At 47.6% G+C, this 43,355-nt stretch carries 38 protein-coding genes and 3 pseudogenes; 22 read left to right on the top strand and 19 right to left on the bottom strand.

Translation table 11 applies throughout. From position 1 onward, the window contains the following. A pseudogene (locus QMA35_RS10675) lies at positions 1-278 on the bottom strand (hypothetical protein); the annotation flags it as partial. Between the two features lie 592 nt (positions 279-870). Between QMA35_RS10675 and QMA35_RS10670 the strand changes: the two are divergent. Continuing rightward, a complete protein-coding gene (locus QMA35_RS10670; RefSeq protein ID WP_281647137.1) occupies positions 871-1,152 on the top strand; it encodes a LysR substrate-binding domain-containing protein in 282 nt (93 codons plus the stop codon). Beyond that, positions 1,088-1,222: pseudogene (locus tag QMA35_RS10665) on the top strand (ATP-binding protein); the annotation flags it as partial. The gene QMA35_RS10670 and the pseudogene QMA35_RS10665, both read left to right, overlap by 65 nt. Before the next feature lie 364 nt (positions 1,223-1,586). Here QMA35_RS10665 and QMA35_RS10660 read toward each other — a convergent pair. Beyond that, positions 1,587-2,219 (bottom strand): c-type cytochrome, encoded by a 633-nt coding sequence (locus QMA35_RS10660; protein ID WP_281647136.1) that lies wholly within the window; start codon positions 2,217-2,219, stop codon positions 1,587-1,589. Between the two features lie 1,113 nt (positions 2,220-3,332). Between QMA35_RS10660 and QMA35_RS10655 the strand changes: the two genes are divergently transcribed. The 4 genes from QMA35_RS10655 (at position 3,333) to QMA35_RS10640 (ending at position 6,955) form a co-directional block, all read left to right on the top strand. Beyond that, positions 3,333-4,256 carry an HAD hydrolase-like protein gene (locus QMA35_RS10655; RefSeq protein ID WP_281647135.1) on the top strand — a complete coding sequence of 308 codons (924 nt, stop codon included), beginning with the start codon at positions 3,333-3,335 and terminating at the stop codon, positions 4,254-4,256. 103 nt (positions 4,257-4,359) lie between these two features. Next, on the top strand, positions 4,360-5,367 hold the full coding sequence (locus QMA35_RS10650; protein WP_281647134.1) for a 2-hydroxyacid dehydrogenase: 1,008 nt from the start codon (positions 4,360-4,362) through the stop codon (positions 5,365-5,367). A 5-nt stretch (positions 5,368-5,372) separates the two neighbouring features. Continuing rightward, complete coding sequence (locus QMA35_RS10645) at positions 5,373-6,104, top strand: YdcF family protein (RefSeq protein ID WP_281647133.1); 732 nt, start codon at positions 5,373-5,375, stop codon at positions 6,102-6,104. A 71-nt stretch (positions 6,105-6,175) separates the two neighbouring features. Further along, positions 6,176-6,955: a hypothetical protein gene (locus QMA35_RS10640; protein WP_281647132.1), complete on the top strand. Its 780-nt coding sequence runs from the start codon at positions 6,176-6,178 to the stop codon at positions 6,953-6,955. 76 nt (positions 6,956-7,031) lie between these two features. Here QMA35_RS10640 and QMA35_RS10635 read toward each other — a convergent pair whose 3' ends face one another. The 7 genes from QMA35_RS10635 to QMA35_RS10605 all read right to left on the bottom strand — a co-directional run bounded on the left by QMA35_RS10635 (position 7,032) and on the right by QMA35_RS10605 (position 14,844). Further along, positions 7,032-8,510: an OprD family outer membrane porin gene (locus QMA35_RS10635; protein WP_281647131.1), complete on the bottom strand. Its 1,479-nt coding sequence runs from the start codon at positions 8,508-8,510 to the stop codon at positions 7,032-7,034. A 233-nt stretch (positions 8,511-8,743) separates the two neighbouring features. Further along, a complete protein-coding gene (locus QMA35_RS10630) occupies positions 8,744-9,742 on the bottom strand; it encodes a type II asparaginase (protein WP_281647130.1) in 999 nt (332 codons plus the stop codon). A gap of 218 nt (positions 9,743-9,960) precedes the next feature. Then, entirely contained in the window at positions 9,961-10,884 is a 924-nt protein-coding gene (locus QMA35_RS10625; protein WP_281647129.1) for a hypothetical protein, read from the bottom strand. Positions 10,885-11,000: 116 nt separating this feature from the next. Continuing rightward, positions 11,001-12,518, bottom strand: a complete 1,518-nt coding sequence (lnt, locus tag QMA35_RS10620; protein WP_281647128.1) for an apolipoprotein N-acyltransferase — start codon at positions 12,516-12,518, stop codon at positions 11,001-11,003. 22 nt (positions 12,519-12,540) lie between these two features. Continuing rightward, positions 12,541-13,395 carry a transporter associated domain-containing protein gene (locus tag QMA35_RS10615; RefSeq protein WP_281647127.1) on the bottom strand — a complete coding sequence of 285 codons (855 nt, stop codon included), beginning with the start codon at positions 13,393-13,395 and terminating at the stop codon, positions 12,541-12,543. Next, positions 13,388-13,858 carry an rRNA maturation RNase YbeY gene (gene ybeY, locus QMA35_RS10610; RefSeq protein WP_281647126.1) on the bottom strand — a complete coding sequence of 157 codons (471 nt, stop codon included), beginning with the start codon at positions 13,856-13,858 and terminating at the stop codon, positions 13,388-13,390. Before ybeY ends, QMA35_RS10615 begins: the two co-directional genes overlap by 8 nt. Then, the gene (locus tag QMA35_RS10605) at positions 13,858-14,844 is read right to left on the bottom strand and encodes a PhoH family protein (RefSeq protein ID WP_281647125.1); all 987 of its coding nucleotides are present in this window, start codon (positions 14,842-14,844) and stop codon (positions 13,858-13,860) included. Before QMA35_RS10605 ends, ybeY begins: the two co-directional genes overlap by 1 nt. A 240-nt stretch (positions 14,845-15,084) precedes the next feature. Between QMA35_RS10605 and QMA35_RS10600 the strand changes: the two genes are divergently transcribed. Both QMA35_RS10600 and QMA35_RS10595 read left to right on the top strand, forming a co-directional pair. Continuing rightward, the gene (locus tag QMA35_RS10600) at positions 15,085-15,234 is read left to right on the top strand and encodes a hypothetical protein (protein WP_281647124.1); all 150 of its coding nucleotides are present in this window, start codon (positions 15,085-15,087) and stop codon (positions 15,232-15,234) included. A 38-nt stretch (positions 15,235-15,272) separates the two neighbouring features. Further along, on the top strand, positions 15,273-17,264 hold the full coding sequence (locus tag QMA35_RS10595; RefSeq protein WP_281647123.1) for an SDR family oxidoreductase: 1,992 nt from the start codon (positions 15,273-15,275) through the stop codon (positions 17,262-17,264). 55 nt (positions 17,265-17,319) lie between these two features. Here the strand turns inward: QMA35_RS10595 and QMA35_RS10590 are convergent, their stop codons facing one another. Next, positions 17,320-17,958, bottom strand: a complete 639-nt coding sequence (locus tag QMA35_RS10590) for a TetR/AcrR family transcriptional regulator (RefSeq protein WP_281647122.1) — start codon at positions 17,956-17,958, stop codon at positions 17,320-17,322. Positions 17,959-18,072: 114 nt separating this feature from the next. Between QMA35_RS10590 and QMA35_RS10585 the strand changes: the two genes are divergently transcribed. The 4 genes from QMA35_RS10585 (at position 18,073) to QMA35_RS10570 (ending at position 23,752) form a co-directional block, all read left to right on the top strand. Continuing rightward, positions 18,073-19,203 (top strand): efflux RND transporter periplasmic adaptor subunit, encoded by a 1,131-nt coding sequence (locus QMA35_RS10585; RefSeq protein WP_281647121.1) that lies wholly within the window; start codon positions 18,073-18,075, stop codon positions 19,201-19,203. Positions 19,204-19,208: 5 nt separating this feature from the next. Continuing rightward, on the top strand, positions 19,209-22,250 hold the full coding sequence (locus tag QMA35_RS10580) for an efflux RND transporter permease subunit (protein WP_281647120.1): 3,042 nt from the start codon (positions 19,209-19,211) through the stop codon (positions 22,248-22,250). A gap of 5 nt (positions 22,251-22,255) precedes the next feature. Continuing rightward, on the top strand, positions 22,256-23,083 hold the full coding sequence (locus tag QMA35_RS10575; protein WP_281647119.1) for a thioesterase family protein: 828 nt from the start codon (positions 22,256-22,258) through the stop codon (positions 23,081-23,083). 135 nt (positions 23,084-23,218) lie between these two features. After that, the gene (locus QMA35_RS10570) at positions 23,219-23,752 is read left to right on the top strand and encodes a diguanylate cyclase (RefSeq protein WP_281647118.1); all 534 of its coding nucleotides are present in this window, start codon (positions 23,219-23,221) and stop codon (positions 23,750-23,752) included. An 81-nt stretch (positions 23,753-23,833) separates the two neighbouring features. Here the strand turns inward: QMA35_RS10570 and miaB are convergent, their stop codons facing one another. Continuing rightward, a complete protein-coding gene (gene miaB, locus QMA35_RS10565; protein ID WP_281647117.1) occupies positions 23,834-25,198 on the bottom strand; it encodes a tRNA (N6-isopentenyl adenosine(37)-C2)-methylthiotransferase MiaB in 1,365 nt (454 codons plus the stop codon). A gap of 243 nt (positions 25,199-25,441) precedes the next feature. Continuing rightward, positions 25,442-25,600: pseudogene (locus tag QMA35_RS10560) on the bottom strand (Rid family hydrolase); the annotation flags it as partial. A gap of 195 nt (positions 25,601-25,795) precedes the next feature. Here QMA35_RS10560 and QMA35_RS10555 point away from each other — a divergent pair. The 6 genes from QMA35_RS10555 (at position 25,796) to QMA35_RS10530 (ending at position 32,719) form a co-directional block, all read left to right on the top strand. Then, positions 25,796-26,242, top strand: coding sequence for a YiiD C-terminal domain-containing protein (locus QMA35_RS10555; protein ID WP_281647116.1), 447 nt, complete (start codon positions 25,796-25,798; stop codon positions 26,240-26,242). A 187-nt stretch (positions 26,243-26,429) separates the two neighbouring features. Beyond that, positions 26,430-28,049 carry an FAD-binding oxidoreductase gene (locus tag QMA35_RS10550; RefSeq protein ID WP_281647115.1) on the top strand — a complete coding sequence of 540 codons (1,620 nt, stop codon included), beginning with the start codon at positions 26,430-26,432 and terminating at the stop codon, positions 28,047-28,049. After that, positions 28,042-29,640 (top strand): glycerol-3-phosphate dehydrogenase/oxidase, encoded by a 1,599-nt coding sequence (locus QMA35_RS10545; protein ID WP_281647114.1) that lies wholly within the window; start codon positions 28,042-28,044, stop codon positions 29,638-29,640. The genes QMA35_RS10550 and QMA35_RS10545 overlap by 8 nt, the downstream gene beginning before the upstream one ends. Positions 29,641-29,664: 24 nt before the next feature. Further along, a complete protein-coding gene (locus QMA35_RS10540) occupies positions 29,665-31,248 on the top strand; it encodes an FGGY-family carbohydrate kinase (RefSeq protein ID WP_281647113.1) in 1,584 nt (527 codons plus the stop codon). An 89-nt stretch (positions 31,249-31,337) separates the two neighbouring features. Further along, positions 31,338-31,658, top strand: coding sequence for a DUF1820 family protein (locus QMA35_RS10535; protein ID WP_281647112.1), 321 nt, complete (start codon positions 31,338-31,340; stop codon positions 31,656-31,658). 92 nt (positions 31,659-31,750) lie between these two features. Beyond that, positions 31,751-32,719: a CAP domain-containing protein gene (locus QMA35_RS10530; RefSeq protein WP_281647111.1), complete on the top strand. Its 969-nt coding sequence runs from the start codon at positions 31,751-31,753 to the stop codon at positions 32,717-32,719. 65 nt (positions 32,720-32,784) lie between these two features. Here QMA35_RS10530 and QMA35_RS10525 read toward each other — a convergent pair whose 3' ends face one another. From QMA35_RS10525 to thiE, 3 genes are read right to left on the bottom strand one after another with little or no spacing between them, the layout of a single operon-like run. Further along, positions 32,785-33,417, bottom strand: coding sequence for a hypothetical protein (locus tag QMA35_RS10525; RefSeq protein ID WP_281647110.1), 633 nt, complete (start codon positions 33,415-33,417; stop codon positions 32,785-32,787). Beyond that, entirely contained in the window at positions 33,417-34,700 is a 1,284-nt protein-coding gene (gene hemL / locus QMA35_RS10520; RefSeq protein WP_281647109.1) for a glutamate-1-semialdehyde 2,1-aminomutase, read from the bottom strand. Before hemL ends, QMA35_RS10525 begins: the two co-directional genes overlap by 1 nt. A gap of 34 nt (positions 34,701-34,734) precedes the next feature. After that, positions 34,735-35,379, bottom strand: a complete 645-nt coding sequence (gene thiE / locus QMA35_RS10515) for a thiamine phosphate synthase (protein WP_281647108.1) — start codon at positions 35,377-35,379, stop codon at positions 34,735-34,737. A 146-nt stretch (positions 35,380-35,525) separates the two neighbouring features. On the opposite strand from thiE, the gene QMA35_RS10510 reads away from it, so the two are divergent. Further along, positions 35,526-37,586, top strand: a complete 2,061-nt coding sequence (locus QMA35_RS10510; RefSeq protein ID WP_281647107.1) for a protein kinase — start codon at positions 35,526-35,528, stop codon at positions 37,584-37,586. Here the strand turns inward: QMA35_RS10510 and radA are convergent, their stop codons facing one another. Continuing rightward, complete coding sequence (gene radA / locus QMA35_RS10505) at positions 37,587-38,963, bottom strand: DNA repair protein RadA (protein ID WP_281647106.1); 1,377 nt, start codon at positions 38,961-38,963, stop codon at positions 37,587-37,589. A gap of 128 nt (positions 38,964-39,091) precedes the next feature. Between radA and QMA35_RS10500 the strand changes: the two genes are divergently transcribed. Continuing rightward, the gene (locus QMA35_RS10500) at positions 39,092-40,270 is read left to right on the top strand and encodes a dicarboxylate/amino acid:cation symporter (RefSeq protein WP_281647105.1); all 1,179 of its coding nucleotides are present in this window, start codon (positions 39,092-39,094) and stop codon (positions 40,268-40,270) included. Between the two features lie 14 nt (positions 40,271-40,284). Here the strand turns inward: QMA35_RS10500 and QMA35_RS10495 are convergent, their stop codons facing one another. Next, entirely contained in the window at positions 40,285-40,761 is a 477-nt protein-coding gene (locus QMA35_RS10495; RefSeq protein WP_281647104.1) for an Mpo1-like protein, read from the bottom strand. A 292-nt stretch (positions 40,762-41,053) separates the two neighbouring features. On the opposite strand from QMA35_RS10495, the gene QMA35_RS10490 reads away from it, so the two are divergent. Next, positions 41,054-41,200 (top strand): hypothetical protein, encoded by a 147-nt coding sequence (locus QMA35_RS10490; protein ID WP_281647103.1) that lies wholly within the window; start codon positions 41,054-41,056, stop codon positions 41,198-41,200. Continuing rightward, a complete protein-coding gene (locus QMA35_RS10485) occupies positions 41,190-41,339 on the top strand; it encodes a hypothetical protein (RefSeq protein WP_281647102.1) in 150 nt (49 codons plus the stop codon). Before QMA35_RS10490 ends, QMA35_RS10485 begins: the two co-directional genes overlap by 11 nt. Before the next feature lie 106 nt (positions 41,340-41,445). Here the strand turns inward: QMA35_RS10485 and QMA35_RS10480 are convergent, their stop codons facing one another. Beyond that, positions 41,446-42,501, bottom strand: a complete 1,056-nt coding sequence (locus QMA35_RS10480; RefSeq protein ID WP_281647101.1) for a hypothetical protein — start codon at positions 42,499-42,501, stop codon at positions 41,446-41,448. 124 nt (positions 42,502-42,625) lie between these two features. Further along, positions 42,626-42,808, bottom strand: a complete 183-nt coding sequence (locus QMA35_RS10475) for a hypothetical protein (RefSeq protein WP_281647100.1) — start codon at positions 42,806-42,808, stop codon at positions 42,626-42,628. Positions 42,809-43,355: the final 547 nt, after the last annotated feature.

The raw sequence follows: 43,355 nt of genomic DNA, 5'->3' as shown, positions 1-43,355 counted from the left end.
GGCGTGCCGCTCAATGCGTTACAGGTACGCCCGCATGCGTTGCAGCGGTAGCGTTGATGACCAGCATTCTGCCCCCAGCGCGTCATGGATTCACAGGTGCAGCGAGGGCACCGCGGGTGCTGATCAAAGTAATATTTGAGACGCTCAAGAAGACGACTATTGCCCGTAACCTCTGGCGTTTTCGGGCATGGCGGTAGGGTTGTGTGCAAACATGTCAGCTGTTCAGGGGACAATGTACTGAGAGATTTCAGGAACTCTTGGAATTGTGTTTGCTGCATGACGATGGTTCCAATTACACGACAGAAACCGGTGCTCAGAAGTATAGTTCATGCACCAACATGTATTGTGAACAGAGCCACCAATTTGACTAATAAAAACCGGCACAGCAGTACGATGAAGTGAAAACAGTAACAGTTGATTTGCACCTCCAAGCACAGCAACCAAAATCAGTAACCCAAAAATATTACTGTTCATGAACACATTCAGGTTAGGCAGTGCTTGAACTTCCAGAACTGGGAGTACCAGCAGATAACTTATGGCTGAGAACAGATTAGTTATAAGTGCTACATGCAGAACAGGCAGGTTGGCCGACCAGAACCTAACCCGGTAAATGTTGGCCGAACCCAGACATATCGGCACCAGCGCTAACAGGATCAGCCACAACAAAGGGTGTGTAAAACCTGAACTCTGCTGTGACGCAGGAAAATAGGAGCGAACCGCTGGCTGCCATAAAAATAGAAAGGTTCCGGCCACAACTGTTATCAATGCCAGAAAATGCTTCAAAGCAAAAGTTTCTATACGCAACCCCAGTGATAGCAACCAGGTTACCAGCAAGGGTAAGGCGTAAGTGAGCCAGGCGATACCTACGGTATTGGTCGTTTACCTACATTTGTAGCCAGCCGTTATCTACATTCCAGTGAGTTAGTTCAGGTGTTGCCGGAATACAAAATGCCTCAGCAGGAAATGTATGCCGTTTATCCAGAGCGCCGTTACCTGCCAGCCAAGGTACGGGTTTTTATTGAATTTCTGATTGAGAAGATTGGCCAGCAACAGCCTTATTGGGATAGAGGTATCATCCCAGCCCGCAGTTTTGTTGATAGCCATCCTGGACAGACTGCTGCACCACGCCACCACAGTGAATATCAAGGGTGAAAACTACCGGCTTAAGGAAAAACGGAAAGCTGGCCTTCTGAAAGACAAAGCAAAAGCAGGAGACTCCTAACCCAAAAAACCAGAACCAAGCCAGCAAATACTGGTCAAACTGTTGAAAAAAGTCCATTAGGAACTGGTGTTAACAAGGTTCAAGGAACCTTAGTCGTGCACCACGAGAACGCGGTGGTTTGAAAAAGAAACCATCCAGGCCAGACGCTCTTCGAAAGAAGGTGCATCCTGTTTAAAAGGTCCCCGTCCTTGTGGCCTGCGATAGACAGAAGCCTGTGGCCGATGGCGTTCTTGAGCATGTGTGGTGGGAAGATATTGAAGCCTGTCTTGAAGATCTTCAGAGGATAAAGGAGAAGAGGGGTATCATAACGAAAAAAGGTGCAGCTATTCACAAGCCACACCTTTTTCAGATGACAATATTTACGTTATTTTTTCAGGCTGGTGATATACGCGATAACGTCTTCCATCGCCTGCTCATCCACCAGCGTGTACGCCATCGGCGTCATCTCCGCGCCGTAGCTGTCTTTGGGGTGCGCCCCACGGACTCCTTCTTTGAAGTTATTCAGCTGCCTTAACAGGTACCAATCATTCAAGTTTGCCAATGGCGGCGCGTTCTTCACCTTCATTCCTTCAGCATATTGCCCGTGACATGTACGACACACTGTGTAGAAAGGCTGCCCTCTAGCTGCGTCCCCCTCCATGGTGGGCGCAGGCGTTGTTACTGACAACGTTGTAATATATGCAGCCACACTTGCAACCTCACTATCACTTGCCAATGTCATAGACATCTGACGCATCTGGGCACCGATAGCATCCTTGGGATGACCGCCTCGGATTCCCTGCTTGTAGTTTTGGAGTTGACGCTCAATGTACCAAGCCGGTAGCCCCGTCAGGTTCGGACTGTGCAAGGCTTGCTGACCTTCTCCCTGAGAGCCGTGACACGTTCGGCAAATCTGAAAAGACGCTTCACCAACGCTAAGATCAGCAGAAGAGGAAGGAACAGATAACGTTGCTGCCACCGCTGTCACTGCAACGAGTAGAGTACGCTTAAAATACATCACCAGAGTCCTTATCTGACTTGTTAATAAACAGGCCTGATACAGAGCACTTCTCTTAATACCAAGCCTACAGCTGATTCATTTTTCAACCAAAAAATCCGTTACCTGAAACCCAGCTGCTCATTAAAAAACATGTTTTAATTTCGAAGATTCTATAGCCCTGAACATTAAAAAGAAATGAACAAAACCATAAAAAATTCATGGCTCTTTATTGCATACCGAGATGTCTCCGGCAGATTGGCCATGCCTGCGCGTACTGGGTTTAAATTGGCATAGAATGGAGAGGTCCTGACCGAAATACATCCCCTCATTGTTGCTAGACGGGAACCGTTTGAAGGCTGTTTCAGATCAAATCAAATCAGGCAATTATCCAGCTCCTGAACCATGACCCTGGTTATCTTGATTCGCTCATTACAGAAGAACAGGTCAGAGAGTTCCTCCATGATATCAATGACGTCTATTCCGGGACTCTGGGCTAAGTTACCTTAGCTATAAAGGGTCTGTGTCGGCTATGAAATATTGGGTGGTGTGGATCTTTTTGAGTATGTCACAACCTTCAAACAGGCCGTTTTGGTTCTGAGTTATGGTGGTGGAATATCAAAACAGAGAAGAGCGCACTATAACAAAGATTCGTTTTTTCACAAAGCCATGGATCGTTGGTTTCCTAATGAACTCAGAGGTAGTAAACCTCAAACCCTGGGAGAGTTGAATGACGTTTTCCGCCAGCTGCCGTTATTAAAAATACGCTCTTATATAACTAATACCACTCGCTTAAGAGCTTGCAGCCATAGGCAGGGATGAGGACAATCGGACTTGAAGTATTATTCAAGCCTGATTCTTTTGTGTCCGAGTTCACCAAAGAGCTGCAATCAGCCCCTGAAAACTCTTTAACCTTGTTTGATCGCGCTTATTTTTCAGCAGAGCTTCTATTGTCCTGGCAGCAGGGTGGGAAAGCGAACAGGATGTAATTGTTCCTGTCTCTGTAAAAGATACCAATGGTACAGAGGTGTTCTCTGCGGACATCACTATGCATATCTCTCCGAAACCGGGAAAGCGAAACTGATATAATCGAGGGATATTTTTCTTCCGCTTCCTGAAAATGTGAGCAACCCAATGATTGAGATTAATCTGTCGATCCTGAATCAGTGTTATTCCCGCCGTTTGAACTGGTACCCACCGGTGAAAAATTCGGAGGCAGCACCCAGAAAAATTTCGGGAATAGAAGAAGTTCTGGATCAGTTCGACCTGATTATGCTGGATTCATACGGTGTGCTCTGCCGGGGTGTGGAAGCTATTGATGGTGCAGTGGAAGCCATTGCCATGATGCGCGAACGGGGCAAAGCATTCTGTGTGGTTTCCAATGACACAATGACCAATCAATATGTGGCTGCTGAGAAGTATGCTGCCAGAGGCTTTGATTTTGCTAACGAAGAAGTTGTTACCAGCCTGGATGTTACAGAAAGCTGGCTGGCAACTGTTGAAAACCCGGAACGCTGGGGCGTAATCGCTCCATTACCTCATCCAACCGATAAACTGCTTGAAGGAATGGTTCGTCTGAACGAGTGCAATGGTGCGATTCCGGAGCAAGTAGACAGCATCTTATTTATGGTAGGTACTGGCTGGACCCAGGACATGCAGGATAATCTTTTGAAATCCGCTGAAGGTCGTCAGTTCACAATGGCTGTAGGCAACCCGGATATGGGTGCACCGTATTTTATTGATGGGCAAATCCATATCAATGCCACGCCAGGTTATTTTATGGATAATCTTGTGGAAGCCACTGATCAGAGAGCGGTTCCTATGTTGTTTGGTAAGCCGGGAAACACTATTTTCCAGACTGTTGCTGAGCGTCATTGTGTTACTGATCCATCCCGGGTGCTGATGGTGGGTGACACTCTTTACACCGACATTCTGGGTGGCAACGCCATGGGATTCAAAACGCTGCTGCTGGAGTGCGGTGTTTATATGGGAACAGATATTGATCAAGCAATAGCAGAAGCTGGGATAGCCCCGGATTTTATTGCCCCACATCTTTAATTGTTAATGCATACGGTTTTTTAGAAAAGACTGTATGCATTGCTCTTCTCTGTATTACATTCAGAATATAAAAATAATGGTTTTACAGAAATGAGAGTGGGCTATGAAAACTCTGATGTTCAGCACCCAGAGTTATGAGAGACCAGTTTTTGATCGGGTGCTTGTTAACAGTGGTGTGAATCTTGTTTATCAGAAAGCACGGCTTGATCTCTCGACAGCCAGCCTGACTGAAGGTTTTGAGGCAATCTGTGTTTTTGTAAATGATGATCTGAGCAAAGATGTGCTTCTCCGGCTTGATGAGTTAAATATAAAACTCATTGCTCTTCGTTGTGCTGGTTTTAATCAGGTGGATGTAGAAACAGCAGAACAATCAGGAATCACGATAGTTCGTGTTCCTGCGTATTCTCCTGAAGCGGTGGCTGAACATACCGTGGCTATGATTATGTCTTTAAACCGCAAAACCCATAAAGCCTGGAACCGGGTTCGTGAAGGCAATTTCAACCTTCATGGATTGTTGGGCTTTAACCTTTGCGGGCATACGGCTGGTCTGATAGGTATGGGAGCTATTGGCAGGGCAACGGCGAAAATACTACTTGGCTTTGGTATGGATGTTTTAGCCTACGATCCTTTCCTCACCGATGATGGTGCCAAAAAGTTAGGCATAAAGTCGGTAGAATTGGATCAGCTTTATCAACAGAGTGATATTGTCAGTCTGCACTGCCCGCTGACAGAGGATACTCACCATCTGATTAATTGCACTTCTCTGGCACAGATGAAACCCGGAGCTATGTTGATTAATACCAGTCGTGGTGCTCTTATCGATACACCCGCCGTTATTCGTGCGTTGAAAGCAGGAGATCTCGGTTATCTGGGAATTGATGTTTATGAGCAGGAAGGTGATTTGTTCTTCAGAGATTTATCCGAAGAAGTTATACAGGATGATGTATTTCAGCGCTTGCTAACCTTCCCCAATGTAATGGTAACCGGACATCAGGGCTTCTTTACCCGTGAAGCTTTGGAGTCGATAGCTAATACGACAGTTAATAATATCAAGACTTTTGAGCGCACAGGTTCCTGTGAGAATACTGTGAAGCCTCAGCTAATTGGATAGTTTTTATGTTGAAAAGTTTACTCCAGCCACCAGGTATTCAGCTTGTGATTCTGCTGATTGCGCTATTGTGCTGGTTTCGCTTTCGTTACCTGTCTTTTGCTTTGGTCTTGATTTCATGCACTTCTCTTTATTTACTGTCTACAGCTGCAGTGTCCAACGCACTGATGAAAGGCCTTGAGACAGAGAAAGTTTTTCATTTTATTTCGGGTCAGGAAAAAGCTGACGCTATAGTGATTTTAGGAACGGGTGTTCTGGGAAATACTCCGGAATATGAAATGACACCCCAACCGGGACCTCTGCTGTTACAGCGATTGCGCTACGGGCTGATGCTTCATACAGAAACCGGCTTACCGCTTCTGGTTTCCGGAGGAAGTCGTTATGGTATTAATGAAGCCCGTGTTATGAAAACCTTTCTGGAGAATCATGGCGCTACAGTTCAATGGCTGGATTCTTCCAGCAGAACAACTCGGGAAAATGCAGAACATAGTGCTGATATTTTAAAACAATATAATGCACAACGGATTTTACTGGTTAGTCATGCGTGGCACTTGCCTCGCGCGAAATCAGTATTTGAGCAGGTGGGTTTTACTGTTATAGCTGCGCCAACTGCACAGGCATCTACACAATTATCTGTAATGAGTTTGGAAGCCTGGTTGCCCAATGTTCGTTATCTTCGTAAAAGTCAGCTAGCGTTGCATGAATATGCAGGCATGTTCTGGTATCGCATATCTAGCTAGATACTTGATCAGAGTTATGATCAGCTTTTACACTGGTTATTAATAATAAAAACCCAATGGACGGGATTAATATGAATTGCCTGCAAAGAGTTCTTCGCTTCACTCTATTAAGTTTCCTCTCTTCTTTTGCTTTTGCTGAAGGGTCTGTTGATCAACAAATCCTTCAGAAGGTGTATGACCTTTCCGGGTTGGAAAAACAGTTTGCCTATATGGGGCATACCTTCACTGAAGAAGGTTTGCGTATGGGAAGAAGTGAACTGCCAGATAATGAAATGAGCCTGCAGCTTCTTTCCCGCCTCGAAGAGGGGTTGACTGCAAAATATGCTCCTGCGCGACTTAGAAACACTGTTCAGAATGTGTTGGCTCGGGAATTGTCTGACGAATATTTAGACGAAATTATTAAGGTTATGGGAGGGGATGTCTGGCAGAAGGCTGTTCGTTTGGAAAATAGAGCCAACAACCCAGACAACCTGAACGATTTGGAAAACTATGTGTCTGTTCAACTGCAGAAAAAGCTACCTCGTCAGGTGCGTCTTGATCTTGTTCGGGATCTTGTACAAAAAACCGGGGCTGTTGATACAACTATGAACATGATGATCAGCGGTGCTCTTTCCGCTGCCGAAATTATGATTGGGAGTGAGAAAATTCCCGCACAGTTTGAAACCAGTATGCGGAATCAGATGTCTTCTATGCGGGCTGAGTATGAAGAGATGGTTACTCGACAGTTTTTGTTTACTTATCGTTTTATGTCGGATGAGCAGTTGCAGGAGTATGTATCGTATTATGATACGCCAGCCATTCAATCTTTAAATAAAGCTATTACAGCATCATTGGTTGAGGCTTTTAAATAAAAAGCTTAGCAATACAGTTTGCTAAGCTTTTTGGCATTTCACACTATTGGCATTTCACACTGACTGTGCACTTGCTTTAGAAGACTTTGGCACGGTAATCAAGGTAGATGCGGTAGTCGTCTCGTCCTCGGCTAAAGTCAGCACCCAAGCCATTATTGGCAGAATTAGCTTTACGACCATCGGGGCGGTAGATACCGTAACGGAAGCGGAAAGACAATCCATCAAGTGCAGGGGTTTGGAATTTGTATTTAATGTCTAAATCGGTTTCATACTCTTCCAGATTTTCGCTATGTCTTCCGTCTTTGAAGTTATCACCCTTGGTGTAGAAAACCTCAGCCGTCAGGCCAGGAACAATATCTTTGAAGTTATATCCTGCACCAACGATCCATGCCTTCTCGTCGTCGTATAAGAAATCGCCAATCAGCATAGATGTTGGAATATCAAATCCACCATGGGTATTTGGTCCAAAGTCGTAGTAATAAACACCCAAGCGCTTGTTACCGCTTGAATCTTTATAAGAGGCTTTGGTTTTGCTGTAACCAGCAATTAGCATCAGATTGCCAATATCTGCAGTCACATTAAAATGAGTTAAATCTGCATCATTGTTAAATGCAGGTGAACCCCATACATAGCTAGTCCACAATTCACCGTCTTCTTTTTCTTTGTAGTATTTGGCATTAAATGTCAGTGCTAAACCAGGGCTGATATCGAACTTGTAACTTGCATCAAGGTTGTAGGTGTACAGAAAGTCCTTGGCATGGCTATCCCTATACTTCAAGGACAATCCCATGATGTCGTAGTCGAGTTCTATACCCCATGCATAATCAATTTTTTCTGCTTGGGAAGTGTCCGTTGTAGCATTTGTTCCATCAAGGTTCTTACCCTCTGGAGTACCTTTCTTCTTGAAAGATTTCAGATCTTCAAAGTTTGAGGAGCTCCGGAGGGAAATCTGATCAACCCAAGCAAAGCCGTATGATAGCCCTCCGTACCCACCTTTTACATCAATGCCTTGCCATGCAGAGGGGATAGCGCGTGAGCCTGAGCCTGCAATCAAACCAGTGTAGATGCGCTCACGCCCTCCCCTGAATGAAATCAGCGGGTCTTGGCCATCTTCCAGGCTGTACTTGGCTTTTACATAGGCTTGCGCAAGTTTACTGAAGCCTGTCTTATTCCCGCTACCTGTTACCAGCAGTAAGTCTCTGGTTCTATCGTAGGGGGAATTCAGGTTACCGACGGTGAAGAGAGAAGCGTCAAACCCAACGGCATCTGCATACCAGCCAGACTGGAAGTTAATTTGCACACCCAACGCTGTAGCACCTTCATCCTTGCGTTTTTCTTTTACACCGAAAGAGTTAAGAGACTTCTTATTTTCTCGGTGAAACTCCGCCAATCTGACTCGTGCTTCCAGATTGTTGGAATTCATGAAATCTGACATCTGCTCTTCAAGAAAGCTGATATCGGGACGCCTGTCGTCTTTGATACCACCAATAGTGTCGGCAATTGTTGGCGCGGCAAGTGTTGCCAGGCTGGGAATAATAAGGGAACGCAGGTTCATAGATCAAAACCCATTGGCTCTGAGTGAATACCCGATACAAGATAGATGGTGATTAGGGACTTTGCGCAATGAAGGTTGGGGTTTTGTTGTAATTGTTGTAGAAGATACACTCATCGTAATCTGCCGGGGCCAATAAACGACAGTGAATGTATCTGTGCTGGAGGGCTGGGAAGCCTGTTCAACGGTTCGTAGTCGGTGCAGTTATTGCCCCAACTACGAAGGCCTTAAAGAACTTAATAGGCTTTAAAGAACGCGCGTATATGCTGGCGGTCACGAGTCATTGTCAGGATCAGTTGCAGGAGGATTCGTGCCTTCTGGGGGTTGAGCAAACCAGATGCTACAAAACCGTAGCTCTCATCATCCACTTCACCGGCTTCAGTCACTGCGCCGCTCAGTGCCCGGGATGCCCGAATAACGGTGACACCTTGCCGGGCTGCTCTCTGCAGAGCATCACCAACCTTATGGTTGAAGTTGCCGTTACCAAAACCCGCATGGATGATGCCATCGTAGTTATGATCAATGAAGGCGTTGACCGCGATCGCACTGTCACCACCAGCATGGGCGAAGGCGATACCAACTTTAGGCAACTCGTTCAGGTTATCGACATGGAATTCAGATTCAGTCGTATGTTTACGTTGAGGTTTACGCTGGAACTCAACATGCTGGGCGTGGATATGGCCGAGGGGGCCAAAGTTGGGCGCCTGAAAAGTATGAATAGCTGTGGTGCAGGATTTGGTTACGTCACGGGCACCAAACACCGTGTCGTTTGTCACAACCATAACACCGCGGCCATGTGATTCAGGAGCCATCGCGGTAGCAACCGCCTCAAACAGGTTCATAGGACCATCGGCGCTGTGGGCATTGGCCGGACGCATGGCTCCCGTTACAACAACAGGCTTGCTTGAGCGAACGGTCAGGTGCAGGAAGAATGCGGTTTCTTCCATAGTGTCTGTACCGTGAGTAATGACAAGCCCATCAATATCGTCACGGGCAAGCAGTTCATTGCAGCGCTTAACCATTGGCAGCCAAATTGATTCATCCATATCCTGAGAACCGATGCTGGCAATTTGTTCACCAGAAATATCTGCCAGATTACGGATTTCAGGAATAACGGATAACAGGTCGTCTACACCAATTTTGCCAGAGGTGTATGCGCCACCGGTTTCCGCTGCAGCAGAGCCGGCAATCGTGCCGCCGGTAGCAAGAATTACAATGTGTGGCTTCCTGGACACGAGGAGTCCTTACAGAAAACAGATATAGAAAAGAATAGCGGGAAATCAGCGACTGCTGCCCCACCGTCAGAAAAGACGGCACAGCCTAAAGGCAGGCTGTATGTGAGGCAAGATTAATGTTAATGAAATCAGCTTGACTTCAGCAGATTCCACTACCAATTTAATACTACCAACTTAATTGAAAACTGACTTTGCTCAGTCGTGAAGCCCAGCCTTCTTTAGTCGTGAAGCCCAGCCTTCTTTAAAAGAGTGTAAGCTTGTCTCTGGGCTCTTCTACGTTTGGCTGTAGTCATAAGTTTCAGATCATTTTCCATCAGAACACCACGCCTGATAAGCATGATAAAGTTATCAATGTTTCTGCTGCTTCCTGCTCGTGCACTTTTAAAATTCGTCCAGCTCTTGAAAACAAGTCGGCAATAATCGCCGGTGGTATTAAACAAGCCAAGGTCATTATGAAAACGTTCTAATATCTCTACAGGTATCCGTTTACTTTCGGCCTCGGGTTGAAGGCTGGTATGGTCAGAACTTTGTTGCAATGCGCTTTTTGAATCAACAGTTGCTTTACATAACCGGCAGAGGCCATTTGATGTCCAGACACCGGTTTTTTTTGCCTTGCAGCTTCTGTCTTTGGGGTGATTTTGAAGGGCATCCATTTTCTCATCAATAATGGAAGTCAGGAAATGAGCATGGATCTCAAGAGCCCCTGCCTGCATATATTCTTTATAAGCTCGCATTTTGGCCGCTTCTGAGTGAACAACCGCCTGGAGAACGTGTAACTGTCTGATCGCATCCTTTAAAGGCATAGAGTTAATAGCTTTTTTCAGCTGCAGCACTGAACCTTGAGCGAGTTCGAGAATTTTTTCTTGTGGGTAACCCTGAACGACATAGTTTCCCAAATGTTGGAGGAAGGCAGCATGCATTTCCTGAATATTGTCAGACAGGCGACGGGCATTAACCCGGGTTGGTATATCCAGCTTAAACGGTGCTATAAAGGGAGGCTGACCATGGCGACGGATGCGGTGCCCCACCCACTTACAGTTTTCATGTAAATAGCCTCCGGCACTAGCTGTATGGTCACACTCCCAGGTTTCGAATCCTGCTTTTGGTACGCGTCTGAATAGTTCTATTGAAGGAGGTGCCATGTCTGTATGCCTAAAGCTCTGCTCTGTAGTAGGCATAAAGACAGGACGCTACAACCGGGGTTCCTGAAGCGTTAGTTTCGGTAACACTTTTGTTAGGAATATTGGCAACCAGGCAGTTATATAGAGTTCTTTCTCTGTCGTGTAAGTAACAGTGAGGAAAAAACCAGGAGCAATACTGGCCATGAACCCAAGCGCATAAATGGCGTTAACCCCTCCATTCCCGGAATTTCGCCTTCAAGCACGCCAACCTGATAGCGTGGAATGGTGCTGAGCGTGTTTCCAAGTGGATCTATAAGCGCGGTAATACCATCATTTGTGACTCGTAACTGGTAGCGGCCGGTTTCCAGGGAACGCATTCGGGCCATCTGGAAGTGTTGTTCAGGGCCAATGGATGTACCAAACCAAGTGTCGTTGGAAACCGTTAACAATATATTCTTGTTAATGGCCTGCCGGGCTGCAAAATCAGGGTAAACACTTTCATAGCAAATATAAGTAGCGACCGGTTTTTTTTGTAAAGTGATGCCAGCCTGTACGTCTGTACCGGCAGAGAAGGATGACATGGGCAGGTCAAAAAAACTGATCACTCCGCGTATCAAGCCTTCAAAGGGAACAAACTCGCCAAAGGGAACCAGCTTCTGCTTGAAGTATGTGCCATCGGCTTCACCAAGGCCGATCACGCTGTTGTAGTAAATACTCCGATTACCCTCTCTTCCCTCATACCAAGGTAATCCCAGCACCAGAGCGGTATCGGATTCTTCGGCCATTTGATCCAGTTGTTCCATCACATCAGGAACATTCTGGTAGAACGTTGGAATAGCGTTTTCTGGCCAGAATACCAGGTCTTTTTTCCATTGCGGTGCTGTCAGTGACCAGTAGGTTTGGATCGTTTTATCCAGGTGGCCGGGCACCCATTTCAGATCTTGTGAAATATTGCCCTGAACGGCACTAAATGAGAGTGGTTTATCTTTCGAAGGCGTTGTCCATTGGTAACCTTTTAAGGCATAACTGCCTGCAGACAGCACAACGATGGAAACAGCGATGGCCAAAAGAGGTTTGTGCTTACGGGAAAAGATGAATGCTCCCAGAGTTGATCCAGCAAGGGCGACCAACAGTGATAATCCATAAACACCGGTCACAGGGGATAATCCTGAGAAAGGTGTGTCCAGCAGTGTGTAGCCTGCCATCAGCCATGGAAAACCAGTAAACAGCCAGCTGCGCAGCCATTCACCAATAACCCAAAGCCCGGAGAAGATAAACACCTTACGCCAGGTTGCTAAAGAGCCTGTGAACCTACCGAAAAGGTAACCAACAGGCACGAAGAAAAGGATGGAAAGCAACAGAATGAAAAGTCCGGTTAACAAACCGGCCAACAACACTGAAGCGCCACCAAATTGGGAGATGCTGACATAAACCCAGGAAGCACCGGTTGCGTACAAACCAATGCCATAGAACAGGCTGCGTAATACGGCTGTTTTCAGGGAATTTTTATTATGAGAGTCTCCATTAAGAAGAATAAACAGCGTTGCAACGCTGGCAATCATCACTGGCCAGTAATTAAAGGGGCTAAAGGCCAGAGTCGCAACTGCACCGGCCAGTCCGGCCAGTAGATGGCCGGGCCAGTCTTTTTTTATCATGCTTTAAATGTGTGCTCTTTTATCAGAGATCAGCTGGATTTCTTGTTACTCTGAGTAGTCGTATACGACGATTGTCAGCATTCAGAATCTGGAAGCAGAAACGATCCATGGAAATAGTTTCATTACGCTTGGGCAGATGTCCGAACTGCTGCATAACGATACCACCAATGGTATCAAACTCATCGTCGCTGAACTGGGTTTGAAAATGTTCGTTAAAATCCTCAATCGGAGTAAGGGCTTTAACAACAAATTCATCACTGCTTAGAGGTTTTATATAGCTGTCTTCCTCTACGTCATATTCGTCTTCGATATCACCAACGATCTGTTCCAGAACATCTTCGATGGTGACCAGCCCCGCGACACCGCCATATTCATCAATAACAATAGCCATATGATTTCGGTTGGTGCGGAAATCGTTAAGAAGAACATTGAGGCGTTTACTTTCAGGTACAACCGTAGCCGGGCGCAGGTGGTCTTTGATCACAAACTTTTTGCGATTTTCTTCCAGAATCAGAGGCAATAGATCCTTTGCCAGAAGAATGCCCAGAACTTCGTCTTTGTTATCCCCGATAACCGGGAAACGGGAGTGGGCAGCTTCTATAACATCAGGAAGGAACTCTTCCGGCTTCTGGCTTGAATCTATGCAGACCATCTGGGAGCGGGGAACCATTATCTCCCGTACCTGCATTTCAGAAACCTGGAGCGCCCCTTCAATAATGCGGAGGGCTTCACTGTCGAGCAGGTCGCTGTGCTGCTCAGTATCACGGAGCTGATCAAGCAGCTCATCACGGGTCTGTGGGTCGCCGGAGAAAACCTGTTTAAGCTTCTCCAGCCAGGTTCGGTTGGGGTTACCGTTGCCCGAGTGATCGTCAGCCATTGTCTTCTGTTTTGTCCTCGTAAGGTGAGTCGTAACCAAGATTTTTCATAATACGGGTTTCTAAAGCTTCCATTGCCTCAGCTTCATCGTCCTCGATATGGTCATAACCCAGCAAATGCAGTGTGCCATGGATTACCATATGCGCCCAGTGTGAGGTAATGGTTTTCTGTTGTTCTTTTGCTTCACGCTCTACTACCGGGGCGCAGATCACGAGATCCCCAAGCAATGGTAGCTCCAGTTCAGCAGGAAGATCAGAAGGAAAAGACAGAACATTGGTTGCGTAATCTTTTTTACGCCACTGGTTGTTCAGTTCCTGACCTTCCTCAGTATCAACAATACGAATGCTGATTTCTGCTTCATCCCGTTCATCACGAACGGCAGCGCTGGCCCAGCTGGTCAGTTGTTCTTCAGAAGGCAGGTCGCCGTTTTCACTGGCAACCTGCAGATCAATAAAGGCAGACATCAGTTGCGTTTTTCCTGATCAGGCCGGTTTTCATGGCGATCATAGGCTTCAACAATACGTTGTACCAGTGGATGACGCACAACATCACGGGAGCTGAACTGGGTTACGCCAATACCCTCCACACCTTCAAGAACTTCTTTGGCATGGCGCAGGCCAGAGCGGGTATTACGGGGCAAGTCGATTTGGGTAATGTCACCGGTAATCACAGCTGTTGATCCAAAACCTATACGAGTCAGGAACATCTTCATCTGTTCGGTGGTGGTGTTTTGGGATTCATCAAGAATGATGAATGCATTGTTCAGAGTGCGGCCACGCATGTAAGCCAATGGTGCAACTTCAATCACGCTCTTTTCAATCAAACGGGTAACCCGGTCGAAGCCCAGCATCTCATACAAGGCGTCGTAGAGTGGACGCAGGTATGGGTCAATTTTTTGAGCCAGATCACCGGGCAGGAAACCAAGTTTTTCGCCAGCTTCTACAGCCGGGCGCACCAGAAGAATGCGCTGAACCTCTTCCAGCTCCAAAGCTTGCACGGCACAAGCCACAGCAAGGTAAGTTTTGCCGGTTCCCGCAGGGCCGATACCGAAATTGATATCGTTCTTCATGACTGTGCGAACGTAATCCTGCTGATTCTTGCCCCGTGGACGAATCATCCCCTTGCGGGTGCGGATCACGATATCCTGTTCGCTGGACGCTGTTTCTGTCTGCTCCATCCCGGTTTCCTGAATGTACAGGTGCACCATATCTGGAGTCAGGCTGCCATTCTGGGCCGTGGCTTCATAGAGCTTCTGGATAACCTGACTGCCAGCCTGTATCGGATCATTTTCGCCGGCCAGATCAAAACGCTGTCCCCGGCTGCTGATGCGTATGCCGAGGCGGTTTTCTATCTGTTTCAGGTGTTCATTGAACTGGCCGCAGAGTTCTGCGTAGCGGCGGGCGTCGAAGGGTTCGATATCGAACTGCAGAGTATCTGGATGTGCGTTCAAAATGTGGTATTCAGCCTTTCTGGCAATAAGTTTCTGTGTTTAAGCATATATCGGGGTTGGAGGCTTTAAAAGCAAGGCCGAATTTATGAAGTTTTTTCAGGGAGATAACCTGTAGCTGTTTTCATCGCGAGCTTCTTTTGTCATATTTGTCAGCAGCTGGCGCATGTTCGGAAATAAATAAAACAATAATAGTCTTCCGAAGCATAAATTCTGATTTTCATCACAACTTTCAGGTTCGGCATGAAAGGTGCTTTATCTCCTACACAGGCTCAGGCTTGGTCAGGAGTAAGCGAAGAAGCTGCCAGTCAGGGAAAAGACAATAAAAAAACCCTCACGGTTCCACTGCACAGGCTGGGGCCGGGAATACTGTCTCTGATCAGCTATAAGTAGCAACTTGGCGTGGCGGTGTTTCTAGATAAGGAGTTCCAATGAATTATTTCGTTACCGGTGGCACAGGTTTTATTGGCCGTTTTCTGGTTGAAAAACTGCTGGCTCGTGGTGGCACTGTTCATGTGCTGGTTCGGGAAAGCTCTTTGGATAAACTGGAAGCCCTGAAAGAGCGGGTGGGAAGTGGTGCAGAGCGTATTCAGGCAGTTGTAGGAGATCTTACACAAACAGCCCTTGGTCTGAATGATAATGATCGGGAGGCGCTGACCGGTAAGATTGATCATTTCTTCCATCTTGCTGCTATTTACGATCTTCAGGCGGATGCTGAGTCTCAGGAACTGGCCAATATTGAAGGTACCCGCGCCGCTGTTGATTGTGCCAAGACTCTGAAAGCCGGCTGCTTTCACCATGTGAGTTCTATTGCTGCCGCAGGTTTGTACAAGGGAACCTTTCGGGAAGACATGTTCGAAGAAGCCGAACATCTGGATAACCCTTACCTCCGAACCAAGCATCTTGCAGAAAAGGTTGTGCGGGATGAGTGCAAGAAAATGCCCTGGAAAGTCTATCGTCCGGGTATGGTTGTTGGTCATTCTGAAACGGGTGAAATCGATAAAATCGACGGCCCCTATTACTTCTTCAAACTGCTTCAGAAACTGCGCCAGACTCTGCCTCCCTGGATGCCAACGGTTGGCATTGAAGGTGGCCGTATGAATATTGTGCCAGTGGATTACGTGGTAAATGCCATGGATCACATTGCCCACAATCCAAAAGTTGATACCAATTGCTTCCACCTGACTGACCCAGAGCCAGCAAAAGTTGGTGAGGTGATGAATATCTTTGCAGAAGCTGGCCACGCACCAAAGATGGCGATGCGTATTGACTCCCGTATGTTTGGTTTCGTGCCTAAAATGATTCGTGATGGCATTACCAAGCTGCCTCCGATTCAGCGTATCCGTAATGCCATTCTCCAGGATATGGGGATTCCTCCAGAAACCCTTAAATTCCTGAATTATCCCACCAAGTTTGATAACCGTGATACGGAACGAGCCCTGAAAGGTTCAGATATTTCCTGCCCGGAACTGAAAACCTATGCAGCAAAAGTCTGGGATTACTGGGAGCGCAATCTTGACCCGGAACTGTCTATCGATCGTACGCTGAAAGGTCGGGTTGAAGGCAAAACCGTTATGGTAACTGGTGCAACATCGGGTATTGGTAAGGCGACAGCTATGAAGCTGGGTGAAACCAGTGCCAAGATTATTCTGGTAGCAAGAACTCCGGAGAAACTGGAAGAAACCAAGTACGAAATCGAGCGAATGGGTGGTGAAGCCCATATTTACCGTTGCGATATTGCCGACATAAGCGACTGCGACCGTCTGGTGCAAGAGGTTCTGCAGGATCACGGTTATATCGACATTCTGGTAAACAACGCTGGTCGTTCCATTCGTCGTTCTCTGGCATTGTCGTTTGATCGTTTTCACGACTTTGAACGTACTATGCAGCTGAACTACTTTGGTGCGCTGAAGCTGATCATGGGCTTCTCTCCCGCCATGCTGGAGCGGAAGAGTGGGCACATTATCAATATTTCTTCCATTGGTGTATTAACCAATGCTCCTCGTTTCTCGGCTTATGTGGCGTCGAAGGCTGCTTTGGATGCTTTCTCCCGCTGTGCGGCAGCAGAATTCTCTGATCGCAATGTGAAGTTCACGACCATCAATATGCCACTGGTTCGTACACCTATGATTGGGCCGACGAAAATCTATGATTCTGTCCCGACTTTAACGCCGGAAGAAGCAGCAGATATGGTCTGTGAAGCTATTATCAATCGGCCTAAACGTATTGCGACTCGTTTGGGGGTATTTGCGCAGGTTATGAACTCTGTTGCGCCACAGATCAGTGAGATTGTTATGAATACCGGTTTCAAAATGTTTCCGGACTCTATAGCTTCCCAAGGTGTGGATGGTAAGAAGAAACCGGCTCCAATTTCCTCTGAACAGGTAGCGTTTGCTGCATTGATGCGGGGGATTTACTGGTAAGGTTTATTGCTGGGTCATGCCACTGCTATTTAGCGGTTAACCCAGCATCTCATTTCTATTTTCCTGGACGTTTGCCTTCAAGTGTGAGCCTTAAGGACAGCTTGAGGTCAAACTCCATTCCTTCTGGCGCACCTTTATCCAGCATGCCATCAATAGCCATCATGGCGTGTCCATGAATCTGGGCCCAGCAGTTTTTGGCCAGAAACCAGGCCGGGTATTCATCAGTAATACTGCCTTGGGAAATGGCCTTCTCCATGACTTCTACCAGTGCCGCAAAGGCCGCTGGTGGTGCACCATGCATAAACTCCGGTTTGCGCCATTCATTCAACGCAGAGCCGAACATCAAGCGGTAGAGGGCAGGGTTTTCCTGAGCGAAAGCAATGTAGTGCTCTGCCCCTGAAAGCAGAGCTTCAGAAGCATCGTCGTGGGCTTGAGATGTCTCCCGGATTCTTTGTTCCAGTTTTTTAAAGCCTTCCACGGCCATGGCAACAAACAAAAGATTCTTGTTCGGGAAATGACGATAGGGAGCCGTTTGTGAAACGCCTATTTCTCTTGCCAGAGCACGCAAGCTCAGTTTTTCAGGGCCGGTTTTCTTCAGGTGTTCAAAAGCAACAGCCAACAGAGCCTGGCGAAGATTGCCATGGTGATAGGGTTGTCCAAGACAGCTTTTAGTGGACTCGGTGGCTTCGATCATGGGTTTTAAAAGTCATTGGTTTTTGTCAATTCTGTGAATAGAAGTTGACGATGTCAATATTGTTGACAGTGATTACATTAAAAACTAGAGTCCGTTTTATAAGCACTAATAAGAATGACTTTTAATAAAACGGATAAGAATCAGCGCATGCGCAACCTTCATTCTCTGAGAGTGGCTCTGGGCTATACGTTATTGGGTGGTTTTCTTGCCCTGACTTCCCAACTGGCTTCTGCGGTATCTTCTGAACAGTCTATACGCCCTGTTGAAGTTGCCACAGTTCATTATCAGCAGGCTGCTCGCCCTATCAGTATCAGTGCTCTTCTGGCCTATAAATCCACACAAAAGCTGGCATTCAAAGTTGGTGGCCCGGTGGCCAATATCCTTGTTGAAGAAGGTGATGCCGTAGAGAAAGGGCAAATTCTGGCTGTACTGGACACAGAAGAGGTTCAGGCCAGAGTTGGAGAAGCTGAAGCCCGCTTCGACAATGCACAGCGCAATGTTGAGCGACTGAAAAAACTCTACAAAAAGAATGTTGTATCACTCGATCAACTTCAGGATGCGGAAACAGAACTGGATGTTGTGGAGTCCCAGCTTCGCGTAGCCCGCTTCAATTTACGCTACTCCTCTATCAAAGCCCCAGCAGCTGGACGCATTGTTCGCCGAATGGTTGAAGCCGGTGAACTTATTGCGCCAAACCAGGTGGTGTTCGCTCTTGCGGATGAATCCCGTGGCTGGATTATGCGTACCGCACTTTCAGATCGGAAGGTTGTTCTGATTCGTCACAACGACCCGGTTTCTGTCCGTTTTGACCCTTGGCCTCTCCAGGCTTTTACCGGCAAGGTGAGTGAAATTTCAGAAGCTGCGGAAGAGCGCTCCGGTTTGTTTGAAGTTGAGATTGCTCTTGATCCTGTCAGTGACGTCCGTCTACGTGATGGTTATGTTGGACGGATTCGTATTGAACCCAGCCAGAAAGAGCGAGTTGTAAAACTTCCATCGTTGGCGCTGGTTTCTGCGATGAGCCCTATGGGTGTTGTCTATGTACTGAATGATGACAACACAGTGTCTGCCAGGCAGATACGTACCCATTATCTGGAAGGTAGCTTTGTAGCTGTATCCGGTGATGTGAAAGAGGGTGAGTCTGTTGTCACAACAGGTGCGGCCTTCTTGCATGACGGCGATAAAGTGCGGGTTGTGGGAAGAAGAACAAAGCCAGAACTTGCAGATCTTGCAGATAAAGAGGGGTAATTATTATGCAGTTGCCCCGTATAGCGATTAATAACTTTCAGTTCACGCTGGTCATTATTCTACTGCTGATCTCCTTAGGTATTGTTTCCTTAAATACAATGCCGCGCTCTGAAGATCCCCAGTTTGATTTTTCTGCGGCTATGGTGAGAGTGGTTTATCCCGGAACCAATCCGGTGGATATGGAAAAACTGGTTCTTGATCCACTGGAAGAAGCCATAAAAGAACTGGACGACATCAAAGAGCTGAAAGGCGATGTGGAAGACGGACTGGCCGTTATTCGGGTTGAATTCCTGTTTGGTACAGACCCGGAAGAAAAATACGACGATGTTGTTTCGGAAGTTTCCCGTGTTCGAGATCAGTTGCCTGAAGGGATTCAATTCCTTTCTGTAGACAAGATTTCTCCTGCCGATGTGAATATCCTGCAGGTGGCTTTGATGTCTGAAACAGCCAGTTACTGGGAACTGAAAACCCAGGCTGAAGTGTTGGAGAAAAAACTGGAGCGGGTTTCCGGTGTTAAACGAGCTGATATCGACGCATTTCCGGAACAGCAGGTTCATATTCGTGCTGACCTTTTGAAAATGCAGGCACTGAATATTGGTATTGAAGATCTTCTTAATGCTGTTAGAGCATCCAGTGTCAACCTGCCGGGCGGTCATGCTCTGGCTGGTGAACGACGAATGACTGTGCGCACCAGTGGTGATTTTCGGGATCTAGATCAGATTCGTCGCACAGCTGTGGTGTCGTCTCCGGCAAGGGTGATTTATGTAGAAGACATTGCTTCGGTGTCACAGGGGGATGCCCTTCCATCCTATGAAGCTCGATACAATGGCCAGCGCAGTGTGTTTATTTCAGTTGTTCAGCGCAAGGGCAGCAATATACTTTCTGTGCTGGATGGATTGGATGAGGTTGTTGATAAATTTGCCCTGAATCTTCCGGGTGATATGAGTGTGGCTTATGTCCATGATCAGGGTGTCAGTGTCGAAAAACGACTGAACAGCTTTATGAACAGCTTGCTGCTTGGTCTGGCGTTGGTGGCAGGTATTACTTTGATTGCACTGGGAATGCGGTCAGCGTTTGTTATCGTGATAGTTATTCCCATGTCAGTGGTTATTGCTCTGGGATGGGTTGACCTCAGCGGTTTTGGCCTGCAGCAGATGTCGATAGTGGGGCTGGTTATTGCTCTCGGTCTGTTGGTGGATAATGCCATTGTTGTTACTGAGAATGTGGGCCGTTTTCTGAGGAGTGGCTACGATCGTCAGACAGCTGCCGTAGAAGGGGCAAGTCAGGTTGGCTGGGCTGTGGCCAGTGGTACGGTCACCACAATGCTGGCATTTTTCCCCATGCTTCTGCTTCAAACGGGAGCGGGAACATTTATTCGTTCTATGCCGGTCACTGTTGTATTGACGCTTCTGGCTTCTCTCCTAATAGCTCTCAGTCTGACGCCGCTGATGGCGAGCCGGTTGTTCCCTGCCAAAGTAGACAAGGAACCAAAGGTTCTGCAGGCTATAGAAGTGCTGGCACAGGGGCCTTATGCCCGGGCGCTGAAATCTTCTCTGAATCACCCCTGGTTGGTGCTGACTGTTTCGGTCGGCTTGTTTATTGGAAGTTTGACTCTGTTGCCAATGGTTGGCGTCAGCATGTTCCCGAAAGCTGATAAGCCCATGGTGCTGGTTAATATTGATGCTCCCGAAAGTGCCAGCTTTGACCGTACCCGCCTGTTAGCTCTTGAAGTGGAAGATATTGTTAACCGGTACCCGGAAGTGACTTCTGTCACCACTAATATCGGTAAAGGCAATCCCCGAATTTTTTATAATGAAATACCAAAACGACAAGTGCCTTCTTATGCACAGCTGCTTGTGCAGCTGGAGGCAGGAGATGATTTATCCCGCGGCAAGTTTGTAACAGAGATTCGCAAGGATTTTGCACGTTTCTCTGGTGCAAAAGTCACAGTAAAAGAACTGCTGCAGGGGCCTCCTTACGAAGCGCCGGTTTCCATCCGGGTTTTAAGTGATGACTTAAATCTACTGCGTAAACAGGCTGCCAAAGTTGCTGCTGCAATAGAATCTGTTGAAGGCATAGTAAGTGTTGATAATCCGCTGGCGCATCGAAAGATTGATATGCAGGTGAATATCAATCGAGAAAAGGCCGCCATGTTTGGGGTTCCCATTAATGCGATTGACCAGGCTATTCGGGCTAGTCTTGTCGGCCTGAATGTTGGCCAGTATCGGGGCGATGATGGCGAGGATTATCCGATTCTGGTGAAGTCTCTGGGGCAGGATCGCCCACAGGTTGATGACTTTGAAAATATGATGGTGCGCTCTACCAATGGAGCTCTGGTGCCGCTGCCCCAGTTAGCCAGTTTTGAAATGCAGGATGCTCTGGCTCGCCTTCAGCACAATATGACTGAGCGAATGTCCCGTGTTACGGCTGATGTAGAACCTGGTTATCAGGCTGAGGCGGTTACGAATATTGTTATTGCCGAATTGGATAAACTGCACTGGCCAGAAGGTGTGAACTATCAGGTGGGTGGTGAACAGGAAAAACGTAAGGAATCGTTCGGAGGCATGGGACAGGTTGGTCTTGTTGCCTTGATGGGCATCTTTGCGGTTCTGGTTTTGCAGTTCCGTTCATTCAGTCAGCCGGTCATTATTTTTGCCGCCATTCCCTTCGCTATGACGGGTTCTATTCTGGCATTGCTGTTTACCGGCAATACTTTCTCGTTCACTGCCTTGGTTGGCTTGACCTCTCTGGTGGGTATTGTGGTGAACAATTCCATCATTCTTGTGGACTATGCCAACCAGCTCAGGCACAACGGGCGCAGCCTGAAAGCATCGGTCATTGAATCTTCAATTACGCGACTGCTTCCGATCATTCTGACAACGCTGACAACCATTGGTGGGCTATTGCCCCTGACCCTCGGAAGCTCATCCATGTGGGCTCCTATGGGGTGGAGCATTATTGGCGGTCTTATGGTGTCCACACTTCTGACCCTCTTTGTTGTACCTGTGTTGTATCTACTGTTCACACCCAAGACTGCTAAAAGGTAAAAACAATGAATGATAGGTCTTACAGTGAACTGGCTGACCATATAACCCCTGTACCGGATCATGACCCGGCTACTGGTGCATATCGTTTTCTTGCAGAGGTTACTGAAAACTGGACCCAGGGAAGAGCTTGTTTTGGTGGGATTCAAGCCGCTTTTTCTTTACGCGCCATGGCAATGGTTCTGAGGGAAGATACGCCTCTTCGCAGTATTCTGGTTAGTTTTGTGGCTCCTATTGCTGTGGGAGAAATTGAAATCCAAGTGAGAAAACTGCGGCAGGGGAAAAATGTTACCCATATGCACGCTGAAATCATTCAAGGCAACAATGTCTGTTGCTCTATGAATGCCTGTTTTGGTTTGGCTAGAGAGTCATCGGTTGAATTAGAGGCGAAGTCTTTCCCGGAAGGTGTTAAAGGTCCGGAAGGAGTGGTGGAGCTCCCTTACATTAAAGGATTAACACCGGAATTTACCCGTCAGTACCAAATGCGCTGGGGTATAGGTAGCATGCCTTTTTCTGCTCAGAAGGGAAATACCACGGGTATCTGGGTTAAGGGTAAAGAAGAAGGTCTGAGTGATATGGAGCATCTGGTCATGGTGGCCGACATTCCTCCAACACCTGCGCTGTCGAAGATGAAAAAACCAGCTCCTGCCAGTTCACTGACCTGGATGCTGGAAATTCTTAAGGATGATTTTGTTGCACGCAAAGATGACTGGTGGTTCGTTGAAACTACGTTGGAGCACTTCAACCATGGCTATGGCCAGCAGCAGTACACAATCTATGCCCCTGATAAAACACCGGTAGCCTTGGGGCGGCAGGTGGTCACCGTTTTTGGTTGATCACCGTCGTTAGTTTATCGTGTTAGTTTGCCTCTTCCGGCTTATAAATCAGGATGTTGATCTTTCTGGTTTAATTAAAAACGGCCATACCGAAGGGAATAATCTCCTGCAGCAAGTGGGTGACCGCTTTAAAAAATGATTCGGGTAACAGATTATGTTTCCCGACTTGGTGGCGACGAATTTTCTGTAATTCTGACTCATCTGAAGGATTACTCTGGTGCCGGTAAGGTGGTCAGGAAGCTCATTGATGGTTTAAATGAGCCATTCACCACAATATTTGGCGAGTCTCTGACAATTACCTACAGTATTGGTATTTCTGTTGCGCCACAGGACAGCAATGATCCATTGCAACTCCTGCATGACGCGGATCTGGCTATGTATCAGGCCAAGGCCAGCGGTCGCAACTGTTATCAGTTTTATACAAGTATTCTTCAGGAAGAGGTTCTCGGTAAGCTGAGTCTTGAACGGGAGCTGCGCCTGGCTGTTGATTCTGATGAACTTGAGCCGTGGTATCAGCCTCAGTACTCCCTGAACGATATGGAATTAATTGGCTTCGAGGCATTGATCAAGAACTTTACTGAAACCTGGGATGATCGCGGGCCTATTAAGGGGCAGATTGGTTTTATGAACAGCGAACAACATATGCCCTCTATGGCTTCCAACTCATAGCTTTAATCCATTCAATATCACTAAAAGAAAACCCCACATTTTTAATGTGGGGTTTTCTTTATTTGAATATTCTGATCTTGATCAGGCAACAGAAGACCAGTTTTCGTCAAGCTCTGAACAAACCATCTCGCCTCGCAGGCTATGGGGCAGTGCTTCACCAATCTTCACGTCGGCAAAGTGACCAATCAGGCGTGGGTTATCGCAACGGAAGTTCACAACCCGGTTGCACTCGGTTCTGCCTTGAAGCTGACCTGGATCTTTCTTGGAGTAGCCAGTTACCAGAATGCGCTGAGTTGAACCAACTAGACGACGACTGATTTGCATAACCTGCTGATCAATACGATTCTGAAGAATCTTCAGACGCTGTTTTTTAGTTTCTTCGGTAACATCATCCGGGTAATCAACAGCTGGTGTACCTGGACGCTTGCTGAAGATAAAGCTGAATGAAGCGTCGAAACCCACTTCAGCAATCAGGTTCATGGTGTCTTCAAAGTCCTGATCCGTTTCGCCTGGGAAACCAACAATGAAGTCAGAAGACATCTTTAACTCTGGGCGGATGGCTTTGAGGCGGTGAACCTTATCCAGATACACATCTGTAGTGTGGTCACGTTTCATTGCCGCAAGAATATTGTTGGAACCACTCTGAACTGGCAGATGAAGATGGCTTACCAGCTCAGGCACCTCACCATAAACTTCGATCAGGCTGTCGGAAAACTCGAGCGGATGTGAAGTTGTGAAGCGGATGCGATCAATACCATCGATTGACGCAACCACAGTAATCAGTTCTGCAAGGTCTGCGATACCACCGTCATGACGGTCACCACGGTAAGCATTTACATTCTGTCCCAGCAGGTTGATCTCACGAACACCCTGCTCGGCCAAGCCTACACATTCGGCGATAACGTCATCATAAGGGCGGCTGACTTCCGCGCCGCGGGTGAAAGGCACGATACAGTAAGTGCAGTATTTGCTGCAGCCTTCCATGATAGAGACAAAAGCTGTCGGGCCATCAACGCTGGGTTCAGGCAGGTTGTCAAACTTCTCAATTTCCGGGAAGGTTACGTCAACAACAGGAATACCGTTGCTTTTAGTCGCATCGATCATTTCCGGAACACGGTGCAAGGTCTGGGGGCCGAAGACCATATCAACGTGACCAGCACGCTTGCGAATGGCTTCCCCTTCCTGACTGGCAACACAGCCACCAACACCGATCACAAGATCAGGGTTCTGCTCTTTCAGTTTTCTCCAGCGACCGAGCTGGTGGAAGAGTTTTTCCTGAGCTTTTTCCCGCACAGAACAGGTGTTCACCAGCAGGACATCGGCTTCTTCAGGGTTGTCCGTTAGTTCCAGTTCGTGGGTTTCCCCGAGGAGATCCGCCATACGGGCAGAATCGTACTCGTTCATCTGGCAACCGTGGGTCTTGATAAAAAGCTTCTTTGTAGCCATGCGCAGTTGATGTCACCGTGTTTTTCAAGGCAAGCACAAAGTATGTCAGCGTTTACTTACTGGATTCTATTGTGCGAAATCCGGGCATTATAATAGCCATCTGTGCAAGTGCATAGCTGAGGTTGAGCTGGGAGCTTAGAGTTATTTCCTATCAGAAATGAGCGAATATGCGGATAAAAGGTGGGGGCTGTGCTGATAGAGCTCTGGAAGAGAGTCAAACTCTCTGCCAGAAACGAAGCAGTATTACTTCTCAGCTGCGATGACAGAAACGTCAACCAGCAGCTCAGGGCGAGCCATACGTGCTTCAACACAAGCGCGGGCCGGAGCGTGACCTTCTGGCACCCAGGCATCCCACACTTCATTCATTCCGGCAAAATTCCTGATTACAGACGCACTTCATATAATTGCAGCCTGCAGTTCTGCTTACAGAGTAATCACATCTGGGTGAAATACAGTTCATTAATGTGCCGTCATCCAACTCCCCACTAAAAAGGTGTTTCCTGTCAGTCGTAATGGGCTCTCTGGTAAGTGTCCGCGTGAATGACTTCATTTAGACTCTGGCAGATTGGAGTCGTCAGTCTTGCTAATGGGGTGGTTATGAAATTAACAGAAGACATGCTTAAGGGTTTTGCCGAGGAAAAAATAGAGTTTGTTAAGCGTTCGGGCTTAAAAGTTCTTGATGCCAAGGCTGGTTATGTAAGGTGTTTAATGCCCGCAGAAGGTAACGGGAATCACTTCGGAACCATGTATGCGGGGGCAATGTTCACTCTGGCAGAGATTCCCGGCGGGGTGATGGCTCTGGCCTGTTTTGAACCTGGGAAATATGTCCCATTGCTGAAAAATATGTCGATTAAATACCTGAAGCCAGCGAAGGGTGATATCACCTTTGAAACGCTTCTGGCGAAAGATGAGATCAATCGTATCGCCTCAGACGCGCAGGAAAACGGCAAGGCCGACTTTATTCTTACTGGTGAACTGAAAGATAGCGAAGGCAATGTCGTCGCTGTTACCGAAGGGCTTTATCAGGTTCGATCCAGTATTTAATTTTTATTGATTTGTAAACTACGCCTCTCGTGTATGGCCGGAAATGACGGACACTATCTGTAGCCTGTCAGTGACAGCTGAATTGTCTCCGCTAGAATGCAAAGGTCAATAAAAACAATAGTCCGGTGTATGAACCTGAAATGCAGGTTTCGCTTTCAGCCGGGTCATAAATATGCGGGAGTCAAGCATGCGCTACTGGAACAGCTGGGGTCACGACGGTACAGAGAAACCACCACTTACGGGAACAGCCCTGGACTTCGTCAAAGAAACATTAGGCGACAGCTCCCCCCTTCCAGAAGCGACATTGGAAGATGTTTGCAGTCAGGTGCCTGTTTCCCGTCTGCCTGATCACCCTCTTATTGATAAAGATACAGAAGTGCGCGTGCGTCACTCCCGCGGTCAGTCTTTGCCCGACTGGATTGCCATGAAGAGTGGAGATTTTGGCAGTTTTCCTGATGGCGTAGCCTTCCCGGAAACTCCAGAACAGATTCGGGAATTAATGGATCTGGCTCGCGCCGAAGACTTTACCGTTATTCCTTACGGCGGTGGCACCAGTGTGGTGGGGCATATTAATCCGCAGAAGCAGGAGCGGGCTGTTCTGACTGTCAGCCTTGAGCGAATGACTCGGCTGTTGGATTTGAACGAAGAAAGCCAGATCGCAACGTTTGGCCCAGGCACCCCAGGTCCAATGGTTGAAGCCCAGCTGGCCAGCAAAGGCTACGTTCTTGGGCATTTTCCCCAGTCTTATGAACTTTCCACCATTGGTGGCTGGGTAGCCAGCCGCTCCAGTGGCCAGCAATCTCTGCGTTATGGCCGCATTGAGCAAATGTTTGCCGGTGGTCGTCTGGAAACATTTGATGGCACCATGCATATTCCTACAATTCCAGCGTCGTCTGCAGGTCCTGACATCCGTGAGATGATTATGGGCTCAGAAGGGCGTTTCGGTATTATTTCTGAGGTTAAAGTACGGGTTACCCGTTTGCCTGAGAAGGAAGAGTTCCTGGTTGTTTACTTCCCGGACTGGGCCAGTGCTTACTCTTTCTGCCGGGAAGCTACCCAGAAAAAACTTCAACTTTCCATGCTGCGAGCCTCTAATGCGGTTGAAACCTGGAGTCAGTTAAAGCTGGCTGGCCATGATGATCTGGTAGCCTGGCTTGAGCGTTATCTTCGCTTACGTGGTGTGGATGAAGGCAAATGCATGGTGACCTTTGGTATTACCGGCACTTGCGCTCAAGTGCGGGCAGCGAAAAAGCAGACTCATAAAATGATCCGCCACTATAATGGTGTCGGCATGACCGGTCTGGCTCCTCGTGTTGGCAAACTGTGGGAGAAAGGTCGATTCCGCTATCCCTATCTGCGTGAGAACCTCTGGCAGCACGGCTATGCAGTAGACACTCTGGAAACCAGTGTGAACTGGAACAAAACCAACGCCACCATTGATTCTATTGAAGGTGCTTTGCGCACAGCTTTAGAGGGTGAAGGCGAGGTTGTTCATACATTCACACACCTTTCCCATGTGTATACACAGGGTTCCAGTATTTACACCACTTACCTCTTCCGCTTCGGTAAAACCTATGAAGAAACACTGGCTCGCTGGCAGAAACTAAAGCGTGCCGGCTCTGAGGCTATTGTTGAGCACGGTGGAACTATCAGTCACCAGCATGGTGTGGGTCGTGATCATGCTCCTTATCTGAAAGCGGAAAAAGGCCCATTGGGCATGGCTGCTCTGTACAAGTTGAGTGATCACTTTGATCCACAGCAGCGTCTGGTTCCCGGCGTTCTGCTTGAGGAGAAGAGTAATGACTAACCCTGCTGAAGCCAGCTGTATTGGTGACCTGCAGGAGCACAACTGGGATCTTATTGTTGTTGGTGGCGGTATTACCGGAGCTGGGATTCTTCGTGAAGCTGCACGTTGTGGCTTAAAAGTTCTTTTAGTTGAGCAGCGGGATTATGCCTGGGGCACCTCAAGCCGCTCCTCCAAGATGGTACATGGTGGGCTGCGTTATATCGCCCAGGGGCAGATTCGGGTAACTAAAGAATCTGTTCAGGAAAGGGAGCGTTTGATGAAAGAAGCTCCCGGTCTGGTAAATCTTGGTGGCTTTACCATGCCTCACTACAAGGGCAAGTTTCCTGGTCCATTAGCGTTTGGCACCCTGTTGACTGTTTATGACTTTCTGGCAGGTAAGAAAGCTCACAGTTTCTCTGACCAAACGGCTGTCGATCACAAGCTGATTCCTGGTCTTCGGCAAGAGGGTTTAAAGGGCGCAACAACATTTCGTGATGCTTTTGTTGACGACGCTCGCCTTGTATTGAGAACTCTTGATGAGGCACGCCTTGATGGCGGTGTCGCGGTTAACTACTGCAAGGTTGTTGAACTGCTGAAAGATGGACAACAGGTTTGTGGTGTACGGGTAGAAGATGCTTTGTCGGAAACCAGTGCAGACCTGAAAGCAAAAGTTATTATCAGCGCAACCGGTGCTTGGAGCGACAACCTGCGTGAGCAGGTTGGTCAAAAGCCTGTTGTTCGGCCCCTGCGTGGGAGTCATCTGGTATTACCTGGCTGGCGTGTGCCTGTCGCGCAGGCTTGCTGTTTTATGCACCCGGATGATGGGCGCCCTGTGTTTGTTTTCCCGTGGGAAGGCAGTACAGTGATTGGTACAACCGATCTTGATCACAGTACCTCTCTTGATGATGATCCGGCTATCAGCGAGCAAGAGGTTGTGTATCTTCTGAAAGCGGCTAATAGCGAGTTCCCCAGTGCGGGTATTCAGCGAAAAGATGTGACCTCAACCTGGTCTGGGGTTCGCCCAGTGATTAGCAGCGGTAAAAACATCGATCCCTCCAAAGAGAACCGGGAGCACGCTATCTGGGATGACAATGGCTTGGTCTCTGTCTGTGGAGGCAAGCTGACAACCTTCCGGTTAATCGCCCGGGATGCTTTAAAGAAAGCTTCAAAATACCTTCCAGGTATCACTGTACCTGCTCCGGCATCACAGGCCATGCTGTTTCGCAATTATGATGATGTGGTGAATGATTGCCGGTTTAATACTCTGGAAGTTGGGCAGCAGAAACGTTTGCGCGGTCGGTTTGGAACCCGCTTACCAGATGTTCTGGCCTTGGCAAAAGATCATGAATTCACACGCATTGGTTTCACAGACTATCTTTGGCTCGAATTACGCTGGGCTGCAGCTAAAGAACAGGTTCGTCATCTGGATGATTTGCTACTGAGGCGAACCCGGATTGGTAACTTATTACCCGAAGGCGCCAGAGAGCACCTTGATCGTGTCGGCAAGGTTATGGCCGAAGAAGCCGGATGGTCTGAGCACTATTGGCAGAGTGAAAAATCACGATATAAGGCCCTTTGGGAAAAATCATACAGCCTGTACCAAACAGCCTGATAGTGGTTAATTAAGGTCGAATTTATGGCGGAAGATAAAAAGAATAACAACACTGAAGCATCCACTGACCTGATCCTTGCCATTGATAACGGCACCCAAAGTGTACGGGCGCTGTTGTTTGATTTGCAGGGTAATGTCGTCAGCAAAAGCAAGATTGAGCTTGACCCTTATTTTACCCGTCAGCCTGGTTGGGCTGAGCAGGAACCCGTTTACTACTGGCAGTCCCTGAGTGAAGCCTGTCAGCAGTTATGGGAAAAAACAGATATTGATAAAAGTCGTATCAAGGGTGTAACCCTTACTTGCCAACGCGGCACTTATGTTTGTGTTGACGACAAAGGTCAGGCATTGCGCCCCGCCATTGTCTGGCTTGATCAGCGTCGAGCGAATACTGATGACTCTATCGGTGGTTTGTGGGGGCCTCTGGCTTCCGCTGTTGGCTTGAAAGGGTTGATGAATTACTTCCGCAGTAAATGCTACTCCCGCTGGATTTCTCAAAATGAACCAGAGATCTGGGAAAAAACAAAACATTTTCTGCTGTTATCCGGATGGCATACCCTGAAACTGACCGGTGAATACAAAGATTCAATCGGTGGCTCGGTTGGTTATCTGCCTTTTAATTATCGCAAGCTGGATTGGGCACCTGATTGGGACTGGAGCTGGAAGGCTACCTGTCTTAAACGTGAACAACTTCCTGAACTGATAAAGCCGGGTGAAATACTTGGTCGCATTACCGCAGAAGCCGCTGAGAAAACCGGGATTCCTGAAGGCTTGCCATTGATAGCTGCTGGAGCGGATAAAGCATGCGAAGTTATCGGCTCCGGTTGTTATGACAAAGATACCGGTTGTCTAAGCTACGGAACCACGGCGACCATCAATGTGGTTCACAACAAATTTCGGGAACCCCAGTTGCTGGTTCCTCCCTGGCCCGCCGCGATTCCTGATACCTGGAACAGTGAGTTTATGGTGTATCGGGGGTACTGGATGGTGAGTTGGTTTAAGCAGCAGTTTGGTCATCACGAGTGCTCTGTCGCGGAACGCAGTGGTGTTCTTCCGGAAGAACTGTTTGAAGATCTTATCGATGAAGCTCCGGCTGGCTCCATGGGACTAATGCTTCAGCCTTACTGGTCACCAGGGTTGAAAAATCAAGAAGCCAAGGGGGGCATCATAGGGTTTGGTGACGTACATCACCGAGCTCATGTTTACCGTGCTATTGTTGAAGGTTTGGCCTATGCCTTGCGGGAAGGCAAAGAGAAGCTGGAGAAAAAGGGACGCTTGAAACTTCGACGGTTGGTGGTGTCTGGTGGTGGTTCCCAAAGTGATGGTGCTTTGCAGCTTACTGCAGATATCTTCAATCTGCCGGTTGTTCGTCCGCACACGTATGAAACCTCTGGGTTGGGTGCTGCCATCAATGCCGCTGTAGGGCTTGGTTATTATCGTGACTACCCCTCGGCGATTGATTCTATGACCAGGGCTGAACGCGTGTTTGAGCCCAATCAGGAAAACGTGAAGATCTACCATCGTTTGTACTCTGAGGTTTATCTGAAAATGTACAAACAACTAAAACCCCTCTATCAGAAAATTCGGGAGATTACCGGCTATCCCGAATAGTGTTTGCTCTGTGGCACTATAAAGCGGGGCGCTCGGTGGTATGATGCGTCCCGTTTTTATTTCTAACCTCACGAGCTTTTTGACCAGACATGGCAGCCAGTAAAACCTTTAAGGTTATTTTCCAGAATCAGGGCGAAGTCTACGAAGTTTTTGTTCGTAACGTCTATCAGAGCGATATGTACGGTTTTATTGAGGTGGAAGAGTATCTGTTTGGGGAGCGTAGCAGTCTGCTGGTCGATCCTTCTGAAGAAAAACTGAAAACAGCATTTTCTGGTGTTAAGCGTAGTTTTATCCCTATGCATGCCATTATTCGCATCGATGAAGTCGAAAAGGAAGGGCAGGGGAAAATCTCTACAGTCAGTGGTGAGAAAGTCACTCCATTCCCAATGCCACCTGGTCCTGCCAAGTAACCGACTGTAAGTGTTGAAGTTATTTTCGGAACTTTAGTGAACTCTCCGGTCTAAGATCCCAGATTCATCCTTGCTTGTATTGTATGGAGTTTATGGGGGCAGTACGTTCTTTTGTTGTTTTGATTCTTCTTGCGGTTCTACCGGCCTTATCTTCTGCTGATCATGGCTCTCAGGCTGCGCTGGAATTTATCAATAAAGCCCGTGCTGGTCTTCAGCCGTTAAGACCTCATCCTCTTCTGACTGAAACCGCGAAAAATCATAGCCATTACATGGCTCTCAATAATGATCGTGGGCATCAGGAGAAAGAGGGTTATCCAGGGTTTACCGGAAAGACGTGCAGCGACCGTATGGCGTTTTCTGGTTATCCATCACGTCTATATATTGAGAACCTGTCGACCGGTCAGAGCTCCTGGGAGAATTCCGTTCAGGAATTAATGAGCGCAATTTATCACCGGCTTGGGTTTCTGAGCTTTTATCTTGATGAAGCAGGGTTCGCCAAAGCTGTGAGCTCAAATGGTATAAAACCATTTTACAGTTATGTGATGGGTTATTCTGGATATCGCAATTTCTGTGAACAGGGTATAACCGGCAACCTTGAAGGTATGTGCAGTGATGTAAACATAACTGTTGATGAGAGTGAACTTTACAATATTGGATACGGTGCAGCCCTTGGCAGTGCTGACTATGTGATTTATCCCTGGCAGGGGCAGAGAAATGTCCCTCCTGTCTTTCTTAATAACGAACACCCAGCACCGCTACCGACGTCGAAAAACATAACGGGGCAGCCTATATCTGTACATTTCAATCCGGCCAAAATGAGTGGAAAAACCATCACGATAACTCGTTTTGTTTTAACGGATGATCAGGAGCGTGAGGTCACTCTGTTACCAAGGCTGGACAAAACATCAGACATTAATCGTGTATTTACTGCCTATGACTTTGCCTGGATTCCCAAGCAACCATTGAAAACCAATGCTCATTACATGGTTCGACTCACGGCAATGATTGATCACTATCCTTTTTCTATGAGTTGGTCTTTTTATACTGCTGCCAAAATATAGATAGAAAAAAGAGCCCCGAAGACGTTTATACATTTGCGGGGCTCTTTTCAAACAAGTTTGCTCAATCAGGTTTTAAATATCTGTTTCAACATTATAAAAATGCCACTGGCTGCAAACAGGTTACCCAGGGCAAGCAGGTATCGGTAAAGATCCAGTCGCAGATAACCTGCCAGCGATCCTTCTGTTCCTATCACTAATGCTGCCAGCGCATAAGCGATAACAGCGACAATCATGAACAAGGAGAATATTCGCTCCTGTTTTGTCATTGATAGAGCCGCTGCAGTGGTGATAAACAGAGACGAAAATGCGGTAATATCGAGAAACAGCTCTCCATAACCTGTCTGGCGAGACAACTCATACCCTGCCATCAAACCAATCAGCAATCGCCACCAGGCCGGGCGACTCCACTGCAACTTCCAGCAGAATACGGCCATGGCCGCTGCCATTAATGGTGGTGCCAGAGTCTTAGCGGCAGCCATCATCATTTGATAAGGCTGTTCCCAGGCAGGGGAAAAACCATACCGTAATGTGCCCAAAGCAGCCCCGATCCCCACTAACAGGAAAGAAAGCAACATCCCCGTGACTGGCATCCTGTTGGATGTCAGTCGATAACTCTGGCTCATAAGAAAGACGCCAAAGAAGCTGGAGAAAGCCAGTATGGTGTCTGAGATTGCCAGTGAGGTCCAGGTATACGGCATCAGGCGATCCGGGCGAAGGCTCTTTCAGCCGCGTCCAAAGTTGCCTGAATATCGTCTTCACTGTGAGCGCTGGAGATGAAACCAGCCTCAAAGGATGCAGGAGCCAGATATACACCTTCTTCCAGCATGGCGTGGAAGAAACGGTTAAATCGCTCACCGTCACAGGCCATAACCTGACTGAAGTTGGTGACTTCTTTCTGTTCGGTAAAGAACAAGCCGAACATTGCGCCCACCTGATTGGTACGCAGAGAAATACCTGCAGCTTTGGCGCGTTCTTTCAAACCATCCAGCAAGCGTGTCAGGCGTTCAGTTATGGCTTTATGGAAGCCGGGTTCAGAAATCAGATTCAGGGCCGTCAAGCCAGCGGTCATAGCCACAGGATTACCGGATAGAGTTCCGGCCTGATAAACCGGGCCAAGAGGTGCGATCTGTTCCATGATTTCCCGCTTACCGCCAAAGGCACCAACAGGCATGCCGCCACCGATAACTTTACCCAGAGTGATCAGGTCAGCGTTAACATTGTACTGTTCCTGAGCACCACCCAGTGCCACACGGAAACCAGTCATAACTTCATCAAAGATAAGAACAGAGCCGTACTCATCACAGATGTTGCGCAAACCTTCCAGAAAATCGGGAACAGGAGGAACGCAGTTCATATTGCCAGCCACAGGTTCAACAATAATGCAGGCAATCTCGGAACCGGATTCCTCAAAAGCGGCACGCACGCTGTCTAAGTTGTTGTAGGTTACCGTGATAGTGTGCCTGGCCAGATCTGCAGGAACGCCCGGAGAGTTAGGGATTCCCAGAGTCAGTGCGCCAGAACCAGCTTTTACCAATAGAGAGTCGGAATGACCGTGGTAGCAGCCTTCAAACTTCATGATCTTGTCACGGCCAGTGTAGCCACGAGCCAGACGAATAGCAGACATAGTGGCTTCGGTGCCGGAGTTCACCATACGCACCATTTCCATGTTGGGCACGATTTCACAAACCCGGTCTGCCATGGAAATCTCGATAGCGGTTGGCGCACCAAAGCTCAGGCCAAGATCAACCTGCTTGTGAACTGCGGCAATAATGTCTGGGTGATTGTGTCCCAGAATCATTGGCCCCCAGGAGCCAACGTAATCGATGTAATTTTTGCCGTCTTCATCAATAACTTTTGAACCAGTGGCTTCCCGGAAGAAGACGGGGGTTCCCCCAACACCTTTAAAAGCGCGAACCGGGGAGTTTACTCCGCCCGGAATATGTTGCCGGGCCTGTTCAAACAGAATTTCGGAACGACTCATATCTGTGATCCTGTTAATCTCAGAGTGCTGCTATTCAGCAGTCTTTAAAAAGTTTGGTGTAGCTTTGGGCACGACGAGTTATCGTCGTTTGCTCTGTTGGAGAGAACAGATCATTAACGACGGCAAGCATATCGGCACCGGCTTCCACTAATTGGGCTGCATTATCTCTGGTAATACCACCGATAGCTACCACAGGCAGGTCGAATTCAGCACGTGCCTCATGGAGCAAAGAGAGAGGAGCGGGTTTGGCATCAGGCTTTGTCAGCGAAGGAAAGAAACGGCCAAAGGCAATATAGTCCGCACCCTGATTATTGGCAGTACGAGCAAGTGATAAGGAATTTTCACAGGTAATACCTATGATGGCCTGCTTTCCCAAACGCTGGCGTGCGCTGATTAAGCCTTCGTCACTCTGGCCAAGATGCACGCCATGGGCTTTGCTGGCCACGGCCAGATCAACGTCATCATTAATAAGAAATAGAACGCCAGCCTCGTCACACAATTCCCGGAGCATAGTAGCCTGACGTACGCGACGCTCCTGATCTTCGCTTTTATCCCGATACTGTAGAATGGTCATGCCACCTTCTATGGCGGCGGTTGCCCGCTCACACAGGGTTTTGTCATCGGGCGTGAGTTTGGAGTCGGTCACACCATACAGACCGCGGAGCACAGGAGTGGACATAGAAAACCTGAAACCTGAATCAATAATTGGTGGGTATTGTTAGGGGGGGATGTCAGGAAAACAAGTCCTGACTTTGTAACAGCCGGGAAGCAGGAAGAACCTGTGCTAGTCTTGCCGCTCTTCCTAATAAAGAGCAAGAAAAACAGTTGAGCTGCGCTGCCCGAATAATGGTTTTTCTCTGCCTTGTTTCTTTTCCGGCGTTTTCGGAGGCTTCTTATCAGGAATCTGATCACTTCTCTTCATCTCCTATTTATGTAACAGCGGCTGGAACGTTTATTCGTTACGGTAATTACACCCTCTATCTGCCAGATATTTACCTGCCATCACAAATAGTCAGCACATTGTTACAGGCCAGTGCGTCAGTTGTTTATCGAAAATTAATGCACCACCTGATTACGGCAGGAATAGCCGTTTCAGACGAATGGCTCTCTCAAAAAACCTATAAACAGCTGAGAAGATGGTATAGAGATGGAACTCTGCTAATGCCTTTAAAGGCTTGGTATGCCTTTAATCTGATTTTGAGGGGCTGCCGGGGAGCGGCTGCGCTGTACCATGAATCTTATAACCGGTTTATGAATGTCTACGGCAGGCAGCGTGTTGGCAGGGTGCCTTTGTATCCTGGGAAATATCTGGATCAGGCGGTGAATATAAATGTTCTGCTTGGGGTTTCATCCGGGTTTGGCAATGGTTCCCGAATAGAAATCACGCCGCTGAAAACAGTGCTACTTTCATCCCCGCTCACGAAATGGGAAGCATCATTTGCCAGCCTTACAAATACTCTTATGCACAACAAAGTGGAGCTACTCTGGCTGGCGGAAGGTGAGAATGGAGAACTGCAATTAAAGTGGCTCTGGCAAACAGAACAAGGAAGCGTTTGGCAGGAGAAAAGTTTGCATCATCCTGAACAGGGTACGAATAAAAGTCTTATTTCCTGGTTGCGGGATTCTTACTCTGAAAACACTGGAAATGAAGAACTGGTGTCTGCAGTCTCTCCAGAGTCTCTGCGTTGCATAGAAACCATTATTAAGAACCCGGAAACAACATGTGAGGCGAGAGATTCCCTCCAGGTTTCTGACAATGCCATGTACGGCAGTATGAAGGAAAGCAGGTTTATATCACCTTCCGATCAGGGGAGTGGCAATGGTCTTCTCAGAGTAGTGAACAATCGTTCCTGGTCACCAGGGCTGCCGGGAACAATGTTTATGACAAATAGCGTTTATACATCCTTACACGATCTGGAATCCGGGCAGATACATTTCCCTTATTGGGCGTCATTAGCAGCTGAAGCCCTGTTGCATGAAGTGGCCGTTGCTTTTGCTGAAAAATTCGTTGGAGTTGCCTTTGAATCCTTTAACGACTGGTACCACAAAGCAAGTGAATACACATACGATAAAACGTTAAAAGAACGGATGGGTAGTCAGGGGAGCATAGCAGTTGTTGAGCGTGTTAAGAATAAGTCCGGAAAATTCTGGGTAAGAAAAACGGCACCCTGGCTCCCCATTAATGACTCAGATAAACACGCTTATTTTGATCTCGCTGGAGAGAACAGAACCCTTTCCCAGCTGGACAGTGAACATATAATAAAATCACACGACAGTTGGATAGAAAATCCCGGTAGCGATAAGGCGCGCCTGATTATGATTACAGAATACGGAGGGGACGATACTTCTGCAAAATTGCCGGTGGATTTTGAAGAGTACCGGGAATACATGACAGGTGCCCTGAAAGGTATTGAGGCAATCCATCAATCAAATCGTGGGCATTTTGATATCACCGCATCCAATATTCTTAAAGGTACGGACGGTACTATAAAAATTGGTGATCTGGGCTCCGCCAGACATCTGGATAAAAATGGCACGGCCTTCTCTTTTAAAAGTAATCCGTGCTACCGGGCCCCGGAAAGGTTAAAAGGGGCGGCGGTGTCTGAGGCTGTTGATATTTGGGGGCTTGGTACCGCAGGTGTCTATTGGCTTAGGTACCTCGAAGTGGAGGGAAGCAGTATAGCTTGGAAAATGCTGAGAAATGCCAACGAAAAGCAACACAACTTTGTATTGGGGGATTATATAAAACCGGAAAGGATTCTTGAAAAAGAACAGGGGGTATTTTATCTGCTGAACCGAATGCTGAGCGCTGATAAAAATCAGCGTCCTTCTGCCAGCCAGCTGTTGTTAGACCCTTTTTTACAGCAACCGGCAGAGTGCGATTAATTAAATTGCCTCGAGAGCTTCTGAGAGCTTATTCACGCCAATAATTTCAACGCCTTCTGTAGGTTTTCTGGGTTTATTGGCTGTAGGGACAATCACCTTCTTAAACCCATGTTTCACAGCTTCAATAATCCGCTCCTGACCATTGGCTACAGGTCGGATTTCTCCGGCCAGACCTACTTCACCAAAGGCAATCAAATTCTGTGGCAAAGGTATATCCCGGAAGCTGGAAACAATAGCCAGCAGGCTGGCAAGGTCTGCACTGGTTTCGGTAATTCGCACACCGCCAACAACATTAAGGAATACATCCTGATCGCTGGTAAAAATTCCACCATGGCGAGTGAGCACGGCCAGCAGCATGGCCAGTCGGTTTTGGTCCATTCCAACTGTTACACGGCGAGGGTTACCCAGTTGGGATTCCACCACCAAAGCCTGAATTTCCACCAGTAATGGACGGGTACCTTCCCAGAGCACATTAATAATGCTGCCGGATGTGGCTTCATCGCCCCGGGATAGAAATATGGCTGAAGGATTTTTCACTTCCTTCAAGCCTTTTTCGGTCATAGCGAAAATACCCAGTTCATTCACTTGCCCAAAACGGTTCTTGGTGGCGCGCATAATGCGGAAGCGGGAGTCATCGGTGTTACCCAGCATCACTTGTGTATCGATGATATGGCTGAGGGTCATAGGGCCGGCCAGAGAGTTATCTTTGGTAACGTGTCCGACAATCAGCAAAACAGTGCCAGTTTGTTTGGCAAAGCGAGTCAGAAACGCCGCAGTTTCACGAACCTGGGAAACCCCGCCGGGAGCGGAGTCCACACCCTCCATGAACATCACCTGGATGGAGTCGATCACGATAATGCCGGGCTTTTCCTCCTCGGCCACCTGCACAATCTTTTCGGCAGATGTTTCTGCCAGCATTTTTAGTTGATCAGTGGGCAGTTCAAGACGTTTGGCGCGGGTTGCAATCTGTTGCAGGGATTCTTCCCCGGATACATACAGTGCCTTCATGTTGGAAGCGACGTGGCACAGAGTCTGTAATAAAACCGTACTTTTACCGGCTCCGGGGTGACCACCAATAAGAACAGCGCTGCCGGGCACAAAGCCACCACCCAGAACCCTGTCGAATTCCTGTGAGCCAGTACTGAAGCGTGGTGCTTCCTCCACACTGACGTCTGAGAGGCTTTGAACAGCAGTTAAAGCTCCCGCAAAACCTGCCCGGCTGCTAGAAGCATGAGCGAGATGTGGGCGGGATGAGCCGAGAGACACTTCTTTAAACGTGTTCCAAGCGTGGCAGTCGGGGCATTGCCCCTGCCATTTCGAAGAGTCGCTGCCGCACTCTGTGCAAACAAAGGCCTTACGGTTTTTTGCTTTTGCCATTCGTGTGAAGTTCTAAAGTCATGAATTACGGGTTCTATTCTTGGGTCACTTGGCTGGATGGGTCAACAGTAGAAACTCATTTAGCGGTCTATGCTTTCCCAATATTGACAAGAAAGGTTATTTCAAACGTGAAGTTAATAATCAGATTGTTGCTGGGGATTATTATTGGGGTGTTCGTTGGGCTGTACGCGCCCGAAGTTGTTACCAAAGTGTTGGTAACCTTCAAAGGTGTATTTGGCGAGTTCCTGAACTTTACCGTTCCATTGCTGATTCTGTTTTATGTTATGTCCGGTATTGGCAGTATGCAGAAAGGCTCTGGGCGCCTGCTTGGGGTTACGCTGTTTTTCTCTTATGCCTCAACCATTGTTGCTGGAGTACTTGCCTATCTGGTGGCCGTAGAAATCCTTCCTGTATTGGTGGGCTCCTCTACTAGCAGCCTTGATCAAGGGGCCACCATTACTCCCTGGGTTTCTATCGATTTGCCACCACTCATGGGCGTTGCCACGGCGCTGGTTACTGCGTTCATGTTTGGTATGGGTATTTCTGTAACCCGCAGCAAGGAGTTATTAAAACTCGTAGATCAGTCCCGTGATGTTGTAGAGCTGGTTTTGCTGCGTTTAATTATTCCAGGGCTGCCTTATTACATTTGTGCGGTGTTTGCCGAAATGGGGGCGTCTGGCACAGTGTTTTCGACGATTAAAACCTTTGCCTGGGTTCTTGGGCTGGTCATCACTTTGCACTGGGTATGGTTGCTAATTCTGTTCACCATGGTTGGTGCGGGAACGGGCAGAAACCCTCTCAGTATGATGCGAACTATGTTGCCCAGTTATATTACTGCCGTGGGGACACTCTCAAGTGCCGCCGCTATACCTGTGACTGTGGACTGTGCAAGAAAGCTGCGGATTAATGCTCATGTGGTAGATTTCGCAGTCCCTCTCTGTGCCACTATTCATATTTCCGGAAGTGCCATCACTCTGACTGTTTGTGCCTCTGCCGTTATGATGATGTCTGCGTCTGGCATTGTTGGATTCGGAACTTTCTTCCCTTTTCTTATAACTCTTGGTGTTGCGCTGGTTGCGGCGCCGGGGATACCCGGTGGCGCGGTTATGGCATCTATTGGTTTGCTGGTCAGTATGTTGGGTTTTGATGATTCAGCAGTCGCTCTGATGATTGCCCTTTATCTTGCTCAGGATAGTTTTGGAACGGCCTGTAATGTAATGGGGGATGGGGCAATTGCGACGATAGTTGATCATATCGGTGCTGACAGATGGGATTCTGCCGGAGACCCCCGGCAGATGGACGATTAGGAAGCGTTCGTTTCTCAGTACCGGATACCAACCTTGCGATAAACGAAGCCCAGACACCAGGCTGGGCCAATCATCAGATATTGCAGATCGGCCAGAAATGAAGGTTTTTTGCCCTCAACGTGGTGGCCAATAAACTGTAAAGTCCATAGAACAACGAAAGCGATAGCGGCTGTCAACCATAAGGGAGCAATTCCCATGGATTCAAATCCAACAATCAAGGTGTATGACAACAGAGTGAGAACCACCATTCCCACAGTCAAAGTGAAAGAAAGACGAATATAAAAGCCCAGAATAAACAGGGAGGATAGTGTGGCCCAATTCAGGTAAGGATGGATTTCAGCAAATGCCGCTGGAGCCGGAATTGACCAGAGAAGAGCCATAATATCGAGGAAAATCAACGGCACACAAACCCAGTGAATCATTTTGTTGAGTTTGTTCTGATGGCTTTCACCATATTCTTCAAACCACTGATCGGCTGTTTTTCCAGACATCATTCACTCCGTTTTTATTATTTTGATTTCGGTGACTACATTTTATTCACATTAAGAAAGGTAACGGTAGTGCATTTTTTTCACTAACCAGTGAGTGGTGGTGTTGAAACTAAATAGCTTTCTCACTAAATAGCTTTCTCTGAGGTCTAGAAACTGACAGTGGCTGTGTTACGGAATTTATAGGAAGAGAAGAGACTTTTTGGGCAATTTGGCTGCTGCCAGTGCTCTTGCTGGAACCTCAAGTGTTTATGGTAGTCAATGCGTTAAAGTTCCGGCCTCAGGCGCAGGGTCAATGCGTCCGCTTCAAAAACCTTTACTGGACAATGATCTCACCCAGGTACACCCCGAAGGGCCGGAAGCGGCCGGAAGCGGCCGGAAGCGGCCGGAAGCGGCCGGGCAAAGAATAGTCCTGTCTGGGCAAATCATGAATGAAGATTGAAGCCTTCGCTAAAGAAGCTGCCAAATCCATCAAAACTGAGCATACTCTGAACGACTTCAGGCAGATGCTCACCAAAGTCACCGTGGAAACTGCACTCAACACGGAACTGGAAACCGGCCTTGAACAGATTCATGATTGAATTTGAAGACCGGCTAGTTGGATTTATTTAACAACGGCAGAGACACTGTTAGATTTACACTCTCGCTTTGTGATTCCAGACCGAACGCCCCACTAAGAGCCAGAACTCACTCCGGCCCGACAACAATTTCCATAATATCCCGATAAAAACCAGCCTGCGTCGGGGTATCTGCACCCGCAAAGTCGATACGGATTGTACTATTTTCCCCACCAGCACAATTCAAAGTATTATGACCTTTCAGGGTACCATCGGCGGTTGAACCCGGCGCAATAAAATCATCCCAATTGCCATTATCAAGCCGCACCCTTGCTCTATAGGGGAAGGCCCGACCAACCCCATTATCCAAAGTAAAGGGCTCTGCTGGTCTTAACTGCGAGCTGAGTGAAAGTCGGTAGTTTCTCTCCCCCATGGCAAATACACAAAAGTGCATATCCTGGTAAACCCGACCATCTGGTGTGGTTTGGTTTTCATTCAAAGTCACATCATCCAGCTTGTTAACTTGAAAGGCCGGTGTAACAGTCATCGAGACAGTAAAGTTTTCTTGAACCCGTAGTAATTTCCCATCTATAAACGTAAAAGCACCGATACTGAACTTACCCCGATAAGAACCGGAAGCACCATAGTTCAAAACATCATCTCGACTCACCTGAACCTGAATAACGTACTCATAATTTATACACGATGTATAGGTATTATGACCCTGAACAGACAGAGCAATACCAGGGGTAAGCTCATAGTCAATGATTGAAACGGCAGGCCCCATACCTTTCAGTCTCAAGCTCACAGGGAGTATGTTATCTCCCTGCCGAAGCACAAATTCACCATCAACAGCGGAAGGTCTACCACCTATCGACTCTGCTGACGCTGTAACACTGTAGTCGTGTATAACCCGCGGAGTCAGTTCGTTATAAGCAATAATACAAAAGCGACGGCCATCCTGAGCAGGCTGAGTCACACCTTCCAACAGGGAGTGACCACTCCACTCGCCCATGTCAATATCGAACAACCGTTTCAATTTTAAAGCGGCAGTCCCCTCAAAATCACAATCGGCTATCGCATTCTGATCACAATCATCATCACCCATGACAGGCAAACAGAAAGCAGTCAGCATAAGCAACAACACTGACCAGAAAATACGTTGATAGGAAAGATACTTAATCATTACTCGTCTTACTTATTGCCAGCTCACCATCCAGCCAAGGCTGACAATCTATTTCTGAAAGCTTGATAGTACCCAATCGTAAAATACTTTCAGAGTTATTCTGTGGTAATTCGAGGCGACAGGCCTAACCATTGTCCAGCTCAAGACGAATAGCTGGAGTGTCCATAGGTACTTCCAACTGGAACAAACCATACTTATCCACAGTCACCGGAACCAAGCCACCAGTAATTCTGGCATTAATATCTACCTCGCTATCGAAAAGAATACGCCCAAAAGCCAGCTGCAAAGGCACAGCTTCTACACCCATACGAACAACATTGCCGGGATAAAGGGTCGCCCTTTCAACTTTTCAATCTTTCAATCTTTTCTTCGAAGCGATAGATGGCTGTACCTGCAGGTCGCAATCCAATCCTATATACCGATAAGGGCTGAGAGGAATTGCTCTTACGTAGTGAAATGGAAGTGTTTGTCTGCGATAAAAAAGATGCTAATGCCAAAATGTCTGTTGATGAAAATTACGAGTATTTCATACTACATAAAGGGGCGGTGCTCACGAACTATTGTCGATAGTTTATGTGGTACTCCTGCTGAGGAGGTACGGATAAGATTGCTCAAGGGTATTCTGAATAAAGACTATGTTCTTTTGGAGGAAAGCTGATCGTAGATGAAATGTCATGCTTTAGAAGTGAAGTGTATATCCAGTCCAGCGCTATACAAATAAAAGGGGAGATAATCTCTGTGATATCTCCCCTCTACTTTACATCACAATTGTAGTGTTACCCAATGTGTGAGTTTTCAGGCTGAGATCATATGTTCAAATTGCATGGGAGCACGGCCAGCCTGTATGTTCAGAT

The organism is Parendozoicomonas sp. Alg238-R29 (assembly GCF_947331445.1).
GTDB lineage: Bacteria > Pseudomonadota > Gammaproteobacteria > Pseudomonadales > Endozoicomonadaceae > Sansalvadorimonas.
This window is presented reverse-complemented; position numbering and strand designations above follow the sequence as displayed.

Bases quoted from the DNA above. Each gene is read 5' to 3' on its own strand.
- QMA35_RS10660 (WP_281647136.1), bottom strand. From the start codon at position 2,219: ATGTATTTTAAGCGTACTCTACTCGTTGCAGTGACAGCGGTGGCAGCA.
- QMA35_RS10655 (WP_281647135.1), top strand. From the start codon at position 3,333: ATGATTGAGATTAATCTGTCGATCCTGAATCAGTGTTATTCCCGCCGT.
- QMA35_RS10650 (WP_281647134.1), top strand. From the start codon at position 4,360: ATGAAAACTCTGATGTTCAGCACCCAGAGTTATGAGAGACCAGTTTTT.
- QMA35_RS10645 (WP_281647133.1), top strand. From the start codon at position 5,373: ATGTTGAAAAGTTTACTCCAGCCACCAGGTATTCAGCTTGTGATTCTG.
- QMA35_RS10640 (WP_281647132.1), top strand. From the start codon at position 6,176: ATGAATTGCCTGCAAAGAGTTCTTCGCTTCACTCTATTAAGTTTCCTC.
- QMA35_RS10635 (WP_281647131.1), bottom strand. From the start codon at position 8,510: ATGAACCTGCGTTCCCTTATTATTCCCAGCCTGGCAACACTTGCCGCG.
- QMA35_RS10625 (WP_281647129.1), bottom strand. From the start codon at position 10,884: ATGGCACCTCCTTCAATAGAACTATTCAGACGCGTACCAAAAGCAGGA.
- lnt (WP_281647128.1), bottom strand. From the start codon at position 12,518: ATGATAAAAAAAGACTGGCCCGGCCATCTACTGGCCGGACTGGCCGGT.
- QMA35_RS10615 (WP_281647127.1), bottom strand. From the start codon at position 13,395: ATGGCTGACGATCACTCGGGCAACGGTAACCCCAACCGAACCTGGCTG.
- ybeY (WP_281647126.1), bottom strand. From the start codon at position 13,858: ATGTCTGCCTTTATTGATCTGCAGGTTGCCAGTGAAAACGGCGACCTG.
- QMA35_RS10600 (WP_281647124.1), top strand. From the start codon at position 15,085: ATGAAAGGTGCTTTATCTCCTACACAGGCTCAGGCTTGGTCAGGAGTA.
- QMA35_RS10595 (WP_281647123.1), top strand. From the start codon at position 15,273: ATGAATTATTTCGTTACCGGTGGCACAGGTTTTATTGGCCGTTTTCTG.
- QMA35_RS10590 (WP_281647122.1), bottom strand. From the start codon at position 17,958: ATGATCGAAGCCACCGAGTCCACTAAAAGCTGTCTTGGACAACCCTAT.
- QMA35_RS10585 (WP_281647121.1), top strand. From the start codon at position 18,073: ATGACTTTTAATAAAACGGATAAGAATCAGCGCATGCGCAACCTTCAT.
- QMA35_RS10580 (WP_281647120.1), top strand. From the start codon at position 19,209: ATGCAGTTGCCCCGTATAGCGATTAATAACTTTCAGTTCACGCTGGTC.
- QMA35_RS10575 (WP_281647119.1), top strand. From the start codon at position 22,256: ATGAATGATAGGTCTTACAGTGAACTGGCTGACCATATAACCCCTGTA.
- QMA35_RS10570 (WP_281647118.1), top strand. From the start codon at position 23,219: ATGATTCGGGTAACAGATTATGTTTCCCGACTTGGTGGCGACGAATTT.
- miaB (WP_281647117.1), bottom strand. From the start codon at position 25,198: ATGGCTACAAAGAAGCTTTTTATCAAGACCCACGGTTGCCAGATGAAC.
- QMA35_RS10555 (WP_281647116.1), top strand. From the start codon at position 25,796: ATGAAATTAACAGAAGACATGCTTAAGGGTTTTGCCGAGGAAAAAATA.
- QMA35_RS10550 (WP_281647115.1), top strand. From the start codon at position 26,430: ATGCGCTACTGGAACAGCTGGGGTCACGACGGTACAGAGAAACCACCA.
- QMA35_RS10545 (WP_281647114.1), top strand. From the start codon at position 28,042: ATGACTAACCCTGCTGAAGCCAGCTGTATTGGTGACCTGCAGGAGCAC.
- QMA35_RS10540 (WP_281647113.1), top strand. From the start codon at position 29,665: ATGGCGGAAGATAAAAAGAATAACAACACTGAAGCATCCACTGACCTG.
- QMA35_RS10535 (WP_281647112.1), top strand. From the start codon at position 31,338: ATGGCAGCCAGTAAAACCTTTAAGGTTATTTTCCAGAATCAGGGCGAA.
- QMA35_RS10530 (WP_281647111.1), top strand. From the start codon at position 31,751: ATGGGGGCAGTACGTTCTTTTGTTGTTTTGATTCTTCTTGCGGTTCTA.
- QMA35_RS10525 (WP_281647110.1), bottom strand. From the start codon at position 33,417: ATGCCGTATACCTGGACCTCACTGGCAATCTCAGACACCATACTGGCT.
- hemL (WP_281647109.1), bottom strand. From the start codon at position 34,700: ATGAGTCGTTCCGAAATTCTGTTTGAACAGGCCCGGCAACATATTCCG.
- thiE (WP_281647108.1), bottom strand. From the start codon at position 35,379: ATGTCCACTCCTGTGCTCCGCGGTCTGTATGGTGTGACCGACTCCAAA.
- radA (WP_281647106.1), bottom strand. From the start codon at position 38,963: ATGGCAAAAGCAAAAAACCGTAAGGCCTTTGTTTGCACAGAGTGCGGC.
- QMA35_RS10495 (WP_281647104.1), bottom strand. From the start codon at position 40,761: ATGTCTGGAAAAACAGCCGATCAGTGGTTTGAAGAATATGGTGAAAGC.
- QMA35_RS10490 (WP_281647103.1), top strand. From the start codon at position 41,054: ATGCGTCCGCTTCAAAAACCTTTACTGGACAATGATCTCACCCAGGTA.
- QMA35_RS10485 (WP_281647102.1), top strand. From the start codon at position 41,190: ATGAAGATTGAAGCCTTCGCTAAAGAAGCTGCCAAATCCATCAAAACT.
- QMA35_RS10480 (WP_281647101.1), bottom strand. From the start codon at position 42,501: ATGATTAAGTATCTTTCCTATCAACGTATTTTCTGGTCAGTGTTGTTG.
- QMA35_RS10475 (WP_281647100.1), bottom strand. From the start codon at position 42,808: ATGGGTGTAGAAGCTGTGCCTTTGCAGCTGGCTTTTGGGCGTATTCTT.